The organism is Terriglobales bacterium, assembly GCA_035764005.1.
Taxonomy (GTDB): domain Bacteria; phylum Acidobacteriota; class Terriglobia; order Terriglobales; family Acidobacteriaceae; genus Gp1-AA112.
Genome location: DASTZZ010000031.1, coordinates 115,344 through 162,586 on the forward strand (window position 1 = coordinate 115,344; position 47,243 = coordinate 162,586).

54 protein-coding genes (1 of these 54 only partly in view) are annotated in these 47,243 nt (G+C 56.2%); 28 read left to right on the forward strand and 26 right to left on the reverse strand.

What is annotated here, in order from left to right; all coding sequences use genetic code 11:
• The 3 genes from VFU50_05810 to VFU50_05820 all read left to right on the forward strand — a co-directional run.
• On the forward strand, window positions 1-195 hold the end of the coding sequence (locus VFU50_05810) for a ParA family protein (protein HEU5232353.1). It extends 606 nt beyond the left edge of the window; 195 of the gene's 801 nt are visible here — the last part of the coding sequence; the start codon falls outside the window, past its left edge; it ends in the stop codon at window positions 193-195.
• A 230-nt stretch (window positions 196-425) separates the two neighbouring features.
• Complete coding sequence (locus VFU50_05815; protein ID HEU5232354.1) at window positions 426-1,337, forward strand: ParB/RepB/Spo0J family partition protein; 912 nt, start codon at window positions 426-428, stop codon at window positions 1,335-1,337.
• A 175-nt stretch (window positions 1,338-1,512) separates the two neighbouring features.
• Entirely contained in the window at window positions 1,513-1,980 is a 468-nt protein-coding gene (locus VFU50_05820) for a hypothetical protein (GenBank protein ID HEU5232355.1), read from the forward strand.
• A 107-nt stretch (window positions 1,981-2,087) separates the two neighbouring features.
• On the opposite strand, the gene VFU50_05825 is transcribed toward VFU50_05820, so the two are convergent.
• Window positions 2,088-3,410: a divalent metal cation transporter gene (locus tag VFU50_05825; protein HEU5232356.1), complete on the reverse strand. Its 1,323-nt coding sequence runs from the start codon at window positions 3,408-3,410 to the stop codon at window positions 2,088-2,090.
• Window positions 3,358-3,726, reverse strand: coding sequence for a hypothetical protein (locus tag VFU50_05830; GenBank protein ID HEU5232357.1), 369 nt, complete (start codon window positions 3,724-3,726; stop codon window positions 3,358-3,360). Before VFU50_05830 ends, VFU50_05825 begins: the two co-directional genes overlap by 53 nt.
• 109 nt (window positions 3,727-3,835) lie before the next feature.
• Here VFU50_05830 and VFU50_05835 point away from each other — a divergent pair, with 109 nt between their 5' ends.
• Window positions 3,836-6,061: an ATP-binding protein gene (locus tag VFU50_05835; protein HEU5232358.1), complete on the forward strand. Its 2,226-nt coding sequence runs from the start codon at window positions 3,836-3,838 to the stop codon at window positions 6,059-6,061.
• Window positions 6,062-6,221: 160 nt separating this feature from the next.
• On the opposite strand, the gene thiC is transcribed toward VFU50_05835, so the two are convergent.
• Window positions 6,222-7,706 (reverse strand): phosphomethylpyrimidine synthase ThiC, encoded by a 1,485-nt coding sequence (gene thiC / locus VFU50_05840; protein ID HEU5232359.1) that lies wholly within the window; start codon window positions 7,704-7,706, stop codon window positions 6,222-6,224.
• Window positions 7,707-7,814: 108 nt separating this feature from the next.
• Here thiC and VFU50_05845 point away from each other — a divergent pair, with 108 nt between their 5' ends.
• The 4 genes from VFU50_05845 (at window position 7,815) to VFU50_05860 (ending at window position 11,320) form a co-directional block, all read left to right on the forward strand.
• Window positions 7,815-8,378: a peroxiredoxin family protein gene (locus tag VFU50_05845; protein HEU5232360.1), complete on the forward strand. Its 564-nt coding sequence runs from the start codon at window positions 7,815-7,817 to the stop codon at window positions 8,376-8,378.
• Between the two features lie 563 nt (window positions 8,379-8,941).
• A complete protein-coding gene (gene coaD / locus VFU50_05850) occupies window positions 8,942-9,448 on the forward strand; it encodes a pantetheine-phosphate adenylyltransferase (protein ID HEU5232361.1) in 507 nt (168 codons plus the stop codon).
• Between the two features lie 15 nt (window positions 9,449-9,463).
• On the forward strand, window positions 9,464-10,660 hold the full coding sequence (locus VFU50_05855) for a pyridoxal phosphate-dependent aminotransferase (protein ID HEU5232362.1): 1,197 nt from the start codon (window positions 9,464-9,466) through the stop codon (window positions 10,658-10,660).
• A 3-nt stretch (window positions 10,661-10,663) separates the two neighbouring features.
• Complete coding sequence (locus VFU50_05860; protein HEU5232363.1) at window positions 10,664-11,320, forward strand: hypothetical protein; 657 nt, start codon at window positions 10,664-10,666, stop codon at window positions 11,318-11,320.
• Window positions 11,321-11,479: 159 nt separating this feature from the next.
• On the opposite strand, the gene VFU50_05865 is transcribed toward VFU50_05860, so the two are convergent.
• Entirely contained in the window at window positions 11,480-11,791 is a 312-nt protein-coding gene (locus VFU50_05865) for a hypothetical protein (protein HEU5232364.1), read from the reverse strand.
• 9 nt (window positions 11,792-11,800) lie between these two features.
• Window positions 11,801-12,541: a polysaccharide deacetylase family protein gene (locus tag VFU50_05870; protein HEU5232365.1), complete on the reverse strand. Its 741-nt coding sequence runs from the start codon at window positions 12,539-12,541 to the stop codon at window positions 11,801-11,803.
• 181 nt (window positions 12,542-12,722) lie between these two features.
• Here VFU50_05870 and VFU50_05875 point away from each other — a divergent pair, with 181 nt between their 5' ends.
• Window positions 12,723-13,379, forward strand: a complete 657-nt coding sequence (locus VFU50_05875) for a deoxynucleoside kinase (GenBank protein ID HEU5232366.1) — start codon at window positions 12,723-12,725, stop codon at window positions 13,377-13,379.
• Window positions 13,380-13,446: 67 nt separating this feature from the next.
• Here VFU50_05875 and VFU50_05880 read toward each other — a convergent pair whose 3' ends face one another.
• The 3 genes from VFU50_05880 to VFU50_05890 form a co-directional block, all read right to left on the reverse strand.
• Entirely contained in the window at window positions 13,447-13,596 is a 150-nt protein-coding gene (locus VFU50_05880; GenBank protein ID HEU5232367.1) for a lmo0937 family membrane protein, read from the reverse strand.
• Between the two features lie 324 nt (window positions 13,597-13,920).
• The gene (hemB, locus tag VFU50_05885; protein ID HEU5232368.1) at window positions 13,921-14,961 is read right to left on the reverse strand and encodes a porphobilinogen synthase; all 1,041 of its coding nucleotides are present in this window, start codon (window positions 14,959-14,961) and stop codon (window positions 13,921-13,923) included.
• Between the two features lie 34 nt (window positions 14,962-14,995).
• Window positions 14,996-15,907, reverse strand: coding sequence for a sugar ABC transporter substrate-binding protein (locus VFU50_05890; protein HEU5232369.1), 912 nt, complete (start codon window positions 15,905-15,907; stop codon window positions 14,996-14,998).
• A 136-nt stretch (window positions 15,908-16,043) separates the two neighbouring features.
• Here VFU50_05890 and VFU50_05895 point away from each other — a divergent pair, with 136 nt between their 5' ends.
• Window positions 16,044-16,532: a GNAT family N-acetyltransferase gene (locus VFU50_05895; protein ID HEU5232370.1), complete on the forward strand. Its 489-nt coding sequence runs from the start codon at window positions 16,044-16,046 to the stop codon at window positions 16,530-16,532.
• Between the two features lie 10 nt (window positions 16,533-16,542).
• Window positions 16,543-17,451, forward strand: a complete 909-nt coding sequence (sppA, locus tag VFU50_05900; protein HEU5232371.1) for a signal peptide peptidase SppA — start codon at window positions 16,543-16,545, stop codon at window positions 17,449-17,451.
• 113 nt (window positions 17,452-17,564) lie between these two features.
• Here the strand turns inward: sppA and VFU50_05905 are convergent, their stop codons facing one another.
• The 3 genes from VFU50_05905 to VFU50_05915 all read right to left on the reverse strand — a co-directional run bounded on the left by VFU50_05905 (window position 17,565) and on the right by VFU50_05915 (window position 20,722).
• On the reverse strand, window positions 17,565-17,717 hold the full coding sequence (locus VFU50_05905) for a hypothetical protein (GenBank protein ID HEU5232372.1): 153 nt from the start codon (window positions 17,715-17,717) through the stop codon (window positions 17,565-17,567).
• Between the two features lie 132 nt (window positions 17,718-17,849).
• Entirely contained in the window at window positions 17,850-18,041 is a 192-nt protein-coding gene (locus tag VFU50_05910) for a hypothetical protein (GenBank protein ID HEU5232373.1), read from the reverse strand.
• Window positions 18,038-20,722: a UvrD-helicase domain-containing protein gene (locus VFU50_05915; protein ID HEU5232374.1), complete on the reverse strand. Its 2,685-nt coding sequence runs from the start codon at window positions 20,720-20,722 to the stop codon at window positions 18,038-18,040. Before VFU50_05915 ends, VFU50_05910 begins: the two co-directional genes overlap by 4 nt.
• A 171-nt stretch (window positions 20,723-20,893) precedes the next feature.
• Between VFU50_05915 and VFU50_05920 the strand changes: the two genes are divergently transcribed.
• Complete coding sequence (locus VFU50_05920; GenBank protein HEU5232375.1) at window positions 20,894-21,127, forward strand: hypothetical protein; 234 nt, start codon at window positions 20,894-20,896, stop codon at window positions 21,125-21,127.
• On the opposite strand, the gene VFU50_05925 is transcribed toward VFU50_05920, so the two are convergent.
• The 4 genes from VFU50_05925 to VFU50_05940 all read right to left on the reverse strand — a co-directional run bounded on the left by VFU50_05925 (window position 21,124) and on the right by VFU50_05940 (window position 25,275).
• Window positions 21,124-22,239 (reverse strand): mannose-1-phosphate guanylyltransferase, encoded by a 1,116-nt coding sequence (locus tag VFU50_05925; GenBank protein ID HEU5232376.1) that lies wholly within the window; start codon window positions 22,237-22,239, stop codon window positions 21,124-21,126. The two genes, VFU50_05920 and VFU50_05925, sit on opposite strands and share 4 nt — an antisense overlap.
• 242 nt (window positions 22,240-22,481) lie before the next feature.
• Window positions 22,482-23,213 carry an alpha/beta family hydrolase gene (locus tag VFU50_05930; GenBank protein HEU5232377.1) on the reverse strand — a complete coding sequence of 244 codons (732 nt, stop codon included), beginning with the start codon at window positions 23,211-23,213 and terminating at the stop codon, window positions 22,482-22,484.
• A gap of 236 nt (window positions 23,214-23,449) precedes the next feature.
• Window positions 23,450-24,178: an acyloxyacyl hydrolase gene (locus tag VFU50_05935; GenBank protein HEU5232378.1), complete on the reverse strand. Its 729-nt coding sequence runs from the start codon at window positions 24,176-24,178 to the stop codon at window positions 23,450-23,452.
• Between the two features lie 116 nt (window positions 24,179-24,294).
• Window positions 24,295-25,275 carry an EamA family transporter gene (locus VFU50_05940; protein ID HEU5232379.1) on the reverse strand — a complete coding sequence of 327 codons (981 nt, stop codon included), beginning with the start codon at window positions 25,273-25,275 and terminating at the stop codon, window positions 24,295-24,297.
• A gap of 254 nt (window positions 25,276-25,529) precedes the next feature.
• On the opposite strand from VFU50_05940, the gene VFU50_05945 reads away from it, so the two are divergent.
• The 5 genes from VFU50_05945 to galT all read left to right on the forward strand — a co-directional run bounded on the left by VFU50_05945 (window position 25,530) and on the right by galT (window position 29,346).
• Window positions 25,530-25,958: a response regulator gene (locus VFU50_05945; protein ID HEU5232380.1), complete on the forward strand. Its 429-nt coding sequence runs from the start codon at window positions 25,530-25,532 to the stop codon at window positions 25,956-25,958.
• A gap of 144 nt (window positions 25,959-26,102) precedes the next feature.
• On the forward strand, window positions 26,103-26,249 hold the full coding sequence (locus tag VFU50_05950; protein ID HEU5232381.1) for a hypothetical protein: 147 nt from the start codon (window positions 26,103-26,105) through the stop codon (window positions 26,247-26,249).
• Window positions 26,250-26,339: 90 nt separating this feature from the next.
• Complete coding sequence (locus VFU50_05955; protein HEU5232382.1) at window positions 26,340-27,704, forward strand: acetyl ornithine aminotransferase family protein; 1,365 nt, start codon at window positions 26,340-26,342, stop codon at window positions 27,702-27,704.
• Window positions 27,705-27,826: 122 nt separating this feature from the next.
• Entirely contained in the window at window positions 27,827-28,285 is a 459-nt protein-coding gene (locus VFU50_05960) for a YraN family protein (protein HEU5232383.1), read from the forward strand.
• A gap of 32 nt (window positions 28,286-28,317) precedes the next feature.
• Window positions 28,318-29,346: a galactose-1-phosphate uridylyltransferase gene (gene galT / locus VFU50_05965; GenBank protein HEU5232384.1), complete on the forward strand. Its 1,029-nt coding sequence runs from the start codon at window positions 28,318-28,320 to the stop codon at window positions 29,344-29,346.
• 98 nt (window positions 29,347-29,444) lie between these two features.
• Here galT and VFU50_05970 read toward each other — a convergent pair whose 3' ends face one another.
• Both VFU50_05970 and VFU50_05975 read right to left on the reverse strand, forming a co-directional pair.
• Window positions 29,445-29,597: a hypothetical protein gene (locus tag VFU50_05970; protein ID HEU5232385.1), complete on the reverse strand. Its 153-nt coding sequence runs from the start codon at window positions 29,595-29,597 to the stop codon at window positions 29,445-29,447.
• 322 nt (window positions 29,598-29,919) lie between these two features.
• Complete coding sequence (locus tag VFU50_05975; protein HEU5232386.1) at window positions 29,920-32,022, reverse strand: molybdopterin-dependent oxidoreductase; 2,103 nt, start codon at window positions 32,020-32,022, stop codon at window positions 29,920-29,922.
• A 309-nt stretch (window positions 32,023-32,331) separates the two neighbouring features.
• Between VFU50_05975 and VFU50_05980 the strand changes: the two genes are divergently transcribed.
• On the forward strand, window positions 32,332-33,168 hold the full coding sequence (locus VFU50_05980) for a hypothetical protein (protein HEU5232387.1): 837 nt from the start codon (window positions 32,332-32,334) through the stop codon (window positions 33,166-33,168).
• A gap of 5 nt (window positions 33,169-33,173) precedes the next feature.
• Here the strand turns inward: VFU50_05980 and VFU50_05985 are convergent, their stop codons facing one another.
• The 5 genes from VFU50_05985 to VFU50_06005 all read right to left on the reverse strand — a co-directional run bounded on the left by VFU50_05985 (window position 33,174) and on the right by VFU50_06005 (window position 37,518).
• Entirely contained in the window at window positions 33,174-34,022 is an 849-nt protein-coding gene (locus VFU50_05985) for a type III pantothenate kinase (protein HEU5232388.1), read from the reverse strand.
• Window positions 34,023-34,090: 68 nt separating this feature from the next.
• Window positions 34,091-34,384: a hypothetical protein gene (locus tag VFU50_05990; GenBank protein HEU5232389.1), complete on the reverse strand. Its 294-nt coding sequence runs from the start codon at window positions 34,382-34,384 to the stop codon at window positions 34,091-34,093.
• Window positions 34,385-34,566: 182 nt separating this feature from the next.
• Window positions 34,567-35,367 carry a biotin--[acetyl-CoA-carboxylase] ligase gene (locus VFU50_05995; protein HEU5232390.1) on the reverse strand — a complete coding sequence of 267 codons (801 nt, stop codon included), beginning with the start codon at window positions 35,365-35,367 and terminating at the stop codon, window positions 34,567-34,569.
• Window positions 35,368-35,384: 17 nt separating this feature from the next.
• Window positions 35,385-36,728 (reverse strand): adenylosuccinate synthase, encoded by a 1,344-nt coding sequence (locus VFU50_06000; GenBank protein HEU5232391.1) that lies wholly within the window; start codon window positions 36,726-36,728, stop codon window positions 35,385-35,387.
• A 139-nt stretch (window positions 36,729-36,867) separates the two neighbouring features.
• The gene (locus VFU50_06005; GenBank protein HEU5232392.1) at window positions 36,868-37,518 is read right to left on the reverse strand and encodes a lysophospholipid acyltransferase family protein; all 651 of its coding nucleotides are present in this window, start codon (window positions 37,516-37,518) and stop codon (window positions 36,868-36,870) included.
• A gap of 175 nt (window positions 37,519-37,693) precedes the next feature.
• On the opposite strand from VFU50_06005, the gene VFU50_06010 reads away from it, so the two are divergent.
• Window positions 37,694-38,272 carry a CDP-alcohol phosphatidyltransferase family protein gene (locus tag VFU50_06010; protein HEU5232393.1) on the forward strand — a complete coding sequence of 193 codons (579 nt, stop codon included), beginning with the start codon at window positions 37,694-37,696 and terminating at the stop codon, window positions 38,270-38,272.
• A gap of 98 nt (window positions 38,273-38,370) precedes the next feature.
• On the opposite strand, the gene VFU50_06015 is transcribed toward VFU50_06010, so the two are convergent.
• Window positions 38,371-38,697, reverse strand: coding sequence for a GNAT family N-acetyltransferase (locus tag VFU50_06015; protein HEU5232394.1), 327 nt, complete (start codon window positions 38,695-38,697; stop codon window positions 38,371-38,373).
• A 202-nt stretch (window positions 38,698-38,899) separates the two neighbouring features.
• Between VFU50_06015 and lpdA the strand changes: the two genes are divergently transcribed.
• The 5 genes from lpdA (at window position 38,900) to VFU50_06040 (ending at window position 42,931) form a co-directional block, all read left to right on the forward strand.
• Window positions 38,900-40,321, forward strand: a complete 1,422-nt coding sequence (gene lpdA, locus VFU50_06020) for a dihydrolipoyl dehydrogenase (GenBank protein ID HEU5232395.1) — start codon at window positions 38,900-38,902, stop codon at window positions 40,319-40,321.
• Window positions 40,322-40,568: 247 nt separating this feature from the next.
• The gene (locus tag VFU50_06025) at window positions 40,569-41,294 is read left to right on the forward strand and encodes a hypothetical protein (protein HEU5232396.1); all 726 of its coding nucleotides are present in this window, start codon (window positions 40,569-40,571) and stop codon (window positions 41,292-41,294) included.
• A complete protein-coding gene (locus tag VFU50_06030; GenBank protein ID HEU5232397.1) occupies window positions 41,278-41,697 on the forward strand; it encodes a phage holin family protein in 420 nt (139 codons plus the stop codon). Before VFU50_06025 ends, VFU50_06030 begins: the two co-directional genes overlap by 17 nt.
• A complete protein-coding gene (locus VFU50_06035; protein HEU5232398.1) occupies window positions 41,694-41,930 on the forward strand; it encodes a hypothetical protein in 237 nt (78 codons plus the stop codon). Before VFU50_06030 ends, VFU50_06035 begins: the two co-directional genes overlap by 4 nt.
• Before the next feature lie 176 nt (window positions 41,931-42,106).
• On the forward strand, window positions 42,107-42,931 hold the full coding sequence (locus tag VFU50_06040; GenBank protein ID HEU5232399.1) for a C4-type zinc ribbon domain-containing protein: 825 nt from the start codon (window positions 42,107-42,109) through the stop codon (window positions 42,929-42,931).
• Window positions 42,932-42,943: 12 nt separating this feature from the next.
• Here VFU50_06040 and VFU50_06045 read toward each other — a convergent pair whose 3' ends face one another.
• Both VFU50_06045 and VFU50_06050 read right to left on the reverse strand, forming a co-directional pair.
• Window positions 42,944-43,348 (reverse strand): response regulator, encoded by a 405-nt coding sequence (locus VFU50_06045; GenBank protein HEU5232400.1) that lies wholly within the window; start codon window positions 43,346-43,348, stop codon window positions 42,944-42,946.
• Window positions 43,348-43,794 carry a hypothetical protein gene (locus tag VFU50_06050; GenBank protein ID HEU5232401.1) on the reverse strand — a complete coding sequence of 149 codons (447 nt, stop codon included), beginning with the start codon at window positions 43,792-43,794 and terminating at the stop codon, window positions 43,348-43,350. The genes VFU50_06045 and VFU50_06050 overlap by 1 nt, the downstream gene beginning before the upstream one ends.
• Window positions 43,795-44,064: 270 nt before the next feature.
• Between VFU50_06050 and VFU50_06055 the strand changes: the two genes are divergently transcribed.
• Both VFU50_06055 and VFU50_06060 read left to right on the forward strand, forming a co-directional pair.
• On the forward strand, window positions 44,065-44,427 hold the full coding sequence (locus VFU50_06055; protein HEU5232402.1) for a hypothetical protein: 363 nt from the start codon (window positions 44,065-44,067) through the stop codon (window positions 44,425-44,427).
• Window positions 44,428-44,435: 8 nt separating this feature from the next.
• Window positions 44,436-45,188, forward strand: a complete 753-nt coding sequence (locus VFU50_06060) for an outer membrane lipoprotein carrier protein LolA (protein HEU5232403.1) — start codon at window positions 44,436-44,438, stop codon at window positions 45,186-45,188.
• Between the two features lie 125 nt (window positions 45,189-45,313).
• Here the strand turns inward: VFU50_06060 and VFU50_06065 are convergent, their stop codons facing one another.
• A complete protein-coding gene (locus tag VFU50_06065) occupies window positions 45,314-45,604 on the reverse strand; it encodes a hypothetical protein (GenBank protein ID HEU5232404.1) in 291 nt (96 codons plus the stop codon).
• Between the two features lie 579 nt (window positions 45,605-46,183).
• On the opposite strand from VFU50_06065, the gene rpe reads away from it, so the two are divergent.
• Together rpe and bamD are read left to right on the forward strand one after the other, a co-directional pair.
• Window positions 46,184-46,879 (forward strand): ribulose-phosphate 3-epimerase, encoded by a 696-nt coding sequence (gene rpe, locus VFU50_06070; protein HEU5232405.1) that lies wholly within the window; start codon window positions 46,184-46,186, stop codon window positions 46,877-46,879.
• A gap of 38 nt (window positions 46,880-46,917) precedes the next feature.
• Window positions 46,918-47,243 (forward strand): outer membrane protein assembly factor BamD (bamD, locus tag VFU50_06075; protein HEU5232406.1); only part of this gene is annotated, 326 nt, incomplete at its 3' end.

A 47,243-nucleotide genomic window follows, 5' to 3' on the forward strand; every position in this document is an offset into this window, starting at 1 on the left:
TTTTTCGGGGAGAAGCTCTGCGCGACCACAATCCCGCGCAATGTTCGGCTGGCGGAAGCCCCAAGCTACGGCAAGCCCGCGCTCCTGTATGACGTGCGCTCGAAAGGTGCCGAGAGCTATATCAGGTTGGCGAAAGAGTTGATGGGAAAACTCATGGCCGCGAATGCGCCAGCCGCCGCAGAGCTGACGGCGTGAAGACGGCCGTCGGCTTTCGGCCCGCGACCTGCGTGAATGGACTAAATGTTCCACGTGGAACAACAGAACCGGCTGCGGTAGCCGGTGGGGCAGTTGCATGTTTTAGCGACTGCGCTCTCGTTGCATTTCGGACGGCTCGCGCTGGCGATCACCGCTCGGCTCTCCAGAGCCTCTCTATTCGTCGATGGAGATGATAACGGGTTAAGAAAATTTTCTAGGAACCACCACACATGACGACAACTGTCACCACCCAATCCGGACCGCGCAAAGCCCTCGGACGTGGACTTGAATCTCTGCTTCCGTCCGCAGGTCCTGCTGAAACAACAATCTCGGCTGCGCTTCCACCCAATGCAGTTCGCGACCTTCCGATCAGCGAAATTGATCCGAACCCATATCAAACTCGAAGCAACTTCGATGACGAGGCTCTGAACGATCTGGCAGCTTCGATCCAATCGAACGGGATCGTACAGCCGATCGTCGTGCGTCCGGTGAGCGGACGCTTCCAGCTCATTGCCGGCGAGCGGCGGTGGCGTGCGTCGCAGAAGCTGGGCCGCGAGTTTATTCCCGCTGTGATCAAGCAGGTGTCGAACGAGCAGGCGATGGAGATGACCATCGTCGAGAACCTGCAGCGTGAAGGCCTGAACCCAATGGAAGAAGCGCGAGCCTTCGAACGCTTGGCGCGCGAGTTTAATCTCACCCAGGAGCAGATGTCCCAGCGTACCGGACGCGAGCGCGCGTCGATTGCGAACCTGCTTCGCCTCCTGCGTCTTCCCGAAACGGTGCAGCAGTCAATCGAAAAAGGCGAACTCACCGCCGGACACGCGAAGGCCTTGCTCGCCCTCGATAGCCCCGAAGCGATTATCTCAGCCGCGCACAAGGTGCGTCAGCTTGCGCTTTCTGTTCGCCAGACGGAAGAAATGGTGCATCGGCTCCTCGCCCCAGGAGACGCGCAGCAGTCAGAAGCAAAACCGAAGCGCGTCGTCGATCCGAACGTGCGGGCTGCGGAAGAAGGGCTTCAGCGCGCGCTGGGAGTTCGTGTCACAATTCGTGACAACAGGGGTAAGGGGAAGATCGTGATTGAGTACGCGTCCCTGGAAGATTTTGATCGAGTAGTGGAAACGTTAGAAAGCAATAGGCAGTAGGCAATAGCCAACAAGCAGCAACGCGGTGGATAAGATGTAATGGAGTTATCCGCTTATCACCCTTATTGCTGATTGCCTGCATATTCGTTCTTGGAACTTCTATCCCCTCATTCGCGTATTCCCTCCCAGCTGAACCAATCCTGTAGTAAGTTAGTCCTCCCCATGTGAGGTTGATATGTATTGCAATTTGTGCGGCAGTTCTCTTTCGCCCAATCAGAGTGTCTGCGGCAAATGCGGGAATGCCATTTTGGGAAGGCATATGCTGAGCCGCGTGGAGCAGCACTTCCGACTGGTTGGTAGCTTGTGGATTGCTGATGCGGTGCTGCACGCCATCGGCGCTGCTGTGCTCTTGATCGTTGCCAAGACAATCTTCGGGCGGTATAACGAAGGTCATCCAGCCTTTCTTCAGCCACTCCTGACGGGAATCGCGTGCTTCATCGCGATCAAAGCGGGCGCCAGTCTGATCGCCGGTATCGGACTGCTTGAACGGCAGACCTGGGCTCGTCCTCTGGCCTTAGTGATGGCCTTCATCGCTCTGCTCAGTGTTCCATTCGGCACTGCGCTGGGTGTCTACACACTCTGGGTTTTGATGTCCCCTCAGGCGGATGTCGAATACCATCGCCTAGCGGCAGCGGCTGGATAGGTTGAACGTCATCAGATTAACCAGGAAGCACGCGCGTGAAAGAAGCGCACGCACAAAAAACGTGCGGCTGCCTCACGGCCTGCTCGCGGCCCGGTATGTGTCCGAGTTTAAAAAAGCTTAAACCACAGATAGATCAATCCAGCTGCCGCCGTGCCGCCCGTAGCCGCGCCGAGCCAGAAATTCTGCCAGCGAGTATTGACGGTATGCATGATGCGCCGGTCGTTGGAAATCAGCAAAATAAAGATGAGAGTGGGGATAAGCATGGTTCCGGCCAAGACCATTGACCAATACAAAGCTTTCACCGGATTAATTCGCAGGTAGTTGGCGCCAGCCGCCACGAATACTGCAGCAGAGATGAGAACGTAAAACCGCTTGGCCTCCCAAGGCTTCTCGCTCAGTCCCGACTTCCAGCCGACAGCCTGCGCCAGATCAAAGCACATTGAGGCCGTCAGCACCGGCAACGCCACCATTCCTGAACCGATAATGCCGATCGCGAAGACAATCGGTCCCCAATCGCCGACCGCAGGCCGCAGCGCCTCGGCTGCCTGACGAGTCGTCATCTCTGGAGCATTGTTGAAATGCAGCACAGCGCTGGCGGCGATCATAATCGAGCATGCAAGCACAAAGGTGACCGCCGTCGAGAGTACCGAGTCGGCCGCGTGATGCTCATGCTCAGGATCGCTGCGCGAACTTGTCTGCCAGATGATGATGTAAGGCGTAAGAAACGAGCCGAAGAGGGCAACGATGTTTTCTGCGTACTCGGAGGTGGCCTGCATTCGCGGCAAGAAGACGTTATGAAAAAGAGTTCCAATGCTGGAATGCGTCAGCACCGCCGCGGCTACATACAGGTAAAGCGGTAGAGACAGGATTACCAGCGCGCGCGTGATTTTTTGATAATCCTGGAAGACCAGGATGTACCAGACAAAGAAGGCAGTTGCCGCGATAAAAAACATGCGCGAGAGGCCGGTCAGGATCGAGAAGGCGTCCGACACAGCCATGATGTCGGCGATCACAACGGCCAAATTCGTAACAATGGTCAGTACGGCGCCACTAATCGCGTATTTGCGACCGTAGTGGTCGCGGACGAGATCGAGCAATCCCTGTCCCGTCTGCACTCCGATACGGCTGGTCACCGAAAAGATCGCGAGCAGGAACGGAACGATCAGGAAAACGACCCAGAACAGCGAATGGGCGAACGCTGCTCCCGCTATCGTTGCCGTCACAACCGCGGAGGGATCGAGGTTCGCCGATCCGGTGACGACTCCCGGCCCCAGCCGCCAAATATTCCAATGCTTCTTTGGGCGAGCTTCGCCTTCAGTCGCCGGGAATCTCACTACTTTGCCGCGATCGTCGGGAGAGCCTTTCCTGGGCGGAGCGTTAGGGAATTTTGGGAAGTTCACGCCGTAGGTCTCTCTCGATTTTGCGTTCATGCCAGAGCCGCAGCGGGCGGCTGTAGGTGATCACCCCGAAGGCCGCAATTGCGGCCAGAAGCAGCGTGTTGCTGGCCCAAAGCAGGATGCGGGCGATTTTGGTATGCGCGATCTGCTGCAAAATGGCGGCGTTGGTTGGCGTCAGCAGCAGCGCTGCAGCCAGCAACATCAGGCCTACTCCAGCAAGGAGGTTCGTCACGTTCTTGGCCCAGCGTCCGCGCGCGTGATAGTCCGCGAAGAGGCGAAAGCCATAGGTCGTAAGCGCACCTATAAGCAGGAAATTCACGATCACTGCGATGGCGCCGCGCAGGTGCATCTCTGCTTCGTAAGACGCAAAGCAGCTGGCGGGGGTTGGAATCCAGAGTAGCTGGATTTCGGGCGCGGTAGCAGTTTCACCGCCAGTCCTATAATTTGCTCAAACACCTGTGCCTGGCAACGATCAGAACCGCTCGCGTCGCAAGAGCCTCATCATCGGCCTGGGGATCGCGATCTTCGTGTTGTTTCTCGTTCTGATCTCACAGCAGAGTTTTAATCTCACCTTCCTCCATCCCGGCAGCGTGCAACAGACTCTAGTGCTCACGGCTCTGTCGGCACTCGTCTTCCTGCTTTTTGTTGCGCTTACTTTCGTCTTGCTGCGCAACCTGCTGAAGCTCCTAGCGGAAAGGCGAGGCGGAGTCCTCGGTTCAAAGTTCCGTACCAAGATGGTGTTCGGAGCGCTGCTGATGTCGTTCACTCCGGCGCTCTTCATGTTTCTGTTCACCTATCTGCTCACCAATCGATCAATCGACCGTTGGTTCTCCTCGCCTGTACAGAACCTCAGTGAGAGTTCCGAGCAGGTCGCGGGACTGCTCGTCCAGTACGCACAGGCAAATGCGCAGGCCGAAGCGCAGACGCTGGCTGGTAACCGCGGAATTCAGAGTGCGTTTGAGTCTGGGGATTTTTCTAGCGCAACGACAGGTCTTCGCGAGGAAGAACCTGCGTTGCAGGGAGGATTTTCCATTCTTCTGCGCGACCATGCTCCGGCGGCTTCCGTAAATGTTCCGTCGCAGTGGAATGAACTCCGCGAGCCACTACTTCAGGCCCTGCAGACAACTCATCGCCTGCAATGGGGAAATGCGGATTACGTAGTCGCGTCGAGTACGGTCGGCAGCGCCGGAGCTGTGGTCACGGCGATTCCGTTGCCGACGACCTTTGCTGCGACCATGGATCAGATTGCAGAAAGCCAACGTAATTACCAGGCGCTGGGATCGAATCGCAAGGCGCTCCGCCGCACCTACATTCTTTTTTTGCTCTTGATCACTGCGCTGGTGCTCTTCGCTGCGACCTGGCTGTCGTTGTTCATTTCGAAACTCGTCACCAGGCCGGTAGCCGCATTGGCCGCAGCCACGGAAGAGCTGTCCCAAGGACACTTCTCTCACCGTGTTGCCGTTGCTGCCGCTGACGAATTAGGCGAGCTGGTTGCGTCGTTCAATCGTATGGCAGGCGATCTGGAAGAGAGTCGCGAAAAAATCGAGCAATCGACCCGTGACCTTGCGCAGGCAAATTCGGACATCGAGAAGCGCCGGCGACAAACGGAAATCATTCTCGAAAATATTCCAACAGGCGTTCTCTCCCTGGATGCGGCAGGAAAGATTCGCCAGGCGAATCCGGCATTCATTCGCTTGCTGCGCTTTCGCGAGAACGAACCCGGCGATAACCCTCCGGAGAGTTCGGAGAGTTTCGAAGGCGCCTCTCTTCGCGACATCTTCGGCACCGAAATCTCCACGCAGCTCATCCATCTCATGCGCAAGGCAGATCGCATGGGAAACACCACCAGCCAGTTTGAACTGCAATCCGGCAACGACAAGCTGAACGTCGCAATCACAGTCGCGTCGCTGCGCATCGAGCGCCAGCGGCTCGGATATGTGCTGGTCTTCGAAGATTTTACGGAGTTGTTGCGCGCGCAGAAGCAGGCTGCATGGAGGGAAGTTGCGCGTCGCGTGGCGCACGAGATCAAGAATCCGCTCACGCCAATTGCGCTCTCGGCCGAACGCATCCGCCGCCACCTCGATCGCGGGGCAGCACCCGACAGCACTTCGCTGAATGTGATGCACGGTTGTGCGGAAACGATCTCTAACGCTGTCGAGACAGTGCGTCGCCTGGTGGATGAATTTTCAACTTTGGCGCGTTTCCCCACGGCGCAGCCCCGGCCGAACGAGATCAATGTGATTATTGAAAGCGCACTACAGCTCTTCCATGGCCGCCTCGATGGCATCAGAATTCAGACGCAGCTTGCCTCGAATTTGCCGCCCGTTCTCGCCGATCCGGATGCGATGCGCCGAGCGATTGCCAATCTTGTAGACAATGCTGCTGAGGCTCTGCAGGATTCGCTGGTGAAAGAGATTTACATCTCGACGAACGTCGTAGAGACGCGTGAGGCAGTCGAGATCGTCGTCGCCGATACCGGCCACGGAATCACCACCGAAGTCAAGGAACGCCTCTTCCTTCCCTATTTCTCCACGAAGAAGCGCGGTACCGGATTGGGACTGCACATCGTAAGCCGGATTATGCAGGAGCATGGCGGATCGATTCGCGTGGAAGAAAATCAGCCGGTGGGGGCGCGTTTCATTTTGGAATTGCCGCTGGCTGTGGAAGCGGCGACGGCAGTCTAGCGAATCTGATTGTCATTCCGAACGCATGCCCACGCGGGTTTTCGCGTGAGCAGGAGTGAGGAATCCCTGCGATCCCCGAATCCCGTTGGTGCTGCCATTTCTGCAGTTGCACAGGGATTCCTGTGCCAAACCAGGCGTTCGGAATGACAAGGAGCTGAGGCTATCTCGCCGACCTGCCCAGCTTCACCAGATTCTCCTGCATCAACCCGCTCAGATCTCGCTTTTCGAGGCCGTGAACACGTTTGTTAAATTCGTCCACTTTGCTGGAGTAATTCATTGAGCAGAACTTCGGACCGCACATCGAGCAGAATCCTGCCTCTTTGTAGTAGTCGTCGGGCAGCGTTTCATCGTGCATCGAGCGTGCCGTTTCGGGATCGAGCGAGAGCTCAAACTGCTTGTTCCAGTCAAAGGTGTAGCGCGCGTAGCTGATGGCGTCGTCACGATCGCGGGCTCCCGGACGATGCCGAGCCACGTCGGCGGCGTGAGCGGCGATTTTGTAGGCAATGATTCCATCCTTCACGTCTTTTTCATTCGGCAGTCCGAGGTGCTCCTTGGGCGTGACATAGCAAAGCATCGACGCGCCATGCCATCCGATCATGGCCGCTCCGATGGCGCTGGTGATGTGGTCGTAGCCGGGAGCAATGTCGGTGACCAGCGGACCGAGCGTATAGAACGGAGCGCCGTAGCAAAGCTCGACTTCCTTATCGACCTGCTCTTTGATCTTGTCCATCGGCACGTGGCCCGGCCCTTCGATCATCACCTGCACATCGTGCTCCCACGTTTTTTTCGTAAGCTCGCCTAGGGTAGCAAGCTCTGCGAACTGTGCCGCGTCGCTCGCATCGGCGATGCAGCCTGGGCGCAATCCATCGCCCAGCGAATATGAAACGTCGTACTTCGCCATGATCTTCGTGATGTCATCGAATCGCTCATACAGGAAGTTTTGCTTGTGATGGTGCGCCATCCACTGGGCCAGGATCGCGCCACCGCGGCTCACGATCCCCGTAATCCGTTTCGAAACCAACGGCAGATACTGAATCAGCACGCCGGCGTGAACCGTCATGTAGTCGACGCCCTGCGCGGCCTGCTCCTCGACGACTTCGAGGTAAATCTCCGGCGTAAGGTCTTCAATACGTTTGACCCGGCTGATCGCCTCGTAAATCGGAACCGTACCGATAGGAACGGGAGAATGGCGGAGGATAGCCTCCCGAATCTCGGGAATGTCGCCGCCCGTGCTCAGGTCCATCACTGTGTCGGCGCCGAAATGTACCGCGGTGTGCAACTTCTTAAGCTCTTCGTCGACATTTGAGGTCACGGCGGAGTTGCCGATGTTCGCATTGATTTTGCAGCACGAAGCCACGCCAATGGCCATCGGCTCGAGCTCGGCATGATTGATGTTCGCGGGAATGATCATTCGTCCGGCAGCCACCTCGCTGCGTATCACTTCGGGAGAGAGCTTCTCTTTCAGAGCGACGTATTCCATCTCCTCCGTGACGATCCCGCGCCGCGCATAGTGCATTTGGGAAAAGTTCAGATCACCCCTCTTTGCAGCTTCCTCACGCCGACGGCGCAGCCACTCGGACCGCGGCTTTGGAACTTCGTAGCCATTCGTCAGTTGTGTTGTTGCCTGTCCGTTGTCTGCGCTCATTGTTCCTCTCTTCGCCAACAAAAAATTATACGCAGCTTCGTAAGTTGGGACGATTGCGATACTGCGCTGGACATTTGGCGCGAGGTGGCACAGAATCCAGGAACAACAATGCTCAAGAAAATTCTGCTTGGAATCGGGATTGTCGTCCTCATTCTGGCCGGTCTGGTAGCGTTTGCGCTATATCACTATCCCAAGGCGCAGATTGTGAGTGCGAGCAATCAGGCAGCTCCGGACTTCGCTCTGAAAGATGCGCACGGACAGGATTTCACTCTTTCGTCTCTCCGTGGACACAAAGCAGTTCTCTTTTTTTACCGAGGCTACTGGTGACCATTCTGCATGAAGCAACTGCGCGAGTTCGCGCAGAGGAAATCAGATTTTGACGCGCAAAACGCCCGCGTGGTGGCCATCAGCGTCGATGATATGGACCACGCACGCAAGGTTTGGGACGAAGTAGCGCATGGAAACGTGATCGTGCTCAGCGATCCTGAAGCCAAAGTAATTCGCGAGTACGGATTGCTTCACCCCAAAGGGCACAGTGGCGAGGACATAGCGTTGCGTGCAACCCTCGTCCTTGACAGCAACGGTCGCGAGGTTTATCGCAAGGTGAGCAGCTCAGTACCGGACATAAGGACGGCCGACGAAATCCTGGCAGAGCTCAGAAAGGTACAATAAGGGCCTCCATCCATCTACACATCACTAAGGGATAGCCCTAAAATGGAAAACGCCAGAGCTGGTTCACCCTGGCGTTCATCTCTATGGTCCCCACTTCTTCGGGCCCAAGATTTCCATCGAGACCGTTGAGCACTCCCCCAAATGCCTTCACGACCTCTCAGATCTCCTATATTGCAATTGCCGAACCAAACTTTTATCGCTGTAAGTCGCTGATTTTGCTATGACCAGAATTTAGCGCTGCCAGTCACGAAAAAATCGACGGTGCAACTGTTTGCACACTTGTCCGTGGGAATGGCATTTGCGTGTGGGACGCAATTTCTCCATCCAGCGTACGCGGGCATGAGTAGGGCGGCCGAAACCCGGGGGTGAACACGAAGGCCGCAAGGACACAAAGGTTGATTGGAACCGGCCGATCAAGCTCTGGTATTCCCATAGACGTGGGGGCCTCAAAGGACAACCTTCGTTTCCTCCGTGTCCTTCGTGTTCAACCCCGGCTCTCTCCGTGCACTCCATGGCTCGTGGTAAAAACTGCAGTTACAATCGGATATAGCGCTCCCGTCTTCATGAAGCAGATCAAAGCAATTTATCCGGGATCATTCGACCCGCTCACCAACGGCCATCTCGACCTGATCGAGCGCGGCAGCAAGATCTTTCATGAACTGGTAGTCGCGATCCTCAAGAATTCCGAGAAAGAGCCCCTGTTCGACGTGGCTGAACGCCGCGAGATGCTCACGGAGGCGACGTCCCGATGGCCGAACGTGCGTGTGGATACCTTTTCCGGCCTCCTTGTGGATTACGTTGTTAAGCAAAAGGCAAATGCCGTATTGCGCGGAATCCGGGCTATCAGCGACTATGAATATGAACTCCAGATGGCATTGATGAACCGCAAGCTCAATGCTTCTGTGGAGACGATCTTCATGATGCCCGCCGAGGCGTACTCTTATCTCAGTTCGCGGCTGGTGAAGGAAGTTTTCCGGCTCGGTGGATCGGTTCGAGGGCTCGTTCCGCCGAACGTCGAGGAGCGTCTGCAAAAGAAGTTTGGCCCGGCGGCTTCGGCTGCAAAGCGATAACTCAGGAGAAAAGCGATGGCAACCAGCACGGCAGTCAGCAGTCCATTTTCCGCGCGGCTTAACCGCATTGAAGTTTCAGCCACCATGGCCATGACCGCGGAAGGCGCCAAGCTGCGCGCCAAGGGCATCGATGTGAGCGATCTCGGTATGGGTGAGCCGCACTTCAACACGCCACAGCACATCAAGGACGCAGGCATCGTGGCGATTCAGCAGAATTTCACCAAGTACACCGCCGTAGGTGGCATTCCTGAGCTGCGGAAAGCCATTGTGAAGCGCCACGCCGCCGATTTCAGTTCTGACTACAAGGCAGAAGAAGCCTGCGCCTCTACCGGCGGCAAGCAGGCGTTGTTCAATGCCATCCAGGTGCTGGTCGATCACGGCGATGAGGTCATTATCCCAGTCCCATATTGGGTCTCGTTCAAAGACATCGTCGAGTATGCCGGCGGCAAGTGCGTCTATGTTCACGCCGACGAAGAGCAGGACTTTCGCATCACGGCGGACATGGTTGAGCGCGCGATTACCTCGCGTACGAAAGCTATCATCCTGAACACGCCCTGCAATCCGTCTGGCGCAGTGATGCATCGCGACGACTTCCGTGATGTTGTGCTCATGGCGCATCGGCGCGGCATCTACGTGATGTCTGACGAGTGCTACGTTTATTTGAATTTCACCGGCGATGTTTACTCCGCCGGCTCAATCGCTGAAGCGCGCGAGCATCTCGTCATCATCGGCTCACTCTCGAAGACTTACGCAATGACCGGATGGCGCTCCGGCTACGCACTGGGTCCGAAGGCGGTGATCGATCAGGTCAACAAGCTGCAGAGTCAATCGACCTCGAGCCCAGTTTCGATTGTGCAGAAGGCGGCGATTGCCGCGCTCGAAGGTCCGCAGGACTGCATCAAGGAATTCCGCGCGGACTACGTCCGCTTGCGCGATCAGGTTCTCGCCGACCTAAAACAAATTCCCGGAGTGACCTGCGCCCGACCTGAGGGAGCTTTCTACGTTTATCCCAACGTCTCGGCGTACCTTGGGCGCGGCGGACTGAAATCGAGCATCGATGTTGCGAATCGTTTGTTACAGGAAGGCCACGTCCTGACGGTTCCGGGCGAAGCTTTTGGCACGCGCGAGCACATCCGTCTCTCCTATGCGACCAGCGGCGCAATCTTGAAAAAGGCGCTGCAGCGCATGAAAGGCTTCTTTGCATCGGTGTAGACGATGAGTATTGGGCCGCGTCAAAGATTCTGGGCGTCAGCGCTGCTGCTGTTTTGCTTTATCGCGGCCAATGCATTCGACTACAAGCCTCCCGACATTCCGCCTGCCGGCCACGCCGCCAAGTTTTCCCAACATGAAACTCACAAGGACGAAGGCGTAACCATAGCCATCGATCCTTATGGTCCAGAGAAGGATTCGGTGTTTCATGTGAAGTTCTATGAGAACCGCATTTTGCCCGTCCGCCTGATCATCAGCAATGATACGGATCAACCCATTTCGCTGGCCGACGCCCAAATTCAGTTCACCACGGCGCGCAAAGCCAAAGGCGAGCCTCTGACAAAGGAAGATGTAGAGCGCGCAATCGCGAATTCAGCCGAGCCTCACGATTCGGCGACTTCCCGCATTCCGCTCCCCGTGCCCATTCCTCGCTCCAAGCCAAAGCGCCTTCCCAAGAACACAGACGAGGAGGTCGATTACCTGATCTTCAAAGCGAAAGCCGTGGAGCCGCACAATACGCAGTCGGGATTTCTTTTCTTCGACGTGAGCGGCGTTCAGCAACCACTCATCGGCTCGCATATTCTGTTCACCGGATTGCGGAATAGCCAGGGACAGGAGCTGTTTTACTTCGATATTCCCCTGCAGGGCACCTCAATTCAGTAGGAGTTCACGAATTCAGCGCAAGAGGTCGGAGGAGTCGAAAGGCAGTGGAGCGGCATGGCGGAAACTCCCGACCTGAGTCGGGGGCGCACACCGCACAGCCGTGCGGGGGCTTCCAAGAACGTCGACACTTAAGCCAAGTATAGTGATGGTGAAACTGCTCTAGTCCAGATCGAAATCGCGCAACGGCTTTCCCGTATCGGGAGTATCTTTGGCCCGCTTCACGGCTTCCTGGAATTTGCGCTCCAGCAGGTCGGCTTTGTTTCGCTCGGCATCGACCGCCTGACGAAATAGCGATTCCTTGCGTCCTTCCTGTTCGCGCATTGCGCGGGCAGCTTCTTCGAAGTCATTGAACGTCTTTGGACGCGCCGGTGGCGTGTGCGCAATGACTGCACGCGTTTCGGGATCAATCTTGAGCAGAGCTCCGCAGCACGGACAGCCGACTTCGAAGGCATCGATCTTTGCTTTAGCCATGATGTTTGCCTACGCGGATGATAGCGCAGTTCGCGCCTCCGCCGCACGCGGCTGAATCTCATCGACGCGGCAGAATCGATGCGTGCTCTTGTATCGGTGAATGAGTCGCTCGGTGGCTTCGACGCTGTGGGAGCGGTCTGCACCCAGGCCGGTGTGACCGCCATCGTGGAAAAGAATGATGTGTCCGTGAGTTCGATCTCGATCGATTCGCTTGCGCGCATGGTGTTCGACCGTGTCGGTCGTTGTGCGGCGCCAATCGAAGCAGGTTACGTCCCACATCACGGGTTCAAGCCCGAGCTCGCGCGCAGCCGTGAGCACTGCCGGACGTCGGGCTCCAAAAGGCGGACGAAAGAATTTCGGTATCACTCCAGTCGCGTCGGCAATCATCTGCGAGCAGCCGGAGAGCTCGCGCACAACATTCCTGCGTGACTGCAACAGCAAATTGGGATGACTGACCGTGTGATTTGCAACAAGATGTCCGGCGCTGACAATCAAACGCGCAATGTGCGGACGCGCTTTCACAAATCTTCCGATGAGAAAGAAAGCTGCTTTGACTTCGTGCCGCGCGAGGATCTCGAGGAGCCGTTCGGTGTGGATGTCGTTGGGTCCGTCATCATAAGTCAGTGCCAGGTCACGAGGATCTGGACAATGCGATAGGGCTGCCCCAAATAACTGCGAGCTCGAAGAATACGCGTGATATGCGAGATAGCCGGCTGAAGCCAGCGTCGCCGATACGATCTTTCCGATCACTCAGACATTCTAGAGAAGAGCGAACACGAAGGTCACGAAGTCAACAGCCGGAAGGTCACGGAGCGTCTGTTGTGACCTCTCGCTTTTTCCCTTCGTGACCTCAGTGTTCGCCGTTCTCCGGTCGAAATTTTAGGATTGTCTGGCTGCGCTCTCCAAGCTATGCTCCGAGCAGACCCGGTTTATGGCCAAGCTCTTCGACCCCCCTCGCTACATTGCCCTGGAAGGTCCCATTCGCGTAGGCAAGAGCACGTTATCCGGCATCATCGCCGACCGCCTGCACGCACAACGCATCACGGAGCCGGAAAATAATCCGTTTCTCTCGGCTTTTTACGATGGAGAGCCAGGTGCAGGTTTTCAGGCCCAGTTTGCGTTTCTGATTGCCCGCTTCGAGCAGTTGCGCGCTCTGGAGCCGCACTCGCGCAAGGCAGTGGTATGCGATTACATCTTTGAAAAAGACAAGCTCTTTGCCTGCATCAACCTGAACGACACCGAACTCGCGGTTTACAACCGCTACTACAACTACTTCCGCGAACAGTTACCGACACCCGATCTCGTGATTTACCTGCAGGCTAGTCCGGAGGTGCTGAAGCGTCGCTTGCGCCGAAAGAATGCACCTTCAGAAATGGCCGTCAGCGACGACTACATCGAAGAGATCGTTAAAGCCTACGAGCACTTCTTTTTTCATTACACCGCCTCAGACCTGCTGGTCGTGAATACGAACGACATCGATTTCGTCGAGCGCCATCAGGACCTGCAGGAGCTGTTGCGGCGGCTCTCCGAGCCCATCCGCGGAACACAGTATTTCCTGCCTCTTGGTTCTGAGGCTGCCAGCGCTTAGGCACCGACGGTCCGCCCGAAAGTAAAAGAGCCGCCATAGTGGCGGCTCTCGTTTTCCGATCCGATCTTTAGACGACTGTTCGCCGTCCGGTGATCAGGTTGACGATCAACACGATCACGGCCGCGACCAGAAGCAGATGGATCAAACCTCCTGCCACATGGAAGCTGAATCCCAAAAGCCAGAGAATCAGCAGGATGGCAAAAATTGTCCAGAGCATAGTTGGCCCCTCCCTTTAAAGTCCTCGCCCGATAAGATGGGGAGACTCTGAATCGTGTTGCTAAAGGAGTAAATAGTTTGCTGAGGGAGCTTCTCGGGATGGAAGGCAACCTGAGAATCGGGTGATCGGGCGATCGGGTCATCGGGTGAAGTAAAACCAAAACCCGACGCGCATGGGACGCGGATTGCGACGAATTCAGAAATCAAGTGGATCTAAAAGCTATTGTGAAAGAATTCAGCAACCCGGGAGATCAATTCCTTCAGCGTTATCCGCGTCCCATCCGCGGCATCCGCGTCGGGTTTTGCCGTTGTTTTTGCTTTCAGATCACCCGATCAGCTTGGCTGCCTCTTTCGCGAAGTACGTCAGGATAGTTCCTGCGCCCGCGCGTCGAATAGATATCAACGATTCCATCATTACTCGTTCGCGATCGAGCCAGCCGTTTTGTGCTGCGGCCTGGATCATTGCGTACTCGCCTGAGACCTGGTACGCGGCGATCGGAAGATTAAAGCGCTCGCGCGCGGCCGAGATCACGTCGAGATACGGCATCGCCGGCTTAACCATGATCATGTCCGCGCCTTCCCCAATGTCCGATTCAATTTCCTGGAGCGCTTCGCGCAGATTGGCGCCGTCCATTTGGTATGAGCGCCGGTCGCCGAACTGCGGCGCCGAATCGGCGGCTTCCCGAAACGGTCCGTAGAATCCAGAGGCGAACTTTGCGGCATAAGACAGGATGGGAGTGTTCTGGAAGCCGGCTTTGTCGAGGGCTGCGCGAATGGCTGAGATGCGGCCATCCATCATGTCGGACGGGGCGATGATGTCCACTCCGGCTTTTGCCTGCGAAACCGCTGTGCGGGCGAGGATTTCGAGCGTCTGGTCATTGACGATCTCGTACTCTTCCACTCGCGATGGTACCGCTGCTGCTCCACTGCGACTCGACTCAGCGACTCCCGAGGCAGTGGTCTTCTTCACGATCCCACAATGGCCATGCGACATGTATTCGCATAGGCAAACGTCGCCAATTACGAGCAGCTCTGGAATCGCACGCTTGACTGCGCGCGTAGCGCGCTGCACGATGCCGTCATCTTCCCAGGCTCCGCTTGCTTGCTCATCCTTGCGCTCAGGCAAACCAAAAAGGATCACGGCGGGAATCCCGACTGAATGGGCATCGCGAGCTTCCTCGATCAGGCGATCAATGGAGAAATTGAAAACGCCAGGCATCGAGCCGATCGGCTTGCGCACGCCTTCTCCCGGGCAGACAAACAACGGATAAACGAACGCTTCGGGAGTGAGCCGCGTCTCGCGCACCATGCTGCGCAGCGCTTCATTGCGGCGGAGCCGCCGCAAGCGCGTGATGGGAAATGCCATGCCTAGATTCTAGGGGAAAAACAAGCCTTTGAGTTCAGGGTCGAGCGTTCATACCAGCCGCTCGTTTGGCTGTGAGTTGGTCAACTGGCGGGAACGATGTGGGCTTCAGCACGGTCTGTTCAGGAGGCTGCATGCCACTTTGGAAGGCACTGACGAAGGTCTCGACTGCTAGCCCCGCAGAGGGCGGCAGGACGATAGAAGCTGCCAGAATCCCTTTGCGGACGCGATCCTGGCCGATCTCGCCGGCGGCATCGCATCCTGCGAACATGAGATTTTCCGGGAGAGCCTTCTCTTCTTCGAGCGCTCTGCGCGCCCCGAGGGCCATCGCGTCATTCTGGGAGCAGACCAAATCGAGAGGAGTTTGGCGCGATGTGGAAAGAGTGAGCCACTGCTTCACCGCCTGGTAGCCGCTATCTTCCGTGAACCGTCCGCGAATCATGCGGACCTGCACATTCGGCGGTTTCGTGGTTTGCATTCCGTGGGTGCGCTCTTCGACGGAGAAATTTCCTGATGGGCCCTGGATATACAGTACGAGTCCGCCTTGTGGCAGGAAGGCAGCCATTTGCCGCGACTGAATGCGTCCAATCTCGCGCTGGTCGGCGGTGATGCAGAAGCTCGGCAACTTGCTTGAGGAGCGCAGCGCGCTGAGGTAGTCGACTTCGCGGTTCACGACCGCCCAGCCGACTCCCGCCGCGATGGCTGCCTGCGCCACTTGCGTGAGGCCGGTGCCTGCAGGATGGCAAACTACCGCGTCTGGCCGAACCGTTGGCGGTGCCTGGAGGGCCTCAAGAATCTGCTGGCCCTGATTGATCGCATCGCCTTCGGCGTAGATTACCTGGACATCAACTCCGAGACGCAGGGCTGCGTCGTTGGCTACTCGCGACTGCTCACGCTGATACTCGTTTTCATTGCTAACCAGCGAAACGAGAATCCGCAGCTTCTTCATAGGACCCTGAGCACTAAACCAAGGCGGGTGCCCGCGCGATGTCTGCAAAATGAATCATAAGGGAATTTCGTCCCAACCTGGACATTACTGTCGTTATGTGTCAACTTGCGCACTCTTAAGAGAGCGGCCGGGGAAAATGTCCAGCGTAACCTATCGAGAAGCTGTTGTTGCCGATGTTCCCGCACTCGCTCGCATTCGCGCCGCCGAGTGGGGATCGGAGAAGCACTGGACGGAGCGCATCACCGGATACATGGAAGGCCGACTGCATCCACAAAAGGCGTTAGCGCCGCGCATCCTCTTCATCGCGTCACACGACAGCGAGATCATCGGATTCATCGCTGGACACCTGACTCGCCGTTTTGATTGCGAAGGAGAGCTGGAGTGGATCGACGTGATTCGAGAGCGGAGGAGGCAAGGGATCGGTTCCGAAATGGTGCGAATCCTGGCTCGATGGTTCGCCGGGCAAGATGCCAGGAGAGTCTGCGTCGATCCCGGAAATCCATCCGCTCGACAATTCTATGCGCGGCTCAACGCGCAGAATCTCAATCAGCATTGGATGTTCTGGCCTGATATCGACAGTGTGCTGATGCCGAGCGTGACCAGGCGCTCCAGTTTCGGGTGCTAAACTTTTCAACATGGCTGGTGAACGTCCGCGGACACTCCTCTGGATTCTGATCGGAGGAGGAGCGTTCTTCCTCTTCGCACTCGTGATCTTCTCCCTGCTGTACTTCAGCGTTCGCGGCAACGGGAGCTTCGATGTTGGCGGCGGCGAGAAAATCGCCGTGGTCGACGTTGAAGGCGTGATACTCCAGGCCAAGCCGTTTGTGGAACAACTCAAGCGCTATGGAGATGATTCCTCGATTAAGGCAATCATTCTGCGCATCGATTCACCAGGCGGCGGGGCCGCGGCTTCGCAGGAAATGTATGAAGCCGTGAAGCGTGTCCGCGATCAAAAGAAAAAAATGATCGTCGCTTCGATTCAGACGGTCGGAGCCAGCGGCGCGTACTACATCGCCTCCGGCGCGAACAAGATTTATGCGAATCGCGCGAGTATCGTCGGCAGCATCGGCGTAATCGCCGAGTGGGTAAACTATGGCGACCTGCTGCGCTGGGCGAAGCTGAAGGAAGTGCTTTTCACCGCAGGAGAGCTAAAGGCGGCGGGCGATCCCGCCCGCGAGATGACTCCCGCGGAACGCGACTATCTGCAAAGCCTGGTCAACGAGATGTACGGACAATTCATCCACGACGTCGCCGATGGCCGCAAGTTGAAGGTGGATTACATCAAGCCTCTCGCCAGCGGGCGCGTGTGGACGGGTGAGCAAGCAATTGGCCTCAAGCTCATCGACAAACTTGGGGGATTCCAGGACGCCGTAGACGACACGGCAAAAGCGGTGGGCATTCGCGGAGAACCCTCGCTGGTCCATCCAGAGGAGAAGAAGCGCACGCTGCTGGATATTCTTTTTGGCGACGTAACGCAACTGCTTCCCGCTCAGGCGCGGATGCTGCAGACGAATAATCCCAGCTTCTTCTATCTGTGGCGCTGAGTGCGCCGCGGGCAGGGCAATAAGCAATAGGCAATAAGCAATAGGCGATAAGCAATAGGCGATAAGCAATAGGCTTAAACAGCCAGCCTAAAACTTATCGCCTACAAAGTTCTCTACCGTTTAGCAGTGCCGCGCGCCATCTTCTTCACCTTGCGCTTCTGGGAACCGCGAGGTGTGGTGCGCTTCGCCTTCGGCGCAGCTTTCTTGCGGGCTGCCCGTTTTGCCTTTTTACGATCTTCTTTGCTGAGCGACTTTGTATTTGCCATTGAGCTCCAGTTTTGAGTGAGTTCGAAGTTGTTGAGGTTTCCTGTGGAATTTCGTGGTTTTGCGATTTCGTGATTTGCAAATCGCGAAATCACGAAATCGAAATTGAAAGGGCGCCCGACTCCACGTTGACGTCAGCGCCTCGGCTCTGAGATGAACATCCTCACGATAATGCCGCCGACGATCATCGCCAGGCCGATCCACATCAGTGTCTGAGCAACCTTGTACACGCGCAGTGTGTGCGCGGTGCGTCCCAGAATGAAACCGATGATGGCGATCGCGAGACCGCCCCAGCGCAATAGATTTCTGAGCGATTGTTTGCTCACACTCGTTCAAGCTGCGCGAACTTTTCTACCAGCTTCTTCAGTCCGGCTTGCGGAAATTGTACCGTAATCTTCGCGTCGTCTCCGTCGCCCTCGCGCTTATAGACGGTGCCTTCGCCATACTTCGGATGACGCACGCGCTGTCCGGGGCGGAATCCGCGCTTGCCACTAGCTTCGGGAAGGTCGATCTTCGGACGCGAGAACTTCCTGCCCCGCGAAGCGAAAAACTCGGCGATGTTGTCGATCGATTGATAAGGAGAGCCAGAGGTCGTGCGCTTGGTTGAGTAATTCTTCTCCGGCGACAGCGAGCGCCCGAAGCGCTCTCGGGCACCAGCACTCTGATCTTCATCCTCGTAGCTGTAATGGCGGCTCTCTCCGTACTCCGCCGCGGAAGCGCTGCGACGACTGCTGCCGGAGCTTCCGCCGATCTCTTCCATCAACTGCGGTGGAATCTCTTCGAGAAATCGTGATGGGACGCTTACATCCGGCAGATCGTTTCCGTAGCGGCGGCGAAAGCGCGCGCGACTAAGGACGAGCGTATTCATCGCACGCGTCATGCCGACATAGCAAAGACGGCGTTCTTCTTCGATCTGTTCGGAATTGAGGAACGTTCGCGAACTGGGGAAGAGGCCTTCTTCCATTCCGGCCAAGAAGACGAGCGGGAATTCGAGCCCTTTGGCCGAGTGCAGCGTCATGAGCGTAACCCGCGAGCCCTCTTCGTACTGATCGGTATCGCTGACCAGCGCAGCGTGGTCGAGAAACTCGCCGAGAGTCTCCGCGCGATCGGCAGAGTCGCGTGCCGCGTTCACCAATTCCTGCAGGTTCTCAATCCGGGAAAATGATTCCGGCGAAGCTTCTTCTTCGAGCACCTTCACGTACCCGGTGCGATCGATGAGAAATTTGATCACTTCAGGCAACGTGGCCGCTCCTCCGGGAGCACGAAAGCCCTCGACTCTGGGTGTCTCACCTGTGTCGTTTTCGGTTGACTGAGACTCGCGTTCGGTGCGAACGAGTAGCTCATCAGCTTCTTCGCGGTTCTCTAGGGCGTTGAAAAATGCTGCCTCGTCGCTTTCTGCGAACAACTCGTGCTGCTCGTTTACGCCAAAATCAAAGCTGGTCTCGCTTTCAGCTTGATCTTGCGCTGCCAGCGACACGTCATTGCTTGCCTCAAGCTCAGGCTCCTGCTGATTGCTGACTGCTGATTGCTGAGTGCTCGTATCAACCGCGAGCTTCTCGACGAAGGTTCCTCCCAACATGGCGCGAGCATCATCGATGATCTGCTTGAACTCACTCAAGGCAGTTACCGCGCGCGCAGGCACTAGCTTCTGCTCGATCGCCTGCTCCATCGCGATCCACATACTCACGCCGGTTTCGAGCGATAGCCGTTCGAGTACTTCGAGCGTGCTCTTGCCGATTCCGCGGGCTGGAGTATTCACCACGCGCAGGAACGCAATTGAGTCGTCAGGATTCTGGATGAGCTTGAGGTAAGAGATCATGTCTTTGATCTCGGCTCGCTCATAAAACGAGAAGCCTCCGACGACGTTGTACTTCAGGCCATAGCGGCGCAGGGCTTCTTCGAACAGCCGCGACTGGGAGTTTGTGCGATAGAGGATTGCCGCCTTACGGGGCTCCTCGCCTTCATCTGGCTCTCGCAGATAGCGGGAAATGTAGTCGGCAGCGAACAAGGCTTCGTTCTCGCCGTCTGGAGCTTCGTAGTAATAGATCGGCGTGCCGCCCTGGCGCTCGGTCCAGAGGCGCTTGCCTTTGCGCTGCTTGTTATTGGCGACAACCGCCGATGCGCCCTCGAGGATGTTCTGCGTCGAGCGATAGTTCTGCTCGAGGCGGATGATTTTCACCTCGGGAAAATCCTGCTCGAACTCAAGGATGTTGCGGATATCGGCGCCACGCCACGAGTAGATTGACTGGTCTTCATCGCCGACAACGCAAACGTTGTGATGCTCGCCCGCCAACAGCTTCATCAGCTCGTATTGCGGACGGTTCGTGTCTTGATACTCATCGATCAGCAGGTATTGATAGCGCTGGTTGTAACGATGCCGCACCTCGCCCGAACTCTTCAGCAGGCGTACGGCTTCGAGCAATAGATCGTCGAAATCCAGCGCATTGGCTTTGAGCAGTTCTTTTCGGTAAATCTCGTATACGTGCGCAATGCGTTCCGTGTTGGGATCGGTGGATTTGAGGTAGACCTCCTGCGGATTGAGCATGTGGTTCTTCGCCCAGGAGATTCGGCCCAGAACGTTTCGCGGAGTGAGCTGCTTGTCGTCAATTCCCAGGCGGCGAATCGCGGCCTTGACCAGCGACTGCTGGTCGGCTTCGTCATAAATAGCGAAATCCTTGCTCAGGCCCTGACCGTTAACGCGAAGCGCCTCAATATCCCGCCGCAGCAGGCGGACGCAAAAGGAATGAAAGGTCGAAATCCGCGGCTGAGCGACCGAGACATGCCCGATGAGCCGATTCACGCGCTCGCCCATCTCTGCGGCAGCCTTGTTGGTGAAGGTAACAGCAAGGATCGAATCGGGAGCAACTCCAAGATCGTCAATAAGATGCGCGACGCGGTGGGTGATCACGCGCGTCTTGCCGGAGCCGGCGCCGGCCAGTATCAGGACCGGTCCATTGACCTGCTCGACGCCTTCTCTTTGTTGCGGATTGAGTTTACCGAGATCCAACCCTCACCAGTTTACCGGAGGCGATTCGTCCCGCGAGAGCCGCAATTTACGTGGTTTCCGGCCACAGCAGCCTCGGTTCAGTACCCGCGAACACACGGACGCACACCAAGGTAATGGGAATCCCCTAAGTCATGGTTCCCGCAATACCTTAGTCCGGCGCACAATACGCCCATGCAGATCAAGATGAAAGTGAACGGACGGGAGCTGGGCGCCGGGAGCCTCGACCTGCTAGTTCTCGATCAGGTAAAGCGCAAGATGCAGGAGAAGGTTGCGGGCCTGGTTTGCTCAGAGCACCTGCAGCCGGCGATCCTGCAGGTGAGCGGCGAATCGCTGTCTGCGCTCAAGGTGCAGATTCAGGCTTGCTGCGATCCTATGCGTCACCGCGTCGCCAAGGCGCTTGCCTAAATCAGTTTGGTGAGCTTCTTGTCGGCGAGGTGCTTCACGACCTTACCCACGTCCTGCGAATGCTCGCGCGTAGTGACGAGGATGGCATCTTCGGTCTCCACTACCACGATGTTCTTCACGCCCACTGCGGCGACAAACTTCTTCGGCGCGTAGACGTAATTTCCTTCCGCATTTAGGACGTAGTGATCTTCAGCATCGATAACGTTTGCTCCGGCGCCGTTCTTACCCTGAGCAAGCTGATGCTCGAAAAGCGCAGCCCACGAGCCGAGATCGTTCCAGCCGAAATCTGCGCGCAGGCAGTAGAGGTTCGATGAGTGTTCACCTTTTGCCGATCGCGGTTCCAGCACCGCGTAATCGATGCTGATGTTCTCGCACTTTTCGTACAGATGTTCGAAGATCGATTGGAACTTCGACGTGCCCCACGCTGCGGCGATCTCTTCCAGATATGGCGCGGTCTCGGAAAGATGATCTCGCATAGCATTGACTAGCGTCTTCGCCGACCAGACAAACATGCCGCTGTTCCAGTAATAATTGCCGGCAGTTAGGAATTCTTCTGCGCGCTGCTGATTTGGCTTCTCGGTAAAACGGCGAACACGAAAAAGATCATCGCCCAGCTTCTCGCCCGCTTCGATGTATCCGTATCCCGTTTCGGGACGATTCGGCTTGATGCCCATCACCACCATGTTGTCGCCGGCTTCAGCTAGTTCGATAGCTTCCGAGACGATCTTGCGAAAGAGCTTCTCGTCTTTGATGACGTGGTCGGCGGGAAACATGCCGATCACGGCCTCGGGATCATGGCGATCGAGTAAGAAGGCCGCCAGGCCGATCGCGGGAGCTGTATTGCGCGCCACGGGCTCGGAGACGATTTGCTTGCGCGGAACCTTCTTGAGCTGGCCGCTGATGACTTCAAAGATGTGCGTGTTGGTGATAACCCAGAAATTGTTTTCGTCGGCTAATGGCAGCAGGCGCGCGACCGTTTGCTGGATCATCGATTGGTCGCCGTCGAGGTTCAGGACTTGCTTTGCCATTTTGCGTCGGCTGCGCGGCCAAAATCGCGTGCCGCTGCCTCCAGCGAGGATTACGGGGTAGAAATGTGGGCTTTTGGAGCTCATGAGCAACGTTAATTATGAGCTAAGAAGACGGATTGATGCGCGCGTTACGCGTACGCCAGCGCTAAGCGCGGCTCTTGTTCGTTCTCCTTAGACTGCACGGCTCGCGCGGTGCGCTCCGCGACTCAGAGTCGAGAGCGTCCGCCGCATGACGTCAGTAGTAATTCCTAACCGATCTAGCCAACAGCTGACGTTTCCTAGGGCACCTCCTCGACGTTTCGAACTAGCGGCGTAGGGTTCTGGTTTCAACGATTCCAAATCTCGAACACCTTTGAGGTGATTCTCTCGGCCAGAGTTGCACCATCCAGACGTCCCACATCCGAGTTCTTTTTCGACACCAACTCGTGACCTGTGCCTTCAATCGACAAAAGCATGGTCTGAACAGGGATCAGTTTCAATGCAGACTGGATTTCTTCGCATGTGGCGAAGGGATCTTGACTTCCATGCACGAACAAGCACCGCGTGCGAATTTGAGGAAAGTGCCCCGTACGTAGCTGTTGAGGTTTGTTCGGCGGATGCAGAGGATAGGAGAGCAATAACAATCCATCAGTAACGGAATGTTCTTGCGCCGCAAGCATTGTTGCCATCCTCCCACCATACGACTGGCCGCCGAGAAAAACGCGACCACTCACGATGGTCCGCAATACTTCCACCGCTCGCCGTAATCCCTGCTGATCGACTTCCGCGGTGCGGAGCGGAGGACCGTACGGACGCTGTTGGCGAAAAGGAAGCTCGCAGCGAAGCACAGAGATGCCATTTTGGGATAGATTCTGGGCCATCGCCGCCAGCAACGGTGAATTGCAATTCCCTCCGGCTCCGTGGGTAAGAACCAGACCGTCGCTGCCGCTAGTGGCGCGATGAAGAAAGCCTCGGACACTCGGATAGCCAGCGGCTTGCTCGCAAATTGTTTCGTACTGCTGCATTGCTTCACCTGCATTATTCACGATGAATGTTCCGAAGATCCAAACGTTTGTCATCCGGTGCTTCTTTTGCGCGAAGGATCTCCAGTCGTGCTTCCGACTTATATGCAGTCGCCAGGCTTTTTGAGCCAACAGCCCAGGCGGTCCTGTTGAAGGAGCCACGCCAGGGGCAATTCAGTCCGACGGGTCGCGGGAGATCCTCCGCGCAGAGAATCGCTTCGGGATGACAGGATCACACGGCGTTTAAATTTCTACTGACAGGGTTGTTTGGCGAACGGTGCACGCAGGCAGCTTCACTTGTGAAAGCTACATCCAGCGTAGATGAAATTCGAATCGATTCCCGGATTGAACGGGTTGCCGGTGTTGGCGTTCGAGATGTGGTGAAAGCGATAGCCGATTGTGATCGAATGCGATTCGTTGGTGAAGATTTGTATGGCACCGCGCAGGGAGAATGTGAAATTGAATGAATTTGAATCTGCTACCGGCACATCGCGCGTGAACTTCAGAAATCCGCCATTGATTCCAACCACCGGCTGAAAACGGTGGCGTCGACGAAAATTAAAGTCGAATCCAACAGGTTCCAGACCAATACCGCGTGTGACGCGTCGTCCGGGATGGAAACACGGACTGATATCTGAAGCCGACGGTTCTTGAACAGTTTCCTGGGTAAGTGGGCCGCCACACGTAAAGGTTTGACCCTGAAACGTGCCGATTTGATTGAGGACGATCGTAGGTTGAGAAACCAAGGCGATCGGAACAGTGTCGACGGTGAACTTCCAGGCGACGGAATTGCTTGCGAGAATCACACGACGCCAGCCGAATCCCGCCATGAACAGCCTCCGACCTTCGCTCTTACCGATCCACTGCAGCGAGCTCGGCGAATAACCAGACCAGACCTCATATTCGTTTCCACCTTCATGAAAGGCATCGGTTCGAAAATTCGCGGGCGATGGTGCGCTTTGCGCGGGAGCTAATTCAGCAATCAGGAATATCAGGAAGAAAACAGCCAGACGGCTAACCATGCGCGCTTGTGTGCTGCATTTTCAGAATACTGGGGTGCTGCATCTTCAGAGTACTGGAAAGAGCTGTGAGGCGCATACCTTGAACACGGGTTGTAAACGCAGTGAGTTCAAGATCTTTAATCGGCGGTGGCCTGGCAAACGGAGTTTTGCTCCGTCACATGTGGTTTCGAGCGCAGCTTGGAAGTGGTTACGAGGACAACTGCGCCAATGATGACAATCATTCCGATCACCATGTAGCGATCGATGTGCTCCCCGCGGAAAAGCCATCCGAGAAAAACTGCCACAGCCGGATTCACATATGCATAGGTCGCAACTTTCGGCGTCGGCACATGCTCGAGCAGCCAGATGTATGCGGTGAACCCGACTAGCGAACCAAAAACTACGAGGTACAGAATCGCCAGCCAGCCGGAGAGGGACCAATCGGCATGGCGGAAGTCGCGCAATGAAAACGCCAGCAGGGCGTTCACGATGCCGGAGAAGAGCATCTCCCATCCGGTTGCGGCGAAAGGCCCGATTCCCAAAGTGAAACGGCGGGACAAAACCGACCCTGTCGCCCAACTCAACGATCCGAGCACGAGAACCAGGCAAACGGCGAGATCGCGTTTGCCAATTGCCGTCCCGGTGGTTATGTTCGGCCACAACAGAGCAAGGAGGCCGCCGATCCCCAGCAGCAAGCCCGTCCATCCCAGCCGATTGAGGCGATCTCCGCCGATCAGCATTTCAATAAGCGCGACCCAGATTGGGACGACAGCAACAATCATCGCCGCCAGACCGCTGTTGATGTACTGCTCGGTCCAGGCCAGCACCACGTTCCCGCCAGTCAGCAGAAGCACTCCTACGAGCAGCAGCCGCAGGGCATCGCCCTTCGAGATTGAGACTTTTTTTCCTGTGGCCAGACACCACCCGAGCATCAGCACTCCAGCAATTGGGAAGCGCAGGGCACCGAGCACCGTCGCGGGGAAGTGACGCACGCCGATGGCTATCGCGAGGTAAGTTGATCCCCAAAAGAGGTAAACCAGGCCGAAACTGGTCCCAACCTGCAGGCGGTGCTTGTCTGGCTGCCGAACGTCCGACGGGATTTGGGTCAGCGTAGCCATTTCGTGTCGGGGATTCAGAGATGCTACGAAAGACAGCGCTTGCGCGCCATCCGGATTTCGCCTGTAAAGTGGAACCTGGCCTGGCGGGAGGCTAGTGCAAAAGAACTACTTCCTAATAGAGCGTCCCCGGTTTTCCCCAGCTTCAAAAAACTTTACACAGGAGACGCACAGCAGACCGGGTACATGACCTTTCGGTTTCTTGTGGCGCACGTCCCGCGCGCATATTCTTGCGTCAAAGGTAGTAAGGGGACCAAATGGCCGAGAACCACTTCGTGATTTTGTGCGTCGATGATGAACCTGCCGTTCTCAAGCCGATGGAGATCATGCTGCAGCGGCGGGGGTTCCATGTCGTGTCGGCCAAGGATGGCGCCTCCGCTTTCGAGCTGTTTAAGCAGATCAAGTTCAACGCTGTGATCCTCGACTACGGTTTGCCCGGAATGTCCGGCGGAGAGGTTGCGCGACTCCTGCGCGAGGAGAATCCAGCAATTCCGATCATCCTGCATACCGGCTACAAGGAGATTCACGATCCCCTGCTTGAGCACGTCACCTGCACTCTGCCCAAAGGAAGTCTGGCATTTCTGGTCACGAAGCTGAATGACGTACTCCATTTGCCGCAGACCGCGCCAGAGCAGCCGGAGGAAGTGGCTGACCAGTCGGAAAATGCCTCAGCGAATGTGGCGTAGGAGGGTTGGACTCGGACCGACCCGCGCCCTCGCGCGGGTTTTGCTCGTTGAGTTTCAACACTGCGAGACACTCGGTAAGTGCCAAAGACCCGATCGAGGGCGGTCCTTTCTGTGGTGGGCGAACGGTATAATCGACTTAGAAGCATGCGGAGCGCAACTCACAATTTGGCTCTGATCAGCGTTGGCGTATTTGGCGCTGCGGCGTGCTGGCTGAAGTATCTGGCCGGACCACGTCGATATCTGGCTGTGCTTCCTTCTAAGGTGCGTCCGAATCTCTTCGCCGGCGACTAACCCGGCTCACCTCGCCAGAAATGCGGGCACGCAACTGCCCGCGAGCTGCAACGCACGGACTCCGTGCTCTCTTTCGCGAGGAGAATCCACATGGCCACCGAAACCATGACCCGTCCGGCAGAGACTAAATCTGCTCTGCCCAAAATCACAGGCACTTTGCCCGGCCCGAATGCCAAGCGCATCATCGCTGAGGACAACCGCCTCATCTCGCCCAGCTATACGCGCTCTTATCCGCTAGTGGTAAAGCGCGGACGCGGCGCCATCATCGAGGACGTCGATGGAAACGAGTTTCTCGATTTTTCCGCCGGCATTGCGGTGACTTCCACTGGACATTGCCATCCCGAGGTTGTCGGCGCAATTCAGCGACAGGCGGGCGAGCTGATCCACATGTCCGGCACCGACTTTTACTACGAGTCGATGACGCAGCTTGCCGAGCGGCTGAGCCGCGTGGCTCCGATGAAAGGTCCGCATAAGTTTTACTTCGGGAACTCTGGAACCGAAGCCATCGAGTGCGCGTTGAAGCTGGCGCGCTATCACACCAAGCGTCAGGGCGTGCTCGCTTTTTATGGAGCATTCCACGGCCGCACCATGGGATCACTGTCGCTAACGGCCTCAAAGCCGCAGCAGCGCCGCCGGTTCGCTCCGCTCGTGCCCGGCGTGACTCACGTTCCTTACCCCTACACCTATCGCTTCGGTGAAGGTAACAGCGAGCGCGACTACGGGCTGGCCTGCGCGAAGTTCATCGAAGAGCGCTTGTTCAAGACGACGGTTCCTCCGGAAGAGCTCGCTGCAATTTTCGTTGAGCCTATTCAGGGCGAGGGCGGCTATGTTCCCGCTCCTCGAGAGTTCTTGCGCGAGCTGCGCCGCATCTGCGACGAGCACGGCATAATGCTCGTCGCCGACGAGGTCCAATCAGGCGCCGGCCGCACGGGAAAGTGGTGGGCGATCGAGCACGCTGGAGTCGAGCCTGACGTCGTTTGCATCGCGAAAGGCATTGCGTCAGGAATGCCGCTCGGTATCACGATGACCCGCGCCAACGTGATGGATTGGGTTCCGGGTTCGCACGCGTCGACCTTCGGCGGCAATCCGGTAGCTATCGCCGCCGCGCTCGCCAGCATGGATGTGATCGAACGCCAGGGTCTCTCTAATGCTGCCAAGCTCGGCGACAAGATGAAGCAGCGCATGCTGAGCTGGGTGCCAAACCATCCGATGGTCGGCGATGTCCGCGGCAAGGGACTGATGCTCGCAGTCGAAATCGTGAAGGACAAGCAGAGCAAAACGCCGGTTTCGAAAGAACGCGATCATATTGTGGATCTCGCCTTCGAGAATGGCGTCCTGCTGCTTGGCTGCGGAGAGACCTCGATCCGCTTGTCGCCTCCGCTGATCATCAGTGAGCAGCAGGCCGATTACGCTCTCGATGTACTCGAGAGATGCATCAGCCAGGTGGAGGGCTAGTCGCTTGTCACTCCGAACCGCTGATTCTGCGGTGATGAATCCCTATCCAAATTCCAGGAGTATGGGCTACCGTAGGGATTCCTCACCGCCAAACTCAGGCGGTTCGGAATGACAACCTGCAAATGCTGCTTCGCTTCACCATCCGCGCCCTCGACCGTCTAACCACGCGCCTCGGGCGTGCTCCCGAAATCGCGCCGCACCTCGCCTTCGGAGCGCGCGGCGAAGATGAAGCCTACTTCTATCTGCGAAAGCTTGGCTTCACGATCATTGCCCGCGACTATCGCTCTCCCCGCCGTCCAGGCGATATCGATCTGATTGCGTTTGAGAAGGAAACACTCTGCTTCATCGAGGTCAAGACTCGCGCGAGTCGCAAGTTTTTGCCCGCCGAAGCTGCCGTCGACGAAGAGAAGCGGGCGACGCTCTCTTCGCTCTCCCGCGAGTACCTGCGTCAGTACGCTCACGCGCAGGGCAAACAGCCGCCTCATCGCTTCGACGTAATTAGTGTTTATATCGAAAGTAATGATGATTCCAGCGGTTCTACCGATATCACCCTGTTCAGGAATGCTTTTACCATGTCATAAAATGAGAGTAGCCCGCAGGGAAAGGACCACAGTTGCCCGAGCTTAGGAAGGACCCCGTCAGCGGACGCTGGGTCATTATCGCCACCGATCGAGCGCGCCGGCCGAGCGATTTCACCAGACATACCGTGGTTCTTAAAGGCGGGTTCTGCCCATTCTGTCCGGGCAACGAGAGCAAAACTCCGCCCGAGATCCTCGCTTACCGCAACGGAAGCGAGCGCGACAAGCCGGGCTGGTCGGTCCGCGTGGTTCCGAACAAGTATCCCGCTTTGGGAATTGAGGGCAATCTCGATCGCCGTGCCGACGGAATGTACGACCGCATGAACGGCATCGGCGCCCACGAAGTCATTATCGAAACTCCGAATCACCGGCAGACATTCGCCGACATGCCCGACAAGAGCATCGAAGATGTGCTCTGGGCGTTCCGCGATCGCATCGTCGATCTCAAACGAGATCGACGCTTCAAGTACATCCTGATTTTTAAGAACCATGGTGAAGCAGCGGGCGCGACCCTCGAACATCCGCACTGCCAGTTGATCGCGCTGCCGATTGTCCCCCGCCAGGTCATTGAAGAACTTGAGGGAGCCAGCAAGTATTACGAGTTGAAAGAGCGCTGTATTTTCTGCGATATGGTCCAGCAGGAGAGTTCGGGAGAGGAGCCTCGCTTGGTAGCTGAAAACCGGCGATTCGTGACGATCTCCCCCTATGCTCCTCGATTTCCATTTGAAACCTGCATTCTGCCCAGGAACCATGAGGCGTCATTTGAAAATGCCAGCTCAGCCGACTTTGAGAGCCTGGCGAAGATGATCAAGCTGGTGATTGGCAAAATGGACGCTGTGCTCGAGCGTCCCGCATACAACATGGTGCTGCATACTGCACCACTAATTGCCGGCGAATCGGCCGACTACTACCACTGGCACATCGAACTGATTCCCAAACTGACGAAGGTGGCCGGCTTCGAATGGGGCACCGGGTTTTACATCAATCCCACATCGCCGGAAGAAGCAGCCCGGTACCTGCGGGAAGCAGTAATCGAAACCCCAGAACTGGCAAGCACGCGATAGCAACAGAATCCGGCGGTGCTCCCGTCGGATCTCGTTCAGACACAACTCTCCTGACTGCGTTTCAATTTAGGAATCAGTGGCGAAGATGGAAGTCGGGGCTAGAGTTCGGCGACGCGGGATTTTTCTTCGATCGCCATATCTTTGAACTCACTCGAATCGAAGACTTCTCCGCATTCCTGGCACTCTACAAATTCCGCGTCTTCCTCGCGCGCGACAACACGCACGCGAGGATGCTTGCAGACTTGTTCCATGCTGATTCTCTGAGGAGGAAATTTTGCAGGTGTGGATTGGGTAGCGCTCATACTCCGGGAATTTTCTGTCCGGTTTTGGGAGATTGTAGCCTGACTAGTTGCCATGTCAAGCGTCTATTGGAGACAGGTGATTACGATGAGAGTTGCTAAAAGGTAGGTTGCCGGAGCGCATTATCAGCATTCGCCAGTCGCGCTTTCGGCCAACAGAGTGCCCGGCAGCCTTGGACGGAGAGTCTATCCCGTTCTGGAATAACCGCTTAGCACATCGCGAGTCTCCGGGGTGTCGCCGAATGCCGCTTGCGGAGTACCGAATCCCTAGTTTTCAATCTCCCGCGCGTTCGACTTCGACCAGGCACGAATAGAACGTAGGCCCGCCACCCATGTCGGTAAGCCGTTCAGAAGTAAGGGCGTTGATGCCGATTCCATCCGGCATGAGCTTTGTCCAATTGAGGCGTGTCGCGACCACTCCCGGCTGCACTGCTCCATCGACCAGCGAAGTCAACCGAATTTCACCACGATCATTGAAGATGCGGACAGCGTCGCCTTCCGAGATGCCCCGCAGCTCGGCATCTACCCGGCTCATTTCCAATTTGTTCATTTTGGGCTCGAGTGGCTGGTGCGAACCGAGGTTGCAAAAGGTCGAGTTAAGGAAGTTATCGGCCTTTCGTGCCAGAAGCTCCAGCGGATACCTTGCCGCCTGTTGTGAGTGCCGCGATTCAACCGGAGCCTTAAATTTCCCGACGGGATCGAGGCCGAGCTTCGTCAGATCATCGTTCCAGATTCGCGCCTTACCGTCGGAAGTGGGAAAACCGCCTTCCGCAAATGGGACAAACTCATCAGTCCCGAAATTTAGCCGAATGTGACCTTCGCGCTGCAGTCGCTCGCGCGTGATGCCCTTGAGCCATGGATCAGGACTCTCCAACGCCGCATCGATCATCTGATCAACGGTTTCGCGGAAGCATGGTTCCGTGAAACCCATTCGTTGCGCAAGCTCGCTGAACATTTCGACATTGCACTTCGATTCACCTACGGGCGCTATAGCCTGGTTCGAAATCTGCAGGTAGTAATGCCCATAAGCCTGCTGAATGTCTTTTTGCTCGAAGAAGGTGGTTGCGGGCAGAAGGATATCCGCGTAGTCGGTCGAGTCGGTGAAGAATTGGTCGTGTACGACCGTAAACAGATCCTCGCGCATGAATCCGCGCACCACGTCGTTGTGGTTCGGCGCTATCGCTGCTGGATTCGAGTTGTAAACGAAAACCGCTTTCACGGGTGGATCGCTCAATTTTGTGAGCGCCTGTCCTAACTCCGCCATGTTTACCACTCGTGCGGGACGACCGAGCGGGCTGCTGAGCATCAAATCCGAGCGCTCCAGAACTTCCTTGTTCAGCTTGAATGCGCCGCTACATGAAAGCTGGATGCCTCCGCCTGGGTGCTTCCACGCGCCAGTGATGCAGGGAAGCATGGTGATCAGGCGAATGTTCGTGCCGCCATTTTCACATCGCTGGACACCGTAATTCACGCGAATAGCCGCCGGAGTTGTCGTCGCATACTCGCGCGCGAGCTTTACGATGTCCTCCGCCGAAATGCCTGTCCATTCCGATACGCGATGCGGCGCATACTCCTGAACACGTTTGGTCAGCTCCTCAAAGCCGTTAACGTACTTCTGTACGTAATCTTCGTCGAACAGCTTCTCGGCAATGATCACGTGCATCAGCCCAAGTGCCAGCGCAGAATCCGTTCCAGGATTGATGGGCAGATGCCAGTCAGCACACTGTGCGGTCCGCGTTTTATAAGGATCGATCACGACGAGTTTTGCGCCGTTACGCCGCGCCTCCTCGATGAACGGCCACAGGTGAACATTGTTGCCGTGAATATTCGCGCCCCACGCAATGATGTACTTCGCCCGCCGAAACAGCTCTGTATCAGTTCCGATCTTTCGCCCAAGAACGGAAACTAATGCTTCGCCGCCTGCTGTAGAGCAGATAGTGCGATCGAGCTGCGATGCGCCGAGCCGATGGAAGAACCTGCGGTCCATTGATCCGTAGCTGAGCACCGCTGTAGTGCCGGCATAGGAATAAGGCAGAATCGCCTCAGGTCCGAATTGGGAACTAATTTCGCGGAACCGTCGCGCAATCTCGTCGTAAGCCTTGTCCCAGGAAATTCGTTCAAAGATTTGCCACACGTCCTCACGGTTACGTACGCCGTGCCCCTTCGGCGCGATCCGACGCATGGGGTAGAGCACCCGATCGGGCGAGTACACCCGATCGAGATACTTCGCCACTTTGGCGCACAAAAACCCACGTGTCACCGGATGCGCGGGATCTCCGCGCAATCGTGTTGCACGCCCGAGATCATCAACGGTGATTAGAACTCCGCATGAATCCGGACAATCGTGCGAGCACGCCGCGTGGACTGTTTTGGGCATGATGACAAATTATAAGCACTTAACCAAACTCATTGCGCGGAAGATTTGAACAGAGAGGGCACGGAGATAAAAAAGGAATCCCCAAAAACCCGATTGCCAAAGTCAAACCGCGATAGTCGAGCCTTGCCTCAACAGATCCCCTTCGAGTCCTCCGGGTTGAAATTGCGAAGGCTGCATTTTTGCGACTTCGAGGTGCATGCAGCGTCTAATCCTCAGCAACTTTGCAGGGCTCCCCCACGGCGAATAACAGGTATTACCTCAGTTACTTTCCTTATCCGCTACATTGGGAGACTCTGGAATAGTCTTCTAATGGGTTTGCGCCGTATTATTCCGTCGGTTGCTCCGTTCGCGCTGGCATTTCTGCTCAGCGGCTTTTCCCATGCACAAAGTTCCGCCACGCCGCAAGCTGCTTTTGTCGGACCAAGCGCCGCGCCTGAGTATTCGATTGTTCCCTTGATGCCGCGGCTGACGCCGGATCTCGCTTTGACCACTTACGAGCTCGGGATGCAGCTTCAGACCACCGGCCTGGGCGGCTACACGGCTACGAGTCTCATAGACGCCGAACTGCCTGATTCAACGCAAAAGGCCGAGTTCGAGCTGAAGCAGCACTATGCTGCTCCGGCGGCGCTCGAGTTTTCTCCTCTGCGCTGGTCGGGCGACGCGTTTGTGAAGAGCAACGTGATTGTGCGACTGCTGCAGTCGGAAGTGGATCATGTGCATCGCCGCGAGCAGTCGCAGACAGCCATCAGCTCGGCGAATTACAAGTTCAGCTACAAAGGTTCATCGCTGATTAAGGATGTTCCCGTCTATGTCTATGAAGTAAAGCCGCACAAGAAGCGCGTGGGACTGTTCAAAGGAAAGATCTATCTCGATGCAGCTTCCGGCGAGCTAGTCCGAGCTCAAGGCCGGATCGTAAAATCGCCCTCATTCTTCATCAAAAAGGTCGAATTTATTCAGGATTATGCCCACGTGAATGGCTTCACGCTGCCGCTGCATCTCCATTCAGAAGCGCAGACGCGAATCATCGGCAAAGCCGTGATTGATATCACGAATCGAGACTATCAGACCGAGCCGATGCCGGCGCCTTCACTCGTAGAAGCAAGCGCTGCCGGTTCTCCTTCCGCAGATCCTGGAGTCCAGCAGTAAAGAGTTCAACTCCGCCTCTCACCGGCAGCATGCGTCTTCTTCACCTGGCGCGCGCCAGTATTGCGCTCGTAGATGATGCGCATTCCATCGAGCGTCAACATCTCATCGACCAATCCGATATAGCGCGAACCGGATGCAATCAGAGTGGCGAGTCCTCCGGTTGAGACGATCTTCGGCTTCTTTCCGCCCAATTCATCAATCATATGCTCGATGATTCCATCGGTCAGCCCGATGTATCCGTAGAACAACCCAGATTGAATGTGCGCCACCGTATTTGTCCCAATCACACGCGCAGGACGGCGAATGTCCACTTTGGGCAAACGCGCGGTGCGTACGAAAAGCGCTTCAGCAGAAATTCCTATTCCGGGAGCGATCACTCCGCCAAGATATTCTCCTCGTTCGGAGATCACGTCGAATGTAGTCGCCGTTCCAAAATCGACCACAATGCAAGGTCCGCCATAGCGCTCGAAGGCAGCAACGCCGTTCACAATGCGGTCCGCGCCAACTTCTGCAGGATTATCGACGAGCACAGGCATGCCGGTCTTGACTCCCGGCTCAATGAACAATGGCTTGGCTTGAAAGTAGCGTTCGCTGACCTCTCGCAGAGTGGAATCGAGCGGTGGCACAACCGACGAAACCACGACCGCCTTTACTTCTGCAGCATCGATCTTCTGCATCGCAAACAAATTTCTAAAAAGTACTCCGTATTCATCGGCAGTGTTGGTGCGAATCGTTCCCACACGCCAATGCGCCACCATCTGATCGAATCGCGGAGGCGCACCCGCCTGCTCGTGCCCAGGTCGGTACAAGCCAAGAACGGTATTCGTGTTTCCTACATCAACGACGAGAAGCATGTCAGTCTCTTTAGAAGTTGTTTGCAGTTTAGCTGATTTAGTTCACCAGCGATCTAACTGCTACTCCCCTAATTGCTTCGCTGCGCATTGCGAGAAAGCTGGTGCGAGATCAGGGCGGCCGAGACGCCACACAGAATGGCTGCCGCGCAGACCCGGAACGACGCAGGATGGCGATAACCATAGGGAATAAACGGATGATTTACGGCATAATCACACGCCATCCGCGAATAATCGAAGCTTCCGCCAGAATCGAGGCAGGAATCGACTGTAAGCCACTCGCGCCCATAACGCACGGCCTCACGGATTGCGAGCACACAGCAAAGAAGAGACAGCCCGAGTAGTGAATTCCGCAGTAGCTTCATTGTCGTAACCACAATCTAACTATCGATGTCCTCGTTCTTGGTGCGGGCGAGTTTGAGATTTCTTGATATCGTGCGAGCGAAGCGAAGCCCAAAGCGCCGTAGGCGCGACATATGACCAGCCCAGCACGTGAGTGCTGGGTGGGAGGAGCAGGGATTGAGCCCCGGAGGGGCGGCACTCTCGCTCATCCGTTCAACTCCCGTACGCCGCCAGAAAGCACGGTTCTGGCGCCGGTCTGTGTGCGCACCCGCAGGAAGCCATGGGCATCAAGACCATCTGTCACGCCATCGTATCCGCCACCTTCATCAACATGCACACGCTTGCCGCGGGCGTAGCTTGAGACAGATTCAACTCGCGCAACCAGGGCCCCTCGACCTTCGGGAGCTAAGGTTTTCTTGTATTCGAGTTCGAGGCATCGGAGCAATGCAATGAGTGAGTCGCTACGCGACCAGATCTTCCCCGTTTCGATCTGAATGGATGTGGCAATCTCCGCGATCTCAGGAGGAAACGACGGCTGATTGACGTTCACCCCGATTCCGATCACGGCAAATCGGAGCTGCTCACCCTCGGACGAAATTTCCGTGAGAATCCCGCAAACCTTCTTGCGCCCGATCAGTAGATCGTTAGGCCAACGCAGGTCACATTGAATTCCACAACTCCCAAGAATCGCATCGTGAACAGCCACACCCGCCATCAGCGATAGCCAAAGCGCCTGCGCAGTTTCAATGCGGGGACGCAGAAGCACTGATATCAGAGTCGCTGAGCCCGGCTCCGACTGCCACGAATGTCCGCCTCGGCCTCGCCCGGCGGTCTGCTGGTCGGTGAAGAAGACGTGTCCTTCTTCGAGACCGGCAGCGCCGGCATGCATCGCCAATGTATTGGTTGATCCCGTTTCGGGAATAAAGTGGAGCTTGCCGGAGAAAAGCGATCTGCTGAGAGCGGATTCGAGCTCATCAAGATCGTAATCGCGCGCTGGGATGCTCACGATTACAGATTAACAACTTACGCCCGCAGCGCCGATTTCTCATGCATCTGAAGCACGGCAGCAAACTCGTCCATCATGATCGTTTGGTCCCGATCCGGACCCGTCGAAATCATGCCGATGCGGGCACCGGTCTTCTCCTCCAGGTACTTCATATAGCTCTGCGCCTTTTGCGGAAGCTTCGCGAATTCGCGAATGCCGACAGTCGGCTTTTTCCAGCCAGCTATCTTCTCGTAAATGCACTCGACCTTCTCGAAGGTTCCCGCCGAAGCGGGGATGCGCTTCTCGTGCTTCTTGCCGCCGAATTTGTAGCTGACGCACACTGGAATCTCATCCAGTGTGTCGAGCACGTCGAGTTTGGTGACGACCATCCAATCGATGCCATTAATCGAGGTGGCATACCGAAGCAAAGGAAGATCAACCCAGCCGCAGCGACGAGGCCGACCAGTGACCGCACCGTATTCGTTTCCACGCGCCCGCAAGGTGTCGCCGATCTCGTCTTTGATCTCGGTTGGAAATGGACCTTCACCCACACGGGTGCAATAAGCTTTAGTTACTCCGATCACCGATCGAATCGCGTTGGGCGCAACTCCAGTTCCGGTAACAGCACCGCCGGAAGTTGCGCTTGATGAAGTCACGAATGGATACGTGCCGTGATCGATGTCGAGCATCGTGCCTTGCGCGCCTTCGAACATCACCGACTCGCCTGCAGCAATGGCATCGTTCAGCAATAGCGCAGTGTCCGTCACAAACGGCGCAACCCGCTCGGCTGCCCTTGAGTACTCGTCGTAAATCTTGTCCGGATCCAGTGGATCGGTGTTGAACAATGCATGTGCAATCGTGTTTTTTTCGCGGCAGGCGTTTTCGATGTGCGTGCGCAGCAGCGAGGAATCCAGCAAGTCGATCACGCGCAGACCACCACGCTTCATCTTGTCTTCGTACGCGGGGCCAATGCCGCGCGACGTAGTGCCGATTTTTACTCGTCCGGGAGCGTTCTCGGCAGCAAGTTCGATCATGCGGTGATACGGCAGAATCACGTGTGCCCGATTTGAAACAAACAGCCGTCCGGTAACATCGAGCCCATTTTGCTTAAGACCATCGACTTCCTTCAGGAACGCAATAGGATCGAGCACGACGCCATTGCCGATCACACTGCGGCATCCTTCACGCAGCACGCCGCAGGGAATAAGCTGCAGCACGAATTTCTTTCCGCCGATGATGACGGTGTGTCCGGCATTGTGTCCGCCGGCATAGCGGGCGACGACGCTGAAGTTCTCCGAGAGCACGTCAACGATCTTGCCTTTGCCCTCGTCTCCCCACTGAGCACCGACCACGACGGCTGTATTGCCTTTTTTCAACGAGATACTCCACTGATGCGTTTTGCGAACACACACCCGCTCCTCGCGGGGAGCAAGATCAAATTGAAGTGAGACGCGCGACCGTAAGCGCGAAGGTGTGTGACTGACAATTATACGTCAGCCGGACGAGGTGAGCGGGAGAGGATCAGCTCCGTTCCGAGCGGTCGAAAGAGGCTTCCGCTCTGTTCCGCGCCTCCTCCAATTCCGCTTGCATTCTGGCTAATGACTCATCGTGATCAGCCTCCGCCGCTACTGAAATCGGACTTCGAACGTAACAGTGAACTCGCGAGAACGGCTTGGGAATTATGAACGCGTCCCAACTGTTTAGGATCCAGGCGCGTTCCACGGCCACATAAAAGCAGAAGATAGGTGCGCCAGTCACTCGCGCCAGGTGGATCGGTCCGGGTTTAGCAATATAACGAGGGCCGCGCGGACCGTCGATAGTGAACGCGACGAACTCGCCTTGCTCCAATTCGCGCTGAAGCTCGCGCAATGACTGTACGGCCCCGCGCGAACTCGATCCCCTCACGGCGCGAAAGCCTAGCCGCTCGATGATGCGGGCAATGTATTCCCCGTCATAGCTGCGGCTCGTGAGCACGCGGATGCCGTGTCCGCGAAACAGATATCCGCATGCGAATACACATCGATGCCAGAAGCAATAGATTGCCGGATGTGTCCGCGGCTCATTCTCGGTGCCCGGCTCGAAGGTGAACGTGGGACGCAGGGTCGGCCCGATGAGTCGGATGGCCAGATAGCCAAGCGAAGTGATCAGCCAGAGCGCAATCCTTTGCTTCAAGGAAAACTTGCGTTGACGGCCGCGTGGTTCGGCGACAGCATCCGACTCGTTTTCACCAGTAGCTGCAACGTTTGGCTGCACAGCAGTATTCTAGGAGGAGCACACCTCAGGCTGTCTGAGAAAAAGTGACTGTGAACCTCGCCCTCCCTTGGGCCAAATTTAGGAAGCCACACGCTTGTTCGCCCAACTCCGCAGCTATCCCAACCTGCTTACGCTTCTTCGACTCGGATTCGTTCCGTTCGTGGTCAACGCGATCATGGACGGCCACTACGGCATCGCGCTCACGCTCTTTGTCCTCGCCGGCATCAGCGATGGTCTCGATGGCCTGCTCGCGCGTTCGCTCGGGCAGCGTACCAAGCTCGGCGAATATCTCGATCCCATTGCCGACAAGCTGCTTATCAGCACGCTGTTTCTAGTTCTCTCGGCGATGCACCGCATTCCCTGGCGCGTGACGGTCGTCGTCTTCGGGCGCGACATCATCATCCTGATCGTCTGCACGCTTGTCTATGTGACCACGTCGCTTCGCGACTTCCGCCCCAGCCTGCTCGGCAAGGCGAACACCGTCGCTCAGATCGTAACGTTGGGAGCGACGCTGCTGGTCGAGGTAGTGCCCTGGTTCTGGATCGCGGCGGTGAAAAAAGCAGGAATCTGGACGGTCTTTTCTCTGACCATCGTGTCAGCGCTGCATTACGTGTATCTGCTTGGGGTCCGATTGCATGCGACCATCGAGCGATCAACGGCGAGACCTGCCTGAGAACCCGCGAACACGAAGGGCACGAAGGCAACAGACGAAGTCACGAAGATTTTTTTGTCACCTCTTGTGTGAACCTCGTGACCTTCGTGTTCGCCTTTCTACGTCTCGGAATTCAGCACATGGCGACGATTGTCGTCGCTGAGCAGGTCCAGGTATTCCGAGTGCTTCTTCAGATACTTGCTCACGTAAGGGCAGATCGGCACAACTTCCAGCCCCCGTTCGCGGGCGAATTCCAGCGCTGTGCGGGTGAGCTTTGAGGCGATGCCACGGCCTTCCAGTTCAGGCGGGACTTCGGTGTGATCGAGCGTCAGACTCCCGCCCACGTGACGATAGCTCAGGAACGCTGTCTGCTCGCCCGACTCCACCTCGAAGCGGTGCGTGCGTTCGTTGTTGCTGACTTCAAAACTGCCGTCTTCGCTGACCATGCCGGACCTCGTTCCGACGTACACAAGCAAATATATCTAGGTTGCATCATTTCCGTATGCGTTTGCATTCGCTTTTGGATGGTGCTCGCCCGTTTTCTTTTGTGGCTTAGGCGCGTAGCCGTGCAATGCGACCAAACTACCCTTGTTACAATCTAATGTTTGTCTTTCTGACCAATTCCCAACAAGCTAGACGGAGTCACACTTGCCAGAGACTATTTACGACGTAGCCATCATCGGCTCCGGTCCGGGCGGCTATACGGCTGCGATTCGTGCCGGCGAATACGGACTTAAAACCGCGCTGATTGAAAAAGACGCGAAGCTCGGCGGCACTTGCCTGCATGTGGGCTGCATCCCCACGAAGAGTCTGCTGTTCGACGCCGAAATCTACGACCATTTCAAGGCCGCCAAAGAGCACGGCATTGAGAACGTGGATGGCATGAAGGTCAATTGGGGAACCATCCAGGACCGTAAGAACAAGATTGTCACCAAGCATGCCAAAGGCCTTGAGTTCCTGATGCGTAAGAACAAGGTGACCGTCGTTCCCGGTTACGGGCGACTCACCGGGCCGGTGAAAAATGGCGTGCTCGATGTCGAAGTGACGGGATCCGACGGCAAGAAGAGCAAGCTGCAGACGAAGAACGTGATTATCTCGACTGGCTCGCAGGCGCGAATGCTGACTGGCATGAAGCCGGATTCAACGATTCTCACCAACATAGAAATTCTCTCGCTGAATTCGATTCCAAAATCGCTCGTGGTGATCGGCTCCGGCGCCGTGGGCGTGGAGTTCGCGTCCATTTACAAGTCGTACGGAACTGACGTAAATGTTATCGAGGCTCTGCCGCGCCTGGTTCCAGTCGAAGACGAAGAAGTCAGCAAAGAGCTGCTGCGCGTTTACAAGAAGCGGGGCATTAACTGCCATTTAAGCGCAAAGGTCGAGAAAGTCGAGAAGACCAAGGACGGAGCGTCGGTCACATTCACCGGCTCGGATGGCAAGCAGCAGAGGCTGGAAGCTGAAAAAGTTCTGATCGCCATTGGACGCGCGCCGCAGACCGACGATGTCGGTCTGGATAAAACCAAGATCAAAGCTGAGCGCGGCTTTATTCCAACGAATGAATGGATGCAGACGGTCGAGCCCTGCATCTACGCCATCGGCGATATCGTTTTGGGAATGCCGCAACTGGCGCACGTCGCAGCTATGCAGGGCATGGTTGCAGTGGCAAAGATTGCAGGCAAGTATGCGCGTCCGGTAAAGCGGAATTTGATTCCGGGCGCAACCTACTGCGAGCCGCAGATCGGCAGCGTAGGACTTACTGAAGCTCAGGCGCGCGAGAAGGGATACAAAGTCAAGGTCGGCAAGTTCCCGTTCACCGCAAACTCGAAGGCCAGCATCATCAGCAGCCACGATGGCTTCATCAAGGTCGTTTCCGAGGAACAGTATGGCGAGATTCTCGGCGTGCATATCATTGGTCCCTCCGCGACAGAACTGATCTCTGAAGCCGTAACAGCCATGCAGCTCGAAGCCACCGTTGAAGAGATGATGTTCACCATCCACGCCCACCCGACACTCTACGAAGCTCTGCTCGACGGCTTCAGCAGCGTGGAAGGCAAAGCGATCAACATCTGAGCTGCCGCTGGAGTACACGTCACAAAGCTGGAACATAAACTTCAATAGGAATGCCTCCGTGAACTTTGTGTTCAGACTTCGTCCCCTTTTGTTTTAACCCGGTTCCGCTACTTGCAAGAGTGTCTGGACACGGCAGCAGCTCTCGGAGCATAAGTTCTACGAATCTCTCTGCAAACACCTCGCACCTAATCCACATCCAAGCCATTAGTCCTGGGTATCAAGGGACGCAAGTTTACAGGAGGGTGCAATGGCAGATCCTCTGCACAACAGAGACTTTCCCGAACTGGGCACGCGCACCACGGACCCGATTGGCACGGGACTGGAAGAAAATCGTGCTGACACGGTGACGTATCAGGCTGCGGTTGAGGATCCCATCCGCAAGGGCGGGATGTACGAGTCCAGCCTGCCCGAGAGTACCGGGAACCCGCGACTCAATCGCACGGCGGAGCAGATTGGAGCTGCGCTGGGTAAGACCGTATCTCAGGTCAAGCGGGCTCCGGAAACGGCGCGCCGAGGCCTTCACGTGGTTCGCAATCGCGCTCAAGAAGCGCAGAGCAGTGCTGGCGACCAGCTCTCGAGCTCAGCATCATCGCTGGCAGATACCGCCCAGCAACGTGCGCGCGAGTTCGCCAGCACCGCACAGCAAAGAGCACGTGATCTGGCAGACACCACCAAGCGCCGGGCAAGCGAGCTCGCCGATGCCGCAGAAGAGCGTGGGCGTGTGCTGCTCGATAAAGCCGACGAGCTCAGCGACAGAGTCGCCGAACGCGGTAAAGAACTGCGCGAGCAGCTTGAGGCGCGTACGCGTGAAGCTCGGGCGCAGGCCCGTCTGAAGGCGCAGCAGGCGCGATTGAAAAGCGAGCGTCTAATTCAGGAAAAGCCATTGCATGTGCTCGGCGGCATTGCTGCCGCGGCGTTTTTGTTGGGAGTTTCACTCCGGATCGTGAGGTCACGCAATGCAAGTCGTTACTGAAAATAACAGAACCATCCGCGACGTGGTCACTGAGCTCAAGACCGATGCTCGCGATTTCGTCTCTACGCGCCTGCAGATGCTCTCGCAGGAGATGAAGGAGAAAGTTGGCATCTGGAAAGTCGCAGTCCCAATGCTGGCAGTTGCCGCTCTCTTCGGAGTGGTTACCTTTCTCGCCTTGACGTTCGCATTCATCGCGTTTTTCGCCGGAGTGTTCTACGGCAGCGCGTATGCGTGGTGCTACGGCGCGCTGATCGTTACAGCGGGATATTTCCTGATCGCGATCGGCATGTTCTACCTGGGTCGTCGTGAGCTTACACAGGCTGGACTGGCGCCCAAACGCACTCTGCGTGTTTTGAAAGAGGACCAAATCTGGATTCAGCATGAAGCGAGGTCACAGGCATGACGCAAGCACAACCAAACCTCCCCACAGAGATTCTGGAGAAGCGCGCCGCCGAACAACGTCGCGCGCTGCATAACGATGTTCAGCAGCTTCGCTCAGCCGTGCGCCACGAGATTCGTGAACGCACCGACATTAAACGCAACGTGCGCCGCCATTTCGCGCCTATTGCCGGTGCAACAGCAGCAATCGCGCTGACGCTCGGATACGGTGCCGCGGGAATCTTCACCCGGCACTAACCCCAGGGCGCCAAAGCATTGCGACCCAAATCTAATCGCCTCAGGTACATCTGAAGCCTCGGAACAACATACGAAAGAGGATAGTGGGCCCACCGGCTAACGGCCGGCGGGTTCTGTTGCGCATTTTTCCGTCCCCTCAAGCCTGCTCTGGGCTGTTAGAATCAAGTTAGCTTCTCATGCATGCAGACCTTGAAGGATTAATCAAACTTGAGCAGGTAGATCGTGAAATCGGCCGTCTTTCCGCCGAAGTGGCTGCGCTGCCCAAGCGCGTAGCGGAAATCGAACATCAGCTCTCAGACGCGAGAGGCAAAGTCGAACAAGCCAAAGCGGCCATCAAGTCACAGGAACAGAAGCGTCGCAGCCTGGAATCGGACATACAGTCACAACAGCAAAAGATCGCCAAATTTCGCGATCAATCGCTCGACGTAAAGACCAACGAACAATACAAGGCGCTGATGCACGAGATCCAGTTCGCCGAGCAGGAGATTCGCAAGGCCGAAGACAAGATTCTCGAGATCATGGAAGGCGCTGAGCTCTTCGACCGGCAGGTAAAGGTCTCAGAAGCTGAGTTGAAGACGCAGTCAGTCCAGGTAGAAAAAGAAAAAGAAGAAGCCCGCGCCCTCACCGCCAAAGACGAAGCGCGATTGAAGGAGTTACAAGCAGACCGCGGCGGTCTCCGCTCTGGACTTACCGGGGATCTGCTGGATCTTTATGATCGCGTCCTCAAAGCCAGGAAGACGGCGATAGCCGAAGCGCGCGAGCAGCGCTGTACCGCATGTTTTGTTCTGTTGCGTCCACAGAAATGGAACGAGATTAAAGCAGGACAGGAAGTCATGACTTGCGACAGCTGCGGACGCATCCTGTTCTACGATCCTGCCCACGAACCACCTCCGCCAGAGCCGAAAAAGTCAAAGAAAGCCAAGGCTACTGCGGAGACGGAAGCTCCTGCTGAAATTCCCGGAACGGGAGATGTTCGGCTTTCTGCTGATCAGCTGCCGTAGCAAACTGAACGGCTAAGAGTGTTGTCCTGCCATAGCGACGGGCTGGCGTTCGCGGTGCGGTTTCGTTTTAACCAAATTCAACAACTTATCCGGAAGATTCATAATGTCCGCGCCTTTTACCATCAGTGCGTCGGCCCCTGAAGGACGCCACTCCGGCGAGGATATGGGAAAAGCCGTGAGGATTGCGATCACTGGCCTGGGATCGAGTTGGCGCGCAGCCCGCACGACATCAAAACCAGCGGTAGCGGTTTCCATGCGCATGTCGGTGAGCACTACATCAAATGTCTGCTGAGACAGCAACGACTTGGCTTCTGCAGCCGAGCGAGCCGTGTGCGGCTCGAAAGAAGAGAGTTCCAAAACGGATTTCAATAGCCCGAGGATTGCGGGTTCATCATCGACAATTAGAATACGAAACATCAGTGTACGAGTAAGCTTCCGTTTTTGGGATGAATATCATCGGCATAGCTGGCGCGGCCGGAGATCGCGTCGGCTGTCGCTTCCTTGAGTGCGACGTTGATTCGTTCGACTGCTTCATTCGCCAGTTGTGAAGCATCTTTGTCGCCGGATTTCTGTACTGCCAGGCAGAGTGGAAATACGGCATTGCGCACGTGGTGATTGAGTTCGGAGACAATCGCTGCACGCGACATCGCACTTGCGAAATGCACTTCCTCCTGGCGCAATTGAATAGCCAGGCACACGATCATTGAAGTCAGCGCGGCAACGAGGTCGCCGAGCATCACGTGCACCAGCAGAGACTGGTCGTGCGGCAGAATCATCCAGTGGATGGCGCCCGCAATGGCTCCCACAACGAGACCACAGAAGATAGCAACAAAGATTTTCCCGAGGTTGGAAGCACGCTTCACAAGTGCGATCCTACCTTTCCCGGCCAGAGGAAGAGACGAGTAGCGTAAGGAGCTTTGAGTTTAGGCTACGACGAAGGGTTCTGGCTCACAGTGGGCATCGTGAGCCGCGGATTAAGAGCCTTAGTTTAGCACGCTGGATTGAGCCAAACCTGCACAAATCCAGAGTAGAACGAACTGCGGGACATGTCCGCGACCGACAAGGTGAGATGCTGATTCTTTGCACGGTGATGCTTCGGGTTCTAAACTAACCTCGTATTTTTGGGAGGGACTTTGAAGATCGGGCGAACCCTGAAAAGCTACGTTTTGTGGACTCATCCGCGTGGCGGGATTCACTACGACGTAATGGTCACGATCATTCTTGCTTTTATTTTTCTCACTCCTCGGAACGTCTTCAAAGACAGCCCGAATTCTCGTCCGCTGCATCCCAGCGAAATTGTTGTTAAGCAGGATGGGCCCAATAGCTTTATATGCGACCTGAACGCTGTGGCAATCTCTCCGGATGAGAACGATACAAGCGCGGCGCTGGAGAAGGTGCTTGTGCCAGTGGTCGGAAGTATCGAAGTGACGCGGTATACCGAGTTGCGCGACACTTCTGGCAAGCTTACGGGTTATCGTGTGTGGGCTCACCGCTAACGGGATCTATGAAACTTCTCTTTTATCGTGCAGACAGGAACTCAGGAAGAGGCCATAGTGCGTTTGCCCTCACTTGCGCACTCCTTCTCGGTTTTTGTCCAGCTTTTGCCCAAAACAAGAGTTCGGGTTCGGGACAGACTGCGTCCACACTCGAAGCCGTGCTGGCGCAGATGGATGCCGCAGCAGCTCAGTTCCGCAGCGCGCAGGCGGACTTCACTTGGGATCAGTATCAGAAGGTAGTGAACGAAACCGATACGCAAAAGGGGATGGTCTACTACCGTCGCACCGGCAAAGGCGAAACTCAGTGGGCGGCTGACATTCAGTCACCCGATCAGAAATACATGCTCTTTACCGAGGGCAAGATCCGCATTTATCAGCCGAGAATCCAGCAGGTGAATGAGTACGACGCGGGCAAGAACCGGGCAGAAGTGGAGAGCTTTCTCGTTTTGGGATTCGGCGGAAAAGGGCACGATCTCCAGAACCAATTTGATATTAAGTTCGAAGGCAACGAGGATGTGGACGGAGTCCGAACCGCCAAACTGGACCTGACGCCAAAATCGCCGAAGGTGAGAAACATGTTTGATCACATCATCATCTGGGTGGATGCGACGCGCTCAGTCTCGTTGAAACAGCAAGCATTTGAGCCTTCCGGCGACTATCGCCTTGCGCATTACACGAACATCAAATTGAATTCGAAGATCCCTGACGATGTCTTCAAACTGCACACGTCAGGAAAGACCAAAACGGTAAAGGGAAGCTAGGCTTGGAAGTGTTCAGAGAGATTCCCAGGCGATCATGGGTTTCATAGTAAAGCGCTGGGCATTTCCTGAAAAGTAACGAATGTCATCGCAAAGTGTTGCTGTAATCTGTGCGTTCGTCCCCAGATTTACACGCCCTGTCCCATCGCTCGAAGGCTTTCCGCGTCGGAGAGGACAACGATTTCAGTCTCAGGGCTGAATTCCAGCAACAGATCCTGCAGCGAATTTTCCTCAGCGGCTGCCCGCGTTGTCGGCAGCACAAGATAAGCTGGCTTGTATTGTTTCGCAAATTCCACGGCAGCCGCCGCGGTACGCGCGATTAGAAGGCATCCATCAGTTCCTGCTAGTTCCATTGCCGAATGGCGGATAGCGCTAGAGTCGCTGTCGAGCAGCAGTACGAACTTCGCAGTTTTCTTCATGTGCATCGGTTGTTCCCCGTTGATAAAGGAACAACCAGTCCGAAGCCGCAACTCCGGTAGAACCATTCCTCTATGCAGACTCTTCCACCGTACCCGACAAAACTGGTTGAGCAAATCCAACCAACGTGGGGTCGTGCAATGTCGATTTACGAATCCTTAATTGCCCAATGTGCATCTTCCGTTCTACTCTTGGGAAAGCAATCCAGGGTTGAAGTCCAACTTCGGTGTACCGTATGGCACACGGCTCCCAATTTTTGCGCACGCCGAACCGGAGCAACCCGGAGATTACCGACTCTTTCTGCGTCGAATGCCAGACATTCATTGGGGCCTCGCCGCGTCCGAGCCTGCTTCAACTAATGGAAGAGGCGCATTCGTGTCCGCATGATGAGGTCAGGGCGAAGCCGGCAAAGCGACGCACAATGCGCGCTCCTAAACGAGACAAATGATGCCGGCGCGTTTTGTCTAAGGTTTCGCTCTTAACACGTCCGATGGCCTGCTATTCGGCCCGAATTTGAGCCCGAAGACCCGCCATAATTGCTAAAATTGTGAGCGTCTCCTGACATTCGGAAGCGTTCTATTTTGATCGAACTCGCACCCTCGATTCTCTCGGCGGACTTTGCTCATCTGGCCGACAATGTTCTGGCTGCGATCAAAGGTGGAGCTACGATCATCCATCTCGACGTGATGGACGGGCATTTCGTGCCCAACCTCACGATTGGACCTCCGATTGTGAGATGGCTGCGTCCGGTCACTGATGCGGTCTTTGACGTTCATCTGATGATCGAGAATCCGGATCAATTCATTCCAGACTTTGCTGCCGCCGGCGCAAATTGGATGTCAGTGCATCAGGAAGCCTGCGTACATCTGAATCGCACACTGACATTGATCAAAGAGCATGGCTGCCAACCGGGCGTGGTGATCAATCCAGCCACTCCGGTCGAGACGCTCACAGAAGTGCTCGACATGGTAAACCTGGTGCTGGTCATGTCGGTGAATCCAGGATTTGGCGGGCAAAAATTCATTCCAGGCGCGCTCCACAAGATCGCGAAGCTGGCGAGGATCCGCGAGGAGCGTGGGCTGAACTTTCGCATCGAGGTCGATGGAGGCGTTGCTCACGACACCGTCGGTGAGATAGTGCGTGCGGGAGCGGAGCTGCTGGTCGCCGGCAGCGCAGTCTTCGATGGTCACGATATTACGGCGAATGCGCGGAGTTTGCTCAAGGCCGCAACCGAAGCAGTTCCCGAAGCGAGACTGGCAGGGGTAATAAGAACTTAAGTTACGCGAGCTGAGGAGCTTCGCAGCTAAGGATTTCTATGATTCATCGCAGTACCACAATCGCACTTGCTCTCGGAATGGCCGTGATAGCCGCCGGTTGTCATCACAACAAGGTCAACAACCCAATTGCCAATGTTGACTCCAAGCAACCGGACAAGGTCCTCTTTGACCGCGCCATGGACGCGATGAAGCACGGCAAATACGACGTCGCGCGCATCACGCTGCAGACGCTGATCAACACTTATCCCGATTCGGAATTCATCGCCCGCGCCAAGCTGGCAGTCGGGGATTCCTGGTATGCCGAGGGCACCACGGCCGCATACCAGCAGGCTGAAGTCGAGTACAAGGACTTCATCACGTTCTT

Coding starts and splice junctions, on each gene's coding strand:
- VFU50_05815 (HEU5232354.1), top strand. CDS start 426: ATGACGACAACTGTCACCACCCAATCCGGACCGCGCAAAGCCCTCGGA.
- VFU50_05820 (HEU5232355.1), top strand. CDS start 1,513: ATGTATTGCAATTTGTGCGGCAGTTCTCTTTCGCCCAATCAGAGTGTC.
- VFU50_05825 (HEU5232356.1), bottom strand. CDS start 3,410: ATGAACGCAAAATCGAGAGAGACCTACGGCGTGAACTTCCCAAAATTC.
- VFU50_05830 (HEU5232357.1), bottom strand. CDS start 3,726: ATGCACCTGCGCGGCGCCATCGCAGTGATCGTGAATTTCCTGCTTATA.
- thiC (HEU5232359.1), bottom strand. CDS start 7,706: ATGAGCGCAGACAACGGACAGGCAACAACACAACTGACGAATGGCTAC.
- coaD (HEU5232361.1), top strand. CDS start 8,942: ATGAAGCAGATCAAAGCAATTTATCCGGGATCATTCGACCCGCTCACC.
- VFU50_05855 (HEU5232362.1), top strand. CDS start 9,464: ATGGCAACCAGCACGGCAGTCAGCAGTCCATTTTCCGCGCGGCTTAAC.
- VFU50_05860 (HEU5232363.1), top strand. CDS start 10,664: ATGAGTATTGGGCCGCGTCAAAGATTCTGGGCGTCAGCGCTGCTGCTG.
- VFU50_05865 (HEU5232364.1), bottom strand. CDS start 11,791: ATGGCTAAAGCAAAGATCGATGCCTTCGAAGTCGGCTGTCCGTGCTGC.
- VFU50_05875 (HEU5232366.1), top strand. CDS start 12,723: ATGGCCAAGCTCTTCGACCCCCCTCGCTACATTGCCCTGGAAGGTCCC.
- VFU50_05880 (HEU5232367.1), bottom strand. CDS start 13,596: ATGCTCTGGACAATTTTTGCCATCCTGCTGATTCTCTGGCTTTTGGGA.
- hemB (HEU5232368.1), bottom strand. CDS start 14,961: ATGGCATTTCCCATCACGCGCTTGCGGCGGCTCCGCCGCAATGAAGCG.
- VFU50_05890 (HEU5232369.1), bottom strand. CDS start 15,907: ATGAAGAAGCTGCGGATTCTCGTTTCGCTGGTTAGCAATGAAAACGAG.
- VFU50_05895 (HEU5232370.1), top strand. CDS start 16,044: ATGTCCAGCGTAACCTATCGAGAAGCTGTTGTTGCCGATGTTCCCGCA.
- sppA (HEU5232371.1), top strand. CDS start 16,543: ATGGCTGGTGAACGTCCGCGGACACTCCTCTGGATTCTGATCGGAGGA.
- VFU50_05905 (HEU5232372.1), bottom strand. CDS start 17,717: ATGGCAAATACAAAGTCGCTCAGCAAAGAAGATCGTAAAAAGGCAAAA.
- VFU50_05920 (HEU5232375.1), top strand. CDS start 20,894: ATGCAGATCAAGATGAAAGTGAACGGACGGGAGCTGGGCGCCGGGAGC.
- VFU50_05925 (HEU5232376.1), bottom strand. CDS start 22,239: ATGAGCTCCAAAAGCCCACATTTCTACCCCGTAATCCTCGCTGGAGGC.
- VFU50_05930 (HEU5232377.1), bottom strand. CDS start 23,213: ATGACAAACGTTTGGATCTTCGGAACATTCATCGTGAATAATGCAGGT.
- VFU50_05935 (HEU5232378.1), bottom strand. CDS start 24,178: ATGGTTAGCCGTCTGGCTGTTTTCTTCCTGATATTCCTGATTGCTGAA.
- VFU50_05940 (HEU5232379.1), bottom strand. CDS start 25,275: ATGGCTACGCTGACCCAAATCCCGTCGGACGTTCGGCAGCCAGACAAG.
- VFU50_05945 (HEU5232380.1), top strand. CDS start 25,530: ATGGCCGAGAACCACTTCGTGATTTTGTGCGTCGATGATGAACCTGCC.
- VFU50_05950 (HEU5232381.1), top strand. CDS start 26,103: ATGCGGAGCGCAACTCACAATTTGGCTCTGATCAGCGTTGGCGTATTT.
- VFU50_05955 (HEU5232382.1), top strand. CDS start 26,340: ATGGCCACCGAAACCATGACCCGTCCGGCAGAGACTAAATCTGCTCTG.
- VFU50_05960 (HEU5232383.1), top strand. CDS start 27,827: ATGCTGCTTCGCTTCACCATCCGCGCCCTCGACCGTCTAACCACGCGC.
- VFU50_05970 (HEU5232385.1), bottom strand. CDS start 29,597: ATGGAACAAGTCTGCAAGCATCCTCGCGTGCGTGTTGTCGCGCGCGAG.
- VFU50_05975 (HEU5232386.1), bottom strand. CDS start 32,022: ATGCCCAAAACAGTCCACGCGGCGTGCTCGCACGATTGTCCGGATTCA.
- VFU50_05980 (HEU5232387.1), top strand. CDS start 32,332: ATGGGTTTGCGCCGTATTATTCCGTCGGTTGCTCCGTTCGCGCTGGCA.
- VFU50_05985 (HEU5232388.1), bottom strand. CDS start 34,022: ATGCTTCTCGTCGTTGATGTAGGAAACACGAATACCGTTCTTGGCTTG.
- VFU50_05990 (HEU5232389.1), bottom strand. CDS start 34,384: ATGAAGCTACTGCGGAATTCACTACTCGGGCTGTCTCTTCTTTGCTGT.
- VFU50_06015 (HEU5232394.1), bottom strand. CDS start 38,697: ATGGTCAGCGAAGACGGCAGTTTTGAAGTCAGCAACAACGAACGCACG.
- VFU50_06025 (HEU5232396.1), top strand. CDS start 40,569: ATGGCAGATCCTCTGCACAACAGAGACTTTCCCGAACTGGGCACGCGC.
- VFU50_06030 (HEU5232397.1), top strand. CDS start 41,278: ATGCAAGTCGTTACTGAAAATAACAGAACCATCCGCGACGTGGTCACT.
- VFU50_06035 (HEU5232398.1), top strand. CDS start 41,694: ATGACGCAAGCACAACCAAACCTCCCCACAGAGATTCTGGAGAAGCGC.
- VFU50_06040 (HEU5232399.1), top strand. CDS start 42,107: ATGCATGCAGACCTTGAAGGATTAATCAAACTTGAGCAGGTAGATCGT.
- VFU50_06045 (HEU5232400.1), bottom strand. CDS start 43,348: ATGTTTCGTATTCTAATTGTCGATGATGAACCCGCAATCCTCGGGCTA.
- VFU50_06060 (HEU5232403.1), top strand. CDS start 44,436: ATGAAACTTCTCTTTTATCGTGCAGACAGGAACTCAGGAAGAGGCCAT.
- VFU50_06065 (HEU5232404.1), bottom strand. CDS start 45,604: ATGAAGAAAACTGCGAAGTTCGTACTGCTGCTCGACAGCGACTCTAGC.